General features: G+C 64.9%; 49 protein-coding genes and 3 pseudogenes. 22 read left to right on the top strand and 30 right to left on the bottom strand.

The genetic code is table 11. From position 1 onward, the window contains the following. Positions 1-68: 68 nt before the first annotated feature. From Q2M23_RS35115 to Q2M23_RS35080, 9 genes and pseudogenes are all read right to left on the bottom strand, one after another. Positions 69-428: pseudogene (locus Q2M23_RS35115) on the bottom strand (NADH-quinone oxidoreductase subunit B family protein); the annotation flags it as partial. Between the two features lie 12 nt (positions 429-440). Further along, complete coding sequence (locus Q2M23_RS35110) at positions 441-1,952, bottom strand: NADH-quinone oxidoreductase subunit C (protein WP_316398476.1); 1,512 nt, start codon at positions 1,950-1,952, stop codon at positions 441-443. Positions 1,953-1,970: 18 nt separating this feature from the next. Then, positions 1,971-2,387: pseudogene (locus Q2M23_RS44180) on the bottom strand (proton-conducting transporter membrane subunit); the annotation flags it as partial. A 74-nt stretch (positions 2,388-2,461) separates the two neighbouring features. Next, a pseudogene (locus Q2M23_RS35105) lies at positions 2,462-3,412 on the bottom strand (hydrogenase 4 subunit F); the annotation flags it as partial. Then, complete coding sequence (locus Q2M23_RS35100; protein ID WP_229192882.1) at positions 3,409-4,071, bottom strand: hydrogenase-4 component E; 663 nt, start codon at positions 4,069-4,071, stop codon at positions 3,409-3,411. The pseudogene Q2M23_RS35105 and the gene Q2M23_RS35100, both read right to left, overlap by 4 nt. Next, positions 4,071-5,027 carry a respiratory chain complex I subunit 1 family protein gene (locus Q2M23_RS35095; protein ID WP_229192883.1) on the bottom strand — a complete coding sequence of 319 codons (957 nt, stop codon included), beginning with the start codon at positions 5,025-5,027 and terminating at the stop codon, positions 4,071-4,073. The genes Q2M23_RS35100 and Q2M23_RS35095 overlap by 1 nt, the downstream gene beginning before the upstream one ends. Continuing rightward, positions 5,018-7,033 carry a hydrogenase 4 subunit B gene (gene hyfB / locus Q2M23_RS35090; protein WP_316398475.1) on the bottom strand — a complete coding sequence of 672 codons (2,016 nt, stop codon included), beginning with the start codon at positions 7,031-7,033 and terminating at the stop codon, positions 5,018-5,020. The genes Q2M23_RS35095 and hyfB overlap by 10 nt, the downstream gene beginning before the upstream one ends. Then, a complete protein-coding gene (locus Q2M23_RS35085; protein ID WP_057015244.1) occupies positions 7,030-7,302 on the bottom strand; it encodes a helix-turn-helix domain-containing protein in 273 nt (90 codons plus the stop codon). The genes hyfB and Q2M23_RS35085 overlap by 4 nt, the downstream gene beginning before the upstream one ends. A gap of 165 nt (positions 7,303-7,467) precedes the next feature. Further along, positions 7,468-8,367, bottom strand: a complete 900-nt coding sequence (locus tag Q2M23_RS35080; protein WP_316398474.1) for a CHAD domain-containing protein — start codon at positions 8,365-8,367, stop codon at positions 7,468-7,470. 310 nt (positions 8,368-8,677) lie between these two features. Here Q2M23_RS35080 and Q2M23_RS35075 point away from each other — a divergent pair, with 310 nt between their 5' ends. The 3 genes from Q2M23_RS35075 (at position 8,678) to Q2M23_RS35065 (ending at position 10,938) form a co-directional block, all read left to right on the top strand. After that, positions 8,678-9,112 carry a MarR family winged helix-turn-helix transcriptional regulator gene (locus Q2M23_RS35075; protein WP_057015246.1) on the top strand — a complete coding sequence of 145 codons (435 nt, stop codon included), beginning with the start codon at positions 8,678-8,680 and terminating at the stop codon, positions 9,110-9,112. A gap of 77 nt (positions 9,113-9,189) precedes the next feature. Continuing rightward, positions 9,190-9,957: an enoyl-CoA hydratase-related protein gene (locus Q2M23_RS35070; RefSeq protein ID WP_076824424.1), complete on the top strand. Its 768-nt coding sequence runs from the start codon at positions 9,190-9,192 to the stop codon at positions 9,955-9,957. Positions 9,958-10,068: 111 nt separating this feature from the next. Then, positions 10,069-10,938 carry an aldose 1-epimerase family protein gene (locus Q2M23_RS35065; protein WP_316398473.1) on the top strand — a complete coding sequence of 290 codons (870 nt, stop codon included), beginning with the start codon at positions 10,069-10,071 and terminating at the stop codon, positions 10,936-10,938. 12 nt (positions 10,939-10,950) lie between these two features. Here Q2M23_RS35065 and Q2M23_RS35060 read toward each other — a convergent pair whose 3' ends face one another. The 4 genes from Q2M23_RS35060 to Q2M23_RS35045 form a co-directional block, all read right to left on the bottom strand. Next, entirely contained in the window at positions 10,951-11,151 is a 201-nt protein-coding gene (locus tag Q2M23_RS35060) for a hypothetical protein (protein ID WP_057015248.1), read from the bottom strand. 83 nt (positions 11,152-11,234) lie between these two features. Continuing rightward, positions 11,235-12,236: a tryptophan--tRNA ligase gene (trpS, locus tag Q2M23_RS35055; RefSeq protein ID WP_316398472.1), complete on the bottom strand. Its 1,002-nt coding sequence runs from the start codon at positions 12,234-12,236 to the stop codon at positions 11,235-11,237. 227 nt (positions 12,237-12,463) lie between these two features. Continuing rightward, positions 12,464-13,312, bottom strand: coding sequence for an Npun_R2479 family HD domain-containing metalloprotein (locus Q2M23_RS35050; protein WP_057015250.1), 849 nt, complete (start codon positions 13,310-13,312; stop codon positions 12,464-12,466). Between the two features lie 1,124 nt (positions 13,313-14,436). Continuing rightward, the gene (locus Q2M23_RS35045; RefSeq protein WP_316398471.1) at positions 14,437-15,171 is read right to left on the bottom strand and encodes a 3-oxoacyl-ACP reductase family protein; all 735 of its coding nucleotides are present in this window, start codon (positions 15,169-15,171) and stop codon (positions 14,437-14,439) included. Positions 15,172-15,367: 196 nt separating this feature from the next. On the opposite strand from Q2M23_RS35045, the gene Q2M23_RS35040 reads away from it, so the two are divergent. The 3 genes from Q2M23_RS35040 to Q2M23_RS35030 all read left to right on the top strand — a co-directional run bounded on the left by Q2M23_RS35040 (position 15,368) and on the right by Q2M23_RS35030 (position 18,014). After that, on the top strand, positions 15,368-15,781 hold the full coding sequence (locus tag Q2M23_RS35040; RefSeq protein WP_016843084.1) for a DUF3830 family protein: 414 nt from the start codon (positions 15,368-15,370) through the stop codon (positions 15,779-15,781). A 1-nt stretch (position 15,782) separates the two neighbouring features. After that, positions 15,783-16,721, top strand: coding sequence for an allantoinase PuuE (gene puuE / locus Q2M23_RS35035; protein ID WP_316398470.1), 939 nt, complete (start codon positions 15,783-15,785; stop codon positions 16,719-16,721). A 141-nt stretch (positions 16,722-16,862) separates the two neighbouring features. Continuing rightward, positions 16,863-18,014: a mechanosensitive ion channel family protein gene (locus Q2M23_RS35030; RefSeq protein WP_253640429.1), complete on the top strand. Its 1,152-nt coding sequence runs from the start codon at positions 16,863-16,865 to the stop codon at positions 18,012-18,014. A gap of 13 nt (positions 18,015-18,027) precedes the next feature. On the opposite strand, the gene Q2M23_RS35025 is transcribed toward Q2M23_RS35030, so the two are convergent. The 5 genes from Q2M23_RS35025 to Q2M23_RS35005 are packed head-to-tail and all read right to left on the bottom strand — an operon-like array spanning position 18,028 to position 23,403. After that, positions 18,028-19,560: an ABC transporter ATP-binding protein gene (locus Q2M23_RS35025; RefSeq protein ID WP_316398469.1), complete on the bottom strand. Its 1,533-nt coding sequence runs from the start codon at positions 19,558-19,560 to the stop codon at positions 18,028-18,030. After that, positions 19,557-20,240, bottom strand: a complete 684-nt coding sequence (locus Q2M23_RS35020) for a cysteine hydrolase family protein (RefSeq protein WP_057015253.1) — start codon at positions 20,238-20,240, stop codon at positions 19,557-19,559. The genes Q2M23_RS35025 and Q2M23_RS35020 overlap by 4 nt, the downstream gene beginning before the upstream one ends. 19 nt (positions 20,241-20,259) lie before the next feature. Continuing rightward, positions 20,260-21,186, bottom strand: a complete 927-nt coding sequence (locus Q2M23_RS35015; protein ID WP_018270387.1) for an ABC transporter permease — start codon at positions 21,184-21,186, stop codon at positions 20,260-20,262. Between the two features lies 1 nt (position 21,187). Further along, positions 21,188-22,297, bottom strand: a complete 1,110-nt coding sequence (locus Q2M23_RS35010) for an ABC transporter permease (protein WP_092082494.1) — start codon at positions 22,295-22,297, stop codon at positions 21,188-21,190. Then, positions 22,294-23,403 carry a BMP family ABC transporter substrate-binding protein gene (locus tag Q2M23_RS35005; RefSeq protein WP_229191504.1) on the bottom strand — a complete coding sequence of 370 codons (1,110 nt, stop codon included), beginning with the start codon at positions 23,401-23,403 and terminating at the stop codon, positions 22,294-22,296. Before Q2M23_RS35005 ends, Q2M23_RS35010 begins: the two co-directional genes overlap by 4 nt. A 373-nt stretch (positions 23,404-23,776) precedes the next feature. Here Q2M23_RS35005 and Q2M23_RS35000 point away from each other — a divergent pair, with 373 nt between their 5' ends. From Q2M23_RS35000 to Q2M23_RS34990, 3 genes are all read left to right on the top strand, one after another. Beyond that, complete coding sequence (locus Q2M23_RS35000) at positions 23,777-25,048, top strand: allantoate amidohydrolase (protein ID WP_316398468.1); 1,272 nt, start codon at positions 23,777-23,779, stop codon at positions 25,046-25,048. 199 nt (positions 25,049-25,247) lie between these two features. Further along, entirely contained in the window at positions 25,248-26,486 is a 1,239-nt protein-coding gene (locus tag Q2M23_RS34995) for an ATP-binding protein (RefSeq protein ID WP_057015257.1), read from the top strand. 149 nt (positions 26,487-26,635) lie between these two features. Further along, the gene (locus Q2M23_RS34990) at positions 26,636-26,857 is read left to right on the top strand and encodes a hypothetical protein (protein WP_038377517.1); all 222 of its coding nucleotides are present in this window, start codon (positions 26,636-26,638) and stop codon (positions 26,855-26,857) included. On the opposite strand, the gene Q2M23_RS34985 is transcribed toward Q2M23_RS34990, so the two are convergent. Next, complete coding sequence (locus tag Q2M23_RS34985) at positions 26,805-27,776, bottom strand: LysR family transcriptional regulator (RefSeq protein WP_057015258.1); 972 nt, start codon at positions 27,774-27,776, stop codon at positions 26,805-26,807. The two genes, Q2M23_RS34990 and Q2M23_RS34985, sit on opposite strands and share 53 nt — an antisense overlap. A gap of 86 nt (positions 27,777-27,862) precedes the next feature. On the opposite strand from Q2M23_RS34985, the gene Q2M23_RS34980 reads away from it, so the two are divergent. Further along, positions 27,863-28,933: a YeiH family protein gene (locus Q2M23_RS34980; RefSeq protein WP_225643482.1), complete on the top strand. Its 1,071-nt coding sequence runs from the start codon at positions 27,863-27,865 to the stop codon at positions 28,931-28,933. Between the two features lie 63 nt (positions 28,934-28,996). Here the strand turns inward: Q2M23_RS34980 and Q2M23_RS34975 are convergent, their stop codons facing one another. Next, a complete protein-coding gene (locus Q2M23_RS34975; protein ID WP_316398467.1) occupies positions 28,997-30,010 on the bottom strand; it encodes a formamidase in 1,014 nt (337 codons plus the stop codon). A 224-nt stretch (positions 30,011-30,234) separates the two neighbouring features. Between Q2M23_RS34975 and Q2M23_RS34970 the strand changes: the two genes are divergently transcribed. Beyond that, positions 30,235-30,912: a cysteine hydrolase family protein gene (locus Q2M23_RS34970; protein ID WP_076824447.1), complete on the top strand. Its 678-nt coding sequence runs from the start codon at positions 30,235-30,237 to the stop codon at positions 30,910-30,912. Here Q2M23_RS34970 and Q2M23_RS34965 read toward each other — a convergent pair. The 4 genes from Q2M23_RS34965 to Q2M23_RS34950 all read right to left on the bottom strand — a co-directional run bounded on the left by Q2M23_RS34965 (position 30,909) and on the right by Q2M23_RS34950 (position 35,038). Further along, positions 30,909-31,733, bottom strand: coding sequence for a carbohydrate ABC transporter permease (locus tag Q2M23_RS34965; protein ID WP_038383999.1), 825 nt, complete (start codon positions 31,731-31,733; stop codon positions 30,909-30,911). The two genes, Q2M23_RS34970 and Q2M23_RS34965, sit on opposite strands and share 4 nt — an antisense overlap. After that, the gene (locus Q2M23_RS34960) at positions 31,730-32,692 is read right to left on the bottom strand and encodes a carbohydrate ABC transporter permease (RefSeq protein WP_057015282.1); all 963 of its coding nucleotides are present in this window, start codon (positions 32,690-32,692) and stop codon (positions 31,730-31,732) included. The genes Q2M23_RS34965 and Q2M23_RS34960 overlap by 4 nt, the downstream gene beginning before the upstream one ends. 53 nt (positions 32,693-32,745) lie before the next feature. Beyond that, the gene (locus Q2M23_RS34955) at positions 32,746-34,068 is read right to left on the bottom strand and encodes an ABC transporter substrate-binding protein (RefSeq protein ID WP_092082514.1); all 1,323 of its coding nucleotides are present in this window, start codon (positions 34,066-34,068) and stop codon (positions 32,746-32,748) included. Positions 34,069-34,183: 115 nt separating this feature from the next. Then, the gene (locus tag Q2M23_RS34950; protein ID WP_057015263.1) at positions 34,184-35,038 is read right to left on the bottom strand and encodes a VOC family protein; all 855 of its coding nucleotides are present in this window, start codon (positions 35,036-35,038) and stop codon (positions 34,184-34,186) included. 77 nt (positions 35,039-35,115) lie between these two features. Here Q2M23_RS34950 and Q2M23_RS34945 point away from each other — a divergent pair, with 77 nt between their 5' ends. The 3 genes from Q2M23_RS34945 to Q2M23_RS34935 all read left to right on the top strand — a co-directional run bounded on the left by Q2M23_RS34945 (position 35,116) and on the right by Q2M23_RS34935 (position 39,245). Beyond that, on the top strand, positions 35,116-36,483 hold the full coding sequence (locus tag Q2M23_RS34945) for an FAD-dependent oxidoreductase (protein ID WP_316398477.1): 1,368 nt from the start codon (positions 35,116-35,118) through the stop codon (positions 36,481-36,483). A gap of 213 nt (positions 36,484-36,696) precedes the next feature. Then, the gene (locus tag Q2M23_RS34940) at positions 36,697-37,884 is read left to right on the top strand and encodes a 6-phosphofructokinase (RefSeq protein ID WP_057015264.1); all 1,188 of its coding nucleotides are present in this window, start codon (positions 36,697-36,699) and stop codon (positions 37,882-37,884) included. 143 nt (positions 37,885-38,027) lie between these two features. Continuing rightward, a complete protein-coding gene (locus Q2M23_RS34935; protein ID WP_283805954.1) occupies positions 38,028-39,245 on the top strand; it encodes a fructose-1,6-bisphosphatase in 1,218 nt (405 codons plus the stop codon). A gap of 16 nt (positions 39,246-39,261) precedes the next feature. Here the strand turns inward: Q2M23_RS34935 and Q2M23_RS34930 are convergent, their stop codons facing one another. The 4 genes from Q2M23_RS34930 to Q2M23_RS34915 form a co-directional block, all read right to left on the bottom strand. Beyond that, complete coding sequence (locus Q2M23_RS34930) at positions 39,262-40,887, bottom strand: ABC transporter ATP-binding protein (protein ID WP_316398466.1); 1,626 nt, start codon at positions 40,885-40,887, stop codon at positions 39,262-39,264. Further along, a complete protein-coding gene (locus Q2M23_RS34925) occupies positions 40,884-41,714 on the bottom strand; it encodes an ABC transporter permease (protein WP_016843116.1) in 831 nt (276 codons plus the stop codon). The genes Q2M23_RS34930 and Q2M23_RS34925 overlap by 4 nt, the downstream gene beginning before the upstream one ends. Before the next feature lie 2 nt (positions 41,715-41,716). Continuing rightward, positions 41,717-42,694 carry an ABC transporter permease gene (locus Q2M23_RS34920; RefSeq protein WP_316398465.1) on the bottom strand — a complete coding sequence of 326 codons (978 nt, stop codon included), beginning with the start codon at positions 42,692-42,694 and terminating at the stop codon, positions 41,717-41,719. A 236-nt stretch (positions 42,695-42,930) separates the two neighbouring features. Continuing rightward, the gene (locus tag Q2M23_RS34915; protein WP_316398464.1) at positions 42,931-44,544 is read right to left on the bottom strand and encodes an ABC transporter substrate-binding protein; all 1,614 of its coding nucleotides are present in this window, start codon (positions 44,542-44,544) and stop codon (positions 42,931-42,933) included. 434 nt (positions 44,545-44,978) lie between these two features. Here Q2M23_RS34915 and Q2M23_RS34910 point away from each other — a divergent pair, with 434 nt between their 5' ends. After that, positions 44,979-45,278 (top strand): HU family DNA-binding protein, encoded by a 300-nt coding sequence (locus Q2M23_RS34910; protein WP_021077434.1) that lies wholly within the window; start codon positions 44,979-44,981, stop codon positions 45,276-45,278. Between the two features lie 163 nt (positions 45,279-45,441). On the opposite strand, the gene Q2M23_RS34905 is transcribed toward Q2M23_RS34910, so the two are convergent. After that, positions 45,442-46,221, bottom strand: a complete 780-nt coding sequence (locus Q2M23_RS34905; RefSeq protein ID WP_316398463.1) for an SDR family oxidoreductase — start codon at positions 46,219-46,221, stop codon at positions 45,442-45,444. 331 nt (positions 46,222-46,552) lie between these two features. Next, the gene (locus Q2M23_RS34900) at positions 46,553-47,539 is read right to left on the bottom strand and encodes an ABC transporter substrate-binding protein (RefSeq protein ID WP_156436032.1); all 987 of its coding nucleotides are present in this window, start codon (positions 47,537-47,539) and stop codon (positions 46,553-46,555) included. A 476-nt stretch (positions 47,540-48,015) separates the two neighbouring features. On the opposite strand from Q2M23_RS34900, the gene Q2M23_RS34895 reads away from it, so the two are divergent. The 7 genes from Q2M23_RS34895 to Q2M23_RS34865 all read left to right on the top strand — a co-directional run bounded on the left by Q2M23_RS34895 (position 48,016) and on the right by Q2M23_RS34865 (position 55,403). Continuing rightward, entirely contained in the window at positions 48,016-49,110 is a 1,095-nt protein-coding gene (locus tag Q2M23_RS34895) for an ABC transporter substrate-binding protein (RefSeq protein ID WP_253587503.1), read from the top strand. Then, the gene (locus tag Q2M23_RS34890; RefSeq protein WP_253587502.1) at positions 49,088-50,104 is read left to right on the top strand and encodes an ABC transporter permease; all 1,017 of its coding nucleotides are present in this window, start codon (positions 49,088-49,090) and stop codon (positions 50,102-50,104) included. Before Q2M23_RS34895 ends, Q2M23_RS34890 begins: the two co-directional genes overlap by 23 nt. Beyond that, on the top strand, positions 50,098-50,895 hold the full coding sequence (locus Q2M23_RS34885) for an ABC transporter ATP-binding protein (RefSeq protein ID WP_229193070.1): 798 nt from the start codon (positions 50,098-50,100) through the stop codon (positions 50,893-50,895). The genes Q2M23_RS34890 and Q2M23_RS34885 overlap by 7 nt, the downstream gene beginning before the upstream one ends. Then, on the top strand, positions 50,889-52,061 hold the full coding sequence (locus tag Q2M23_RS34880; RefSeq protein WP_057015137.1) for an acyl-CoA dehydrogenase family protein: 1,173 nt from the start codon (positions 50,889-50,891) through the stop codon (positions 52,059-52,061). Before Q2M23_RS34885 ends, Q2M23_RS34880 begins: the two co-directional genes overlap by 7 nt. Positions 52,062-52,093: 32 nt before the next feature. After that, entirely contained in the window at positions 52,094-53,188 is a 1,095-nt protein-coding gene (locus Q2M23_RS34875) for an LLM class flavin-dependent oxidoreductase (protein ID WP_106328824.1), read from the top strand. Beyond that, entirely contained in the window at positions 53,185-54,126 is a 942-nt protein-coding gene (locus tag Q2M23_RS34870) for an ABC transporter substrate-binding protein (RefSeq protein WP_141340950.1), read from the top strand. Before Q2M23_RS34875 ends, Q2M23_RS34870 begins: the two co-directional genes overlap by 4 nt. 431 nt (positions 54,127-54,557) lie before the next feature. Next, positions 54,558-55,403: a CmcJ/NvfI family oxidoreductase gene (locus Q2M23_RS34865; RefSeq protein ID WP_076824469.1), complete on the top strand. Its 846-nt coding sequence runs from the start codon at positions 54,558-54,560 to the stop codon at positions 55,401-55,403. The last annotated feature ends 81 nt before the right edge of the window (positions 55,404-55,484 follow it).

Below are 55,484 nucleotides of genomic sequence, written 5' to 3'. Positions count from 1 at the left end.
TCGTAGCCATGTCGTTCTGTGAGCCAAGGAGTTGAGTGTTATAGTTGTCTTCCTAAGACCGCTTGGCCTCCCGACTTGACAACCCATTTGGGATCTGGCGTCGCACGGTATGTGCGCTCCAGCGCCTCGCGCATATTCTTGGTGACCGGACCCGTGACCAGCAGCACGTCGGCGTGACGGGGCGAGGCGACGAACCGGATTCCAAATCGTTCTACGTCGTAATACGCATTGCTTAACGCGTGTATTTCCAGCTCGCATCCGTTGCAGGAGCCTGCATCAACCTCGCGGATCGAGAGGCTGCGGCCGAGGCGTCGTCGTGCGGTGCGGCCGACCATGGCCGCGAGCTCCGCGAGCGCAGCGTCGTCCGGGCGCGGCGCCTGCTCCGTCAATGGCTGGCGAAACAGGCTCTGGAACAGAAGTTTGCGCATCGCCTCAAGCCCTCAGAGATCCTGCCCGGAATAGGAGCAGTTGAACGACTTATTGCAGAGTGGGAAGTCCGCCACGATGTTGCCTTCGATGGCCGCCTCGAGCAGCGGCCACTGAAACCACGACGGATCGCGCAGATGGCATCGCTCGATCCGATCGCCGTTCAGGCGCAGCCAGGCCAGGATGTCGCCGCGGAAACCTTCGACGAGCGCCATGCCTTCGCAAGGCTCCGCCGTATTGTGCAGTGGCACTTGCACCGGGCCGGCCTCGAGGCCGATCAGGATCTGGTACGCCAGCGCGAGACTCTGCTCAACCTCGCGGATCCGGATCCAGACCCGGGCGTTGACGTCGCCGTCGCTCAGGACGGGGACTTCGAAGCGGAGGCCATCATAGGGGAGATAGCCGGGCTTGCGTCGGGCATCATGATCGCGGCCGCTCGCGCGCCCGACATAGCCCCCGGCGGCGAATTGCCGGGCGAGCGTTGGAGCAACGATGCCGGTGCTGACGGTGCGGTCCTGCAACGAGGCGGTGTTGTCATAGAGCTCGACCAGCGCAGGGAAATGCCGGCGGATCTGGTCGAGCGCGGCCCGGATCGCGTCGGCTCCATGGCCGGCGATATCGCGCGCGACGCCGCCGGGAACGATGAGGTCGCGCATCAGGCGGTGGCCGAATGCAGCGTCGGCCGCGCGCAGCACGGATTCGCGTAGCACGGCGCAATGCGCCTGCATCAGCGCAAACGACGCATCGTTGCAGATCGCGCCGATATCGCCGAGATGATTGGCCAGCCGCTCGAGCTCGGCCATCAGCGCGCGCAACAGCAATGCGCGCGGCGGCACGGCAATCCGCTGCGCGGCCTCGACGGCTTGCGCGAACGCCAGCCCATAGGCGACTGTGCTGTCGCCGGAGACCCGGCCGGCGAGCCGCGCGGCCTGCTCGATCGTGCTGCCCGTCATCAGCCCTTCGACACCCTTGTGGGTGTAGCCGAGCCGCTGCTCGAGGCGGACGACCGTCTCGCCGCTCGCGGTAAAGCGGAAATGCCCGGGCTCGATGATGCCGGCATGCACCGGACCGACTGCGATCTGATGCAGGCTGTCCCCCTCGGCCGGAAGGAATTGATAAGGCGCTGCGTCCGCCGATGCATCGAGATGTTCGCCGAGCGGGAAGCGCGTTTGCCAACGGCCGTGATCAAGCCAGGGACGGGAATCCGGTGTGTCTGTCGCCTGCAATCCGAAGAGGTCGTGCAGGGTGCGCTCCAATCGAAGCGCCGGGGGATGATAGGCCGCGACCGAAGGGAATTGGCGATCGGGACAATCCAGGCTGATCACGCCGATATCGGACGTGCGGTCGTCGAGGACGGCCATGTGCACGCGCGACGGCTCGCCCCACAGCCCGAGCAGGCTCAGGCCGCCATCCGCAAATGCGTGAGCGGCAGTGCGCCAGGTATCGCCGTCGACCACGGCGCGCGGCCATGGATGATGCCGTTCGATCCTGTGGCCCGCCCGGATCAGATCGATCAACCTCGGCATATCCCGTTCTCCCTCGCGCTAACCCAGCAGGTTGGCGACGTGCTGGAACCAGACGACTAGCGGTCCCGGAAGGTAGATGCCCGCAGTCAGCACCAGCGCGAAATGCGCGAACATCGGCAAATAGGACGCATCCGCCGGCGCGGCATTGCCGCGCGGCTCGCCGAACGCAAGGCTGGTCAGGCGCAGGATCAGCGCGCCGAAGGCGAGCAGCAGGCCGAACACCAGCGGGATAGCGAGCAGCGGCTGGCGCGCGAAGGTGGAGCTGACGATGAGAAATTCGCTCATGAAGATACCGAGCGGCGGCAGGCCGGCGATCGCGACCACGCCGATCACGAGACTCCAGCCGAGTGCCGGATGCGTCACGGTCAGGCCGCGAATGTTGGTGATCCGCTGCGTGCCCTTCACCTGCGCAATGTGGCCGACTGCGTAGAAGATTCCAAGTCGGAGGCCAAGCGGTCTTAGGAAGACAACTATAACACTCAACTCCTTGGCTCACAGAACGACATGGCTACGATCCGACTTATATGCTCGATCGAGGAGTAGGCGAACAGCCGCTTGATGTCGCGGCGGCGGTAAAGCATGAAGGCCGCGAACAGCAGCGAGGTCAGCCCCATCGTCACCATCAGCGGGCCCGGCGATATCGCATCCGGATTGGCGGCGAGCAGGATCTTGAAGCGGAGCACTGCGTAGAGCGCGACGTTGAGCAGCAGGCCGGAGAGCACGGCGGAGATCGGGGTCGGGCCCTCGGCATGCGCATCCGGAAGCCAGGCGTGCAGCGGCGCCAGGCCGACCTTGGTGCCGTATCCGAGCAGCAGGAAGATGAAGGCGACGTTGAGCAATGCCGGGTCGAACGTCGCCGCACGGCTGATCAACACCGTCCACACCATGGCATCCTGACCCTCGCCGACCACCGGCAGTGCGGCCATGTACACCAGGATCGTGCCGAACAGCGCCAGCGCGATGCCGACGCTGCCGAGGATGAAGTACTTCCAGGCCGCTTCCAGCGCCGCATGGGTCCGGTAGATGCCGACCATCAGCACGGTGGTGAGCGTCGCGACCTCGACCGCGACCCAGATCAGGCCGATATTGTTCGACACGAATGCGAGGTTCATGCCGAACATCATCACCTGATACATGGCATGGTAGAATCGCAGATAGCCCGGCGTCAGCCGTCCGGTTTCGAGTTCATGGGCGATATAGCTGGCGCTGAACACGCTCGTGGTGAATCCCACGAAGGTGTTGAGCACGATGAAGACGATGTTGAGATCGTCGATCAGCAGGTACTGGCCGGGTTGCGGGCGCTCGACCACGAGCAGCGAAAGCGCGGCCAGCAAGGTGCCGAGACTGGCCAGGACATTGAGGCCCGCGGTCAGCCGGTAACCGGGCAGCGCGGCGAGCACCGCCGCGGCGGTGATCGGTATCAACAAAACCCAGGTGACGGCATCCGACGCGGCAGTCATTGGCGCTCCCCCCTGAATTCATCGAGCGCACCGACGTCGACGGTGTCGAACCGCTCGCGAATGCGGAACAAAAACACGCCGATCACGATGAATGCGATCAGGATCGAGAAGGCGACGCTGATCTCTACGACGAGCGGCATGCCCTTGGCGCCGGTCGCGGCCAGCACCAGGCCGTTTTCCAGCGACATGAAGCCGACGACCTGGCTGACGGCGTTGCGCCGCGTCACCATGACGAGCAATCCCAGCAGCACCACCGACAGTGCGAAGGCAAGGTCTTCCCGCGCCAGCGGATCGGCCGCGCCGGTCACGCGCAGCATCAGCACCATGGACAGGGCGACGAGCCCCATGCCGGCAAGCATGGTCGGACCGATGCTCACCGCGGTCTCGATATCGCGATGAATGCCGAGCTGCTTGATGATCCGATGCAACGCCACCGGGATGACGATCGCCTTGAAGACCAGTGCGATGGCCGCGGTCACGTAGAGATGCGGCGCATTCTGGATGAAGGCCTGCCAGGCGACGGAAGCTGCGAGCACCACGGCATGAAGTGCGAAGATGTTCAGCAGCGCGTACAGGCGGTCCTGGTACAGCATCATGAAGCTGATCAGCACGAGCCCGCCGGCGAGCAGATGGGCGATGTCGAAGGCGAGGTTGTGCATCAGAAGCCCCGTGACACGAACCGAAGCAGCGTGCCGAGCAGGCCGAGCATCAGCGCCGCGCCGAGGAATTCGGGGACGCGGAACACCCGCATCTTGGCCGTCGCGGTCTCGAACACGGCAAGGAGGAAGCTCGCGACCGCAAGCTTGAGGATGTAGACGGCGACGCTGACGAGATAGGACAGCGGCCCCGCGCCTTCGGTGGTGATCTGCCACGGGAAGAACACGCAGATGATCAGGGAGATGTAGAGCAGCAGCTTGAGGAAGGCGCCGAACTCGATCATGGCGAGGTGACGCCCGGAATATTCGAGGATCATCGCCTCGTGCACCATGGTCAGCTCCAGATGCGTCGCCGGGTTGTCGACCGGGATGCGCGCGTTTTCGGCGAGCGCCACCATGATGAGGGCGATCATCGCCATGCCGAGAGAGACGCGCAGTCCGACTTCCGACGACGCCATGAAGGTCGCGACCGTCGACAGCTGCGTCGAGCCGGCAATCAGCGCGACGCAGAACACCATCAACAGCATGGCCGGCTCGGCGAGCGCGGCAATCATCACCTCGCGGCTGGAGCCGATGCCGCCGAAGCTGGTGCCGACGTCCATGCCGGCAAGCGCGAGGAAGAAGCGCGCGCTGCCGAGCAGGGCGACGATCGCGATCAGATCGGCGCTCCAGTTGAATTGGAGGCCGGTCGCGAATGTCGGGACCAGCGCCGCCGCGACCCAGATGGCCGCGAACGTCACATAGGGCGTGACACGGAACAGCCAGGACGCGTTTTCGGCGAGCACGACCTCCTTGCGCAGCAGCCGCAGCAGGTCGCGGTAGGGCTGGACGATCGACGGTCCTTTTCGCCGCAACAGCCGGGCCTTGATCTTGCGCACGACGCCCGTCAGCAGCGGCGCGAGCAGCAGCACAAGCGCCATCTGGCCGAGCTGAACGAGGATGTCCGAGATCACGACCATATCGCGAGCGCCAGCAACAATGTGACGAGGGTTGCGAACACCAGGCTGAGGTAGCGGCGGATGGTCAGGAACTGGAGCTGGTTCAGCCGATCGGCGAAGAACCACACGAGTTCAGTCACGGGTGTGTAGAGCCGCTCCCAGACCATGTCGTGCATATCGACCCTGAGGCGGGCCGGCCGCAGTTCGCCCGGCGCGGGCATGTCGACATGCTCGCGGGCTTGGAAAACCAGCGTGCCGAAGACGCGGCGGATCGGCTGCACAAAGCTCACGCCGGAATACTGCGCCGCCGGTGTCGGGTCGGAGAAGCCGCAACCCCAGGCCGGTCCGCGCCGGATCGCGCGCGACGCAAAGCGATGGATAAAGTACACCGCGAGCGACGCCGCGGCGGTGATGAAAGCAAAGACGAGCAATCCGTTGTAGGAACTGCGGCTCTCCTCGATCGGCACGATCGAGAGCCAGGGATCGTCCGCCTGAAGCGGCATCCGGTGGCCGATCACGGTCTGCGCGACCGGCGAAAGCGCGTCGATCACCAGGCCGGGCAAAATGCCGGCGAGGAAGCAGAGCACGGCAAGGCTGAACATCGCGGCGAGCGAATAGCGATCGACTTCGCCGGCGGCTTCCGCGGCCGGGCTCCGCGCGCGGCCGAGGAACGTGATGCCGAAGGCCTTGACGAAGCATGCGGCGGCCAGCGCCGCGGCCAGCGCCAGCAAGGCGCCGACCGCGGGCACCATGATCTTCAGCAGCCATTGCGGCAGGTCGGGGCTCTGCAGGACGGCCTGAAACATCAGCCACTCCGACACGAACCCGTTGAACGGCGGCAGCGCCGAGATCGCGACGCAGCCGACCAGAAAGACGAAGCTCGTGAGCGGCATGCGGTGGATCAGGCCGCCCAGCTTCTCCATGTCGCGTTCGCCGGTCGACGTCAGCACCGCGCCGGCGCCGAAGAACAGCAGGCTCTTGAAGAACGAATGGTTCAGCACGTGGAACAATGCGGCCGTGAAGGCGAGGGCCGCCGCGAGGCCGAGGCCGTTCGCCTGAAATGCCAGCGCAAGGCCGAGGCTTGCGAAGATGACGCCGATGTTCTCGATCGTGCTGTAGGCGAGCAGGCGCTTGAGATCCTTCTCCATCAGCGCGTAGAGGATCCCCATGACGGCGGTGGCGCCGCCGAGGATGAGAACCGCGACACCCGCCGACCAGCTTGGCGGCCCGAGCAGATCGAACACGACCCGGATGAATCCGTAGATCGCGACCTTCGTCATCACGCCGCTCATCAGCGCCGAGACATGGCTCGGCGCGGCGGGATGAGCCAGCGGCAGCCACACGTGCAACGGGATCAGGCCGGCTTTCGACCCGGCGCCGAGCAACATCAGCGCGAGCACCAGTGCGGCTTCGGACGGGGTGTGCTGAGCAGCGCGGATGGACGCGAAGCTGTAGCTGCCGCCCGCTCCCGCCAGCAGGCCGAAGGCAAGCAACAGAGCCAGCGTTCCGAAGCTTGCCATCACGAGATAGACGTAGCCTGCGCGGGCATTATCCGCGTCACGGTGATGCGCCATGACGAGCGCCCACGTGGCGAGCGACATGAATTCCCAGCACAAGAGGTAGGTGAACGCATCGTCGGCGAGCACGACGAGATTCATGCCGGCCAGGAACGCCGGGAAAAAGGGAAGGATGCGCTGCGGCGCGGATTCGTGGCTGCCGTAGCCGAGGCCATAAAGACTTGCGGCCGCACCGCCGAGATTGACCACGACGAGAAAGAATGCGGCGAGCGCATCGAGGCGGAAATGCGATCCCAGCCAGGGCAACCCGATCGGCAGAGCCAGTTCCGTCGCGCTGGTACGGGAGATGAGCGAAATCATGGCCCCGGCCAGCGCGATCAGCGAAATCGCGAAAGTCGCGCCGTAGACGATGGCTGTCGATTGGCGCGATCTGCTCGTTGTAATCGCGAGAGCGGTCGTTCCCAGCAGGGCGGCTACACACCAGATCTGCTGAGTGACCGCCGGGATCATGTCCGCACCTTCGGTGAGCCCGATCCGGCCTTCAATCGCACCCCGCGGCCGCCGCCGTTGCTGACGGCGCCCTCATTGATGACCTCGACGCCGGCTGCGCCGAGCGCATCGATCAGTTTCACGAGCGAGTCGACGTTGCCGCGAATGGTACCTTCGCTCGCCTCCATCCGCTGGATGGTTGGCACCGAAAGTCCGGACAGTTCGGCGAGCTGCCGTTGGTCGATGCCGAGCAAGGCTCTGGCCGCTCGTAGCTGCGCCGCGGTGATCATCGATTGATGGCCGTCGATCTGAGAGTCGCGTCTATTTGAATGTTATTTATGCACATCAAGTAATGATGGCACAATGGCAATAAGTGATGTTTTATACATCATTCCTAGGCGCAGTCCTCAACGCGAGCGGTATCCGCGCGCCGACGGAGTTGCGCTGACGCGCGTTCAGTCGGAGATTTTTCGATAGACCGCCGCGGCGTGGCGCAGCAGCCGGCTCTTGCGCTTTCGTTCGTGCACGCGCTGGTGCCTGGCCTTGCGCTCGTGGGCGCGTTGCGCGGGTGCATCGACGCTCTCGAGCAGCCCGCGACGGACCTCGTCATCGTTCAATTCGCCGAGCAATTGCTGTCCCTTGCGCAGATGCTTCAGGATGATCCGCCATGACGCGTATTCGTCGGGGGGCAAACCGCCCTCCGAGAACTCGATCGCGTAACGCAGCCGCTTGCTGGCGAGACGGACGCGGTGGCGCTTGTTCTTGCCCATGCCTTGCAGCCCGCGACTCTTCTGGCACAGCTTGCCATGCCACCGCGCCAGCCGCCGCGCGTGAAACACCGCGACCGGCACGGCTCGCCGCTGCGCGGCGCGAGGGTCCTGCCGCGTGGTCCAGGGGCCGCTGCCGACCCAGTCCCACATGCCGTCGAACCATCGCCAGTATCGATCGCTTTGCAACGCCTCCTTGAGCGCCTCGAACGCGTCGGTTCGCGCCGTCTGGAGCATGCCTTCTTCAGGCAGGCCCTTGCTGTTCTCGATCGCGACGTCGAGGTCGCGCGTGGCGCCGAGATGGGCGCTCAGCCATCTCAACTCGGATTTCAGTCGCGTCCATTCGGTGTCCGCCACCATCGGCCCATAGAAGGCGATCGCCGCCTTCAGCCGCGTCAGCGCGATACGGGTCTGGTGCAGCGCGGCGGAATCGCCGGAACTTATGGCCTCGTGATTGGTGGCGACTTCCTCGAGGCATTCGGACAGGATCAGGCGAAACGCGGTCTCACAGCGCATGGCTTCGCTTAGATGGCGCGGCCGCTTTGGGCGGACAACACGCTCCTTGGCCGGACTTGCCGCTACCGTCATGACACTCTCGTGACCCCGCCGGTACCGCAACGCAACCGGGCGGCTCCCGGGTGGGAAGATTTCCCGTTTGATCGATGTCGATCAAGGATTTTCTGCCGGGCCGCAGTGCGACGATCCAGCGACAGGATCAAAATGTCGCAATCAACCCGTTGGCGGGAGCTCATTCCAGTCGATATGCAGGCCGGGCTTTTGAGGGAACACCATGGTTTCGAGCACGCCGCAAAACCAGCCAGCGGACTTCGCCGCAGCACCAGATATTTCGTGCACGAAGTATCTTGATATTTCGCGTGCGAAATATATAACGGACGGCATGAAAGCGGAACACCGGCTGATCTTTCTTCTGACCGTGGCCTATCGCCGGTTGCAACGCGCCATCGAGCAGGAGACGGCCACGCACGATCTGACGTCGGCCCAGGCCGGCGTGCTGTTCTTTCTCGGGCGCAATGACGGCGCGCTGATCGGCGACGTCTCGCAGGCGCTCGACATCGTGCCGTCGGCGATGAGCGGGCTCGCCGACCGGATGGAACGTGCAGGCCTCGTGAAGCGCCGCCGCGATGGCGAGGACGGCCGCAGCCAGCGGCTCCATCTGACCGCGGCGGGGCAGGAGTTCGGCAAACGCGCCGCGACGCGGACCAGGGCGATCAACAACCGTCTGATGGACGGGTTCTCGGACGCGGAGATCGACGTGGTGTCGCGCTGGCTGACCAGCCTGCAAGACAAGTTTCCGAAAGGCAAGGACAGCTAGAGCGTCTTCAAGCGAAGTGGCTACCGGTTCGCGTGAAGAAGACGCGTCAAGCAGGAAGCGAGCAACAGGAGTGAAGCATGAGTGAAGTGGTCGTAGCGCTGGACGGCGGTGTCCTCACCGTGACGATGGCGCGCCCGGACAAGAAGAATGCGATCACCAACGCGATGTATGGCGCGATGGCCGATGCGCTCGAGCGCGCGGAGGGCGATTCCGCGATCCGCGCCGTGCTGCTGCAGGGCGACGGCGACAGCTTTACCGCCGGCAACGATCTCGCCGACTTCGCGGCGGTGTCGCGCGGCGTGCAGGGCGAGCGCCACGTGACGCGCTTCCTCGCCGGACTTGCCAAGGCGACGCGGCCGCTGGTTGCCGCCGTGCAGGGCAATGCGGTCGGCATCGGCACCACCATGCTGCTGCATTGCGACCTCGTCTACCTCGCGCCGACTGCGCGGCTGATCACGCCGTTCGTCAATCTGGCGCTGGTGCCGGAGGCGGCCTCGACCTATCTGCTGCCGCAGCGCATCGGCTATGCGCGGGCCTATGCGATGTTCGCGCTCGGCGAACCGGTCGAGGCGGAGACGGCGGTCTCGATCGGCCTCGCCAACGCGGTTGTGCCGCTCGCGGACCTGCGCGCCAAGGCACGCGCGGCGGCGGACGCGCTGGCGAAGCGGCCGTTCGGCTCGCTCCAGCACACCAAGGCGCTGATGCGCGACCCCGCCAGGATCAGCGCGCAAATGGCGCGCGAGGGCGAGATCTTCCAGGAGCGACTGATGAGTGCGGAAGCACGCGAGGCCTTTGCCGCCTTTGCCGAGCGTCGCCAGCCCGATTTCTCCAAGATTACCGGTTAGGCCCGGAGCGTGGGCCGCCACGCGTGGGCGGCGCTATTGCTTTGGGGTTGACGGCCTCGCCGGCTTCGAACATCTCCTGTCGGGGCATAGCGCAACCCGGCGAGGCGAGGCATGAGCGACAGTCACACGCTGCGCGGCGAAGGAATCGCCGCGACCATTTCGGCGCAGGGCGCCGAATTGTCGTCGCTCAGAAATGCCGACGGGACCGAACTGTTGTGGCAGGCCGGCCCGCAATGGCCGCGCCATGCCCCCATCCTGTTCCCGATCGTCGGCCGCTTGAAGAACGATACGCTGCGCCACAACGGCAAGACCTATCCGATGACGCAGCACGGCTTCGCGCGGGATCGCCGCTTTGCCTGGGTGGAGCAGGGGCCCCGATCCTGCAAGCTTGCGCTCACCGACGATACGGAGACGCGTGCGCGCTATCCCTTCGCGTTCAGGCTCGAGGTCACCTATACCGTTGATGGCGCCGATCTCGATGTCGCCTTCGACATCGTCAACACCGGCGCCGAGACGCTGTCGGCCTCTCTCGGCGGTCATCCTGCCTTCAACTGGCCGCTGCTTCCGGGATTGGCAAAGGAGGCGTACGCGTTGACCTTCGCGAAGGATGAGCCGGCGCCGATCCGGCGGCTGACGGAGGGACTGATGCGGCCGCAAGCCGAGCCGAGTCCGATCAAGGGCAGCGTGCTGGCGTTGTCGGAGCAGTTGTTCGACGACGACGCCATGATCCTCGATCAGGTCGCGAGCGCCTCGGTCCGCTTTGCTGCTGCGCAGGGGCCTGCGATCGAGGTGTCGTGGCGCGGCTTTCGCGAACTTGGCATCTGGTCGAAGGTCGGCGGCGCGCCGTTCCTCTGCATCGAGCCGTGGCACGGTTTCGCCAGCCCGGTCGCATACGATGGCGAACTCGCCGGCAAGCCCGGCTTGATGCACATCGCGCCGGGCGCGCGGCAGTCACTGGGCTATCGCATCCGCGTGAGCTGACGAAAGAACAGGTCAATGGGTGCGGGGGCTGAGTGCACTGGTGATCGCGCCGACCGATGGCGGGTTCTCGTTCGCCCAGGCCTCATGCGCGGCCAGGTCGCGGTAATGTTCGGCCATGCGGAGCAGCCGCTCGCGGATGCCGGCATCTTCCTCGCCTTTGGCCTGATCGGTCAATTGCGCGGCGCGTTCGAGAAGCGTTTTCGGATCGATCACGACAGGCTCCAAATCCGGTTTTCGCCAAGCGGACAACCCTTACAGGCAAGCACAGTTCCTGCCTTGGTTTGATGACAGCGCATTCAGAGCTGGAACACGCCGAGTCCCGCCATCACATCGCGCTTGGTGCGCTCGGTGATCTCCCGGGCTTTCGAGGTTCCGCGCCTGATCACGTCAGCGACATGGTCGCGATTGCTTGCCAGCTCGGCGCGCCGGGCCCGGATCGGCGCGATCAGGGCTTGCAGGATGTCCTCCAGCCGCCGCTTGACCGCTGCGTCGCCGAGACCGCCGCGCCGATAGCGCGCCTTCAATTCCTCGACGGCGTGCTGGTCGTCATCGAACGCGTCGAGATAGCTGAAGACGACATTGCCCTCGATCTTGCCGGGGTCGCCGACACGCAGATGGTCGGGATCGGTGAACATCGCGCGCACCGCGGCCGTGATGGCACCGGGCGAGGCCGAGAGCGCAATCGCATTGCCGGCGGATTTGCTCATCTTCGCGCGCCCGTCGACGCCCGGCAGCCGTCCCGCGCGCGGTATGACGGCCACCGCCTCCTGCAGGAGCGCACGGCCGGCAAGCGCGTTGACGCGCCTGATGATCTCGTTGGTCTGCTCGATCAGGGGAGCCTGGTCCTCGCCGACCGGCACGACGGTGGCCCGAAACGCGGTGATGTCGGCGGCCTGCGCCACCGGGTAGCACAGGAAGCCCGCCGGGATGTCGCGTCCGAATCCGCGGGCGCGGATCTCGTCCTTGATGGTGGGATTGCGCTCCAGCCGCGCGACGGTGACGAGGTTGAGATAGAGCATCGACAATTCCGCGAGCGCCGGAAGCTGCGACTGCAGGCAGATCGAGGTTCGTTCGGGATCGATTCCGACGGCGAGATAATCCAGTGCGACCTCGATGACGTTGCCGCGGACCTTGCCGATGTCGTGCGCGTTGTCGGTCAGCGCCTGCATGTCGGCGAGCAGCAGGTATTGCTCATGGCTGTCCTGAAACGCGAGACGGCTTCTGAGCGAGCCGACGTAATGGCCGAGATGCAGCGGCCCGGTGGTGCGGTCGCCGGTGAGGATGATCGGTTTGGTCACGGCTTATCTCCATTCGTTTGAATGGGGACACCGCATGCGGGCTGGATGAGGTGAAAGAAAAAGGCCGCCCAATGCGGCGGCCCCGAAATGCATGAACACGTTCGGCCCGCCTGTCAGTCGGCGAGCCACCAGAGATTGGCGATCAGGATCGAGCGGTTCATGGCGTGAGGCGTAAGGCAATCGAACGAGCCGGTCAAGACGGCATAGCCAGTTATTCTTCCACCCGGCTATGCTCGAGTAATCGCTCCCCTGTGCTCCTCCGAGAACACGTGCGCATAAAGGTTGGCGATCCATTGCTTACCTTCCTGCGTGACCCGCAGATATCGAAGTGCGTCGCCGATATAGGGGCAGACGGCCTTCCAGAAGAAAGCAGGGTACGCTGCACGTAGATCATCGGGGGTCTGATATCCGAGTTTCTCGCTTGCGCCAGTCTCCTGAAATTCGGCAAACAAGGCTGACGTCTTCCGCAAATAGTCAATGTCGGCCAATTGGCCGATCAAATCCGCGGCACGAAGCAGGCCGGGATAATCCGCCGTACTGGTATGCTCCTCTTCCCCCGGTACCGGAAAGCGCGTGTGCTCGATGTTCGCCTCGATTTCCTTTGTGTCGATGGAGGTCAAGCTCACCTTGCCGAAACGCTCGCGGACAAAGAGCTTGGATCGTGTCACATGATAGGGGGTCAAGGATGCGTCCGTGGCTCCAGCAGATATCCGGACGCGATCACCGTTTTCGTTACAAACATAAAGTCCGTCCCGGTCGCCTCGACATACACCGCGTACATAGCCGATGTCGTGGCATAAGAGCGAAATCATGAAATGGAGCCAGTCGCGCGGCCTGACGCCGCCTTCGCTCGTATGCTTCCCGAGTAAAATGTTCTGTCCGACCAGCGTCACCATGATGGTGTGGTTCATGTCGTGGTAGGCCGCATCGCTATTGGCAATATTCTCCAACGCGAGGCGCCCAACGAAACCGATGATGTCCGGATAGGCGGGCTCGAGGATTCCGTAGATTTGGCCGTATGTACCCTTAAGCTGATCGACAAACGCTTGGATGACAATTTGAGTTGGGTTGAACATGATCGCCTCCAATGCGCGGATGCTATGCCGGTTTGGGTATTTCGTCACCGGGTTGTTGGTCCCGCGAATTGGGCCGGAGCCTGGTGGCCCGGAGGCCTGTCGAGCCCTGGTTTTGGGGGCTACCCGGGATGAGGCAGGGCTGAACCACCGCGGATGGCCCATCGCGATCAATGCAGCCGACCGCCAACGGTCCGCTGTGAGGTGCATACCGGATCTTACCGAGACCGGGCCAAGCGGTCGCGATTGGACCCGAAGCGGGCAGTGGGGCCAGAACGAGGGTGGACCGAAGCGCGCATGTATCCGCCCATGGCTCCCAACTTCCGTCAATTTTTGATCGCCATGTCAGATGTGGAAATTCTTGCCGAAGCGTGGCGATAGGAGTCACGCGATCAATGCTTTCATTCCAGGTGATTTGCAGGACGAGTAATGAAGAACGCAACACTGTTGGCCCTTGGTTTGTTGGCGGCGGGAGTTTGGTCACAAGACAGCGCGAGATGTCAGACCTCGCTTTCCCCTCCGCTTTCGCTTGCGCCGCCGCCGCCGGATGAGAGATCGGCATCTCCGGGCGCAACCAACAGCGTCTGGCCGCCGACGGCGACCGCTAAGAGTTCGGTACCGCCCCGGGCCGCTGAAGATTCTTTGCCACGCTCCACTGCCCCGCGATCTGCCACTGTCGAACACACGCCGATAGAGTCAGGCAGCGCTTCGCCAGCACAAGTGATCGACAGGTCGCCGCCGTCGGCTAGACCGGTCCCCGATTACGATGGTTTTAGCGTCGGCATCGGCGACGACACGTCAAGCCGGACGACGCGACCCGTCAGGTCACACCGGGCAAAGCAGCCCAAGCTCGATCAAGAAGCGGATCGTGTCTCTCGGCAGCAATCGGTCGATCCCGGGGACGATGACAAACTAAAGGGCAAGCTTACGATTTGCCGCGGCTGCAAGTAGCAGGCGCTACTCCGGACGGACATTTGAATTGGCCCGTCATTTTGCGGGACACTTGCGATGCAAGAGTCCGGAGTTGGCCCATCGCGACATGTTCCGATGCTGCACAAATGACCGCTATAAGGACAACGCGGACGTAAGCTTCATCGCATGACGCCACTGTGTTTATGGTACGTGCCCTAGTTGAACGCCATGCCGCCGCTCATCGCGATGGTCTGTCCGGTCATGTAGGGATTGTTGACCAGCAGCATCACGGCTTGCGCGACCTCCTCGGCGGTGCCGAAACGGCCGACCGGGATGCGGCTGACCAGCTCGCTCTGTCCCCTCATCATGTCGGTCTCGATCAGCGAGGGCGCGACGGCGTTGACGGTGATGCCCTCCTTGACGAGGCGCGCGGCATAGCCGCGGGTCATCCCCTCCATCGCCGCCTTGGATGCGTTGTAGTGCGGCCCGATCGAGCCGGCGCCGCGCGCCGCGCCGGAGGAGATGTTGACGATGCGGCCCCATTTCCGGGTGCGCATCATCGGCAGCACCGCTTGCGTGCAGAGAAACGCCGATTTGAGATTGACCGTGATGGTGCGGTCGAAATCCTCCTCGGTGAGGTCGTCGACACCCCTGACGATCGCGATCCCGGCATTGTTGACGAGGATGTCGACCGGGCCGAGCTCGGATTTGGCGCGCTGGACCAGCGCGGTGACGGCGGCAGCTTCCGAGACGTCGGCGGCGATCGCGACGGCGCGGCCGCCGGCGGCAATGATGCCCTTCGCCAGCGTCTCCGCCTCGGCTGAGCGCTCGCGATAATTGATGCCGACGGCGGCGCCGGCATCCGCCAGCATCTTGACGATGGCCGCGCCGATGCCGCGCGATCCGCCGGTCACCAGCGCCACATGTCCGTGCAGACTGCTTGTTGTCATCAAGGTCACCCTGTTCGACGTCCCCTCGCAGGCTCGCAAACGGGAAGGCGCGGCGCAACGCAACTCTGCTCAAATCTGCGTTGAAGGCCGCTGCGCGGCGAAAAACCGGCTTCCGGGGCCGGAATCGGCCTTGCGTCCGGCCCGGGCCGGCGGCAATGGTTGGGACATCACTTCTTTGCGCACCCACGAGAGATCGATGAGCAAACTGATTGTCCGCGCCGGCGAGTTCACCTTTGACGCCCGTTTCGAGGAGCAGCTGGCGCCGAAGACGGTCGCCGCGTTCCGCAAGGCGATGCCGTTCGAGAGCCAGGCGATCCACGTGCGCTGGAGCGGCGAGGGCGTCTGGATGCCGCTCGGCGATCTCGACTTCGGCGTGTCCTACGAGAACCACACCAGCTATCCGGCGCCGGGCCAGATCATCCTCTATCCGGGCGGCATCAGCGAGACCGAGATCCTGCTCGCCTATGGCGGCGTGCACTTCGCCAGCAAGATGGGCCAGCTCGCCGGCAATCACTTCATCACGCTGACCTCGGGGCTGGAGAACCTCACCGCGTTCGGCAAGACCGTGTTGTGGAAGGGCGCGCAGAACATCCGCTTCGAGGAAATCTGATGTGACCGAGGCCCGCTATCCGCGCGATCTCCGCGGCTACGGCCGCAATCCGCCCGATCCGAAATGGCCCGACGCGGCGCGCATCGCCGTGCAATTCGTGGTCAATTTCGAGGAGGGCGGGGAGAACAACATCCTGCACGGTGATCGCGCCTCGGAAGCGTTTCTGTCCGACGTGCTCGGCGCGCAGCCCTGGGTCGGCCGGCGGCACGCCAATATCGAGACGATGTTCGAATATGGCGCGCGCGCCGGCTTCTGGCGGCTGTGGCGGATATTCACCGAGCGGAAGCTGCCGGCCACGGTGTTCGGCGTCGCGATGGCGCTGAAGCGCAATCCGGACGTCGTCGCCGCGATGCAGGAGGCGGGCTGGGACATCGCGAGCCACAGCCTGCGCTGGGTCGAGCACAAGGACATGTCGGAGGACGAGGAGCGCGAGGAGATCGCCCGCGCCATTGCCGTGCATGCCGAGGCGACCGGCGCGCGGCCGCTCGGCTGGTACACCGGCCGCTCCTCGATCAACACGCTGCGGCTTCTAATGGAGGCGGGCGGCCTGCGCTATCTCTGCGATTCCTATGCCGACGATCTGCCGTACTGGATCGAGGCCGCCGGCACCGAGCCGCATCTCGTGATCCCCTATGCGCTCGATGCCAACGACATGCGCTTCATCAACGCGCAGGGCTTCGGCGGCGGCGAGGAGTTCTACACCTACCTGAAGGACAGTTTCGACGTGCTCTATGCCGAGGGCGCAACCTCACCGAAGATGATGTCGATCGGTCTGCATTGCCGCGTCGTCGGGCGTCCCGGCCGCGCCGCCGCGCTGATGCGCTTTCTCGACTACATCCAGAAGCACGAGCACGTCTGGGCGCCGACCCGGCTTCAGATCGCCGAGCATTGGCACGCCAATATGAAGCATCTCGCCGCGGAAGCGTTTGAGATCGGCTAGCGCCGGTGCCACTCCAGCCGAATTGACGCAACATCCTGCGCATTCGAATTGCATCGGGTGAATTGCTGCGTTGCACAGACGTCAGAAGCGATCCCGGATTCCACGCGTTAGCAGCCTGCAATGCGGGAGCAGGCGGGTTTCATGCAAGACGTCCAGGAGATCGTAACCGGATTGGAACACACATTTCGCTGGGTTCCGGATTGGGTGGTCGGCCTCGTCCTGATCACGGCTGCGATCGCCGTTGCGCTCATCGTTCACTCCATCGCGCAACGCATCGTCCATCGCATGGTGGGACCAAAGAATTCCGTCGCGCCGATGCTGCTTGACCGGACAGCCGGTCCGTCACGGCTGGCGCTGTGTCTTGCCGCCGTCGCGCTGGTGTTGCCATTGGCGCCGCTCAACGATCTGCTGCGGCTGACACTCAGCCATTTCTTCGGCGTCGCCGTCATCGCGCTGATCGGCTGGATCTCGATCCGCGCCGTCGACATGGCGTCGGCTAGATATCTCGATAAATTTCGCCTCGACGTTGCCGAGAATTTCCTGGCACGCAAGCACGTCACCCAGGTGCGCGTCTTCAAGCGGGTCACCGACACGCTGATCGTCATCATCGCGGTCTCCACCGCGCTGATGACGTTCGACTCGGTCAGGCAATACGGCGTCAGCCTGTTCGCCTCCGCCGGCGCCGCCGGCCTGATCGTCGGTCTTGCCGCAAGGCCGTTGCTGAGCAATCTGATCGCCGGCGTGCAGATCGCCGTCACCCAGCCGATCCGGATCGAGGACGCGGTCATCATCGAAAACGAATGGGGCTGGGTCGAGGATATCGCCTCAACCTATGTCGTGATCCGGCTGTGGGACTGGCGGCGCATGGTGGTACCGCTGTCCTATTTCATCGAGCGCCCGTTCCAGAACTGGACGCGCGACGCGCAATCCCTGATCGGTGCGATTGCGCTGCATGTTGATTATAGCGCCGACGTGCCGGCGATCCGCAAAAGGCTGGAGCAGGCGGCGAAGGAGTCGCGGCTCTGGGACGGCGCGGTGGTCAATCTGCAGGTGATCGACACCCACCCGCGCACCATCGAGCTGCGCGCGCTGATCAGTGCACGGAATGCACCGCAATCCTGGGACCTGCGTTGCGAGATCCGCGAGAAGCTGCTGGCGTTCATCCGTGACGAGATGCCGGACGCGCTGCCGCGCGATCGGGCGATCCTGGCGCCCGCGGTCGATGATTTCGGCCGGGCGTTCCTGCGCGGAGCGCCGGCACGGCAGCGCGCGGCGGCGCCGGCGCGCAGCTGATCCGTGATCCGCTCTAGTGCCCTGCCATGTGCCGGCCGATCTCGGTGAGATCGGCCTCGCTGGCGCGGGCCTCATGCACGAACGCGCCGTGGAACATCACGACCAGCCGGTCCGACAGCTCCAGCAGCTCGTCGAGGTCCTCGCTGACCAACAGCACCGCCGCGCCCCGGTTGCGGGCGGCCATGATCTCGGCGTGGATCTGCGCCACCGCCGCGAAGTCGAGCCCGAAGCAGGGATTGGCGGCGATCAGCACCTCGACGTCGCCCGAAAGCTCGCGCGCCAGCACCGCGCGCTGCACATTGCCGCCCGACAGCGCCGCGATCGGCGTCTCCGGCGTGCGGGTCTTGATCTTGTAGCGGTTGATCTTGCGCTCGGCGTCGTTGCGGAAGGCGGCACGGTTCAGCCACCAGCCGCCGCGCGCGAACGGGGCGCGATCGAACTCGCGGAATGCGATGTTGTCGGCGACGCTCATGCCGCCGACGCAGGCGTTCTTCAGCGGCTCTTCCGGCAACAGCGACATCCTGTGGCGCCGCATCTCCGCGCGGCTCGCCGCATAGGTCTCGCCCTGGACGCGGATCACGCCGCTCTCGGCCTCGCGCTGGCCGGCCAGGACCTCCACGAGCTGGCGCTGGCCGTTGCCGGAGACGCCGGCGATGCCGACGATCTCGCCGCTTTTCACGGTCAGCGATACGCCGTGCACGGCAATCGCGCCGGCATCGTCAAGCGCGGTGAGCTTGTCGAGCTCGAGCCGGGCCGCTCCGGTCTCGCCGGTGCGCGGCGGTTGTACCGTCAGCTGTTCGGCGCCGATCATGGTGCGGGCCATCTCGTCCGGCGTCAGCTCGGCGACCCGGCCGCTGCCGGCAAGCTTGCCGCGACGCAGGATGGTCACCTCGTCGGCAAAGGCCATCACCTCGCGGAACTTGTGCGTGATCATCAGGATGGTGAGCTCGCCCGCGACCACCATCGCGCGCAGCATGCCGAGCACCTCGTCGGCTTCGCCCGGCGTCAGCACCGAGGTCGGCTCGTCCAGGATCAGGAAGCGGCGCTTCAGGTACAGCTGCTTGAGGATCTCGCATTTCTGCCGTTCGCCGGCGGAGATGTCGGAGACCTTTGCATCGAGCGGCACCTTGAACGGCATCCGCGCCAGGAAGGCCTCCAGCTCCTTCTTCTCCTTGCGCCAGTCGACCACGGCAGGCACGTCGTCGCGCGCCAGCACCAAATTCTCGGCGACCGTCATCGCCGGCACTAGTGTAAAGTGCTGGTAGACCATGCCGAGCCCGAGCGCATGCGCGTCCTTCGGATTGGCAATGGCCTGCTGGCGGCCGCCGACGAGGATGTCGCCTTCGGTGGCGTGGTAATAGCCCATGATGCATTTGACGAGCGTGCTCTTGCCCGCGCCATTCTCACCGAGCAGCGCGTGGAACGAGCCGGGACGCACCTTGAGCTCGACATTGTCGAGCGCTGTAAAATCGCCGAACCGCATCGTCATGGCGATGGCGTCGACGCCGAACGCGCCTGATGGTGCGGGCGGCTCGCCGATGATCACGACAGCGCCCCGATCAGGTCGGCGGATTTGGTCACCGCGCCGAACACGCCGCCCTGCATCTTGATCATCTTCAGCGCGTGGTCGTGATTGCCCTTGTCGGTCGCGCCGCAACAGTCCTCGACCAGCACGCATTCGAAGCCGCGATCGTTGGCCTCGCGCATCGTGGTGTGAACGCAGACATCGGTGGTGATGCCGGTCAGCACGATGTTCTCGATGCCGCGCAGCCGCAGCATCAGTTCGAGGTCGGTGGCGCAGAACGAGCCTTTTCCGGGCTTGTCGATAACAGGTTCGCCCGGCAGCGGCGCGAGGTCGGGAATGATCTCCCAGCCGGGTTCGCCGCGCACCAGGATGCGGCCGCAGGGGCCGGGGTCGCCGATGCCGGCGCCGATCTGGCGCGAGCGCCAGCGCTTGTTGGCGGGCAGGTCGGCAAGGTCGGGGCGGTGCCCCTCCCGCGTATGGATGATGTGAAAGCCCTGCGCGCGCATCACCGCGAGCAGCTTCCTGATCGGCTCGATCGGCGCCCGGGTCAGCGAGAGGTCGTAGCCCATCTTGTCGACATAGCCGCCGACGCCGCAGAAATCGGTCTGCATGTCGATGATGATGAGCGCGGTATTCTGCGGCCGCAGATCGCCATTGTAGGGCCAGGCGTAGGGCTCGGACTTGATGAAGCGCTCGGGCATGAAATGATCTTTCGAGATGCTATCGGGTGATGGACAATTCGGCGGGCGCGCCGGTCAGCGTGCGCTTCGGCGAGCAGGTGATGATCATGATCGCGAGCGTCAGGATGTAGGGCGCGGCGTTGAACAAATGATAGCCGGAGGTGATGCCGACCGATTGCAGCGCGGGCCCGAGTGCGGCCGCGCCGCCGAAGGCGAGCGAGGCCCACAGGCACAGCATCGGGTCCCAGCGCGCGAAGATCACCAGCGCCACCGCGGTGATGCCCTGTCCCGAGGAAAGGCCCTCGTTCCAGCTGCCGGGATAGAACAGCGACAGGAACGAGCCGCCGATGCCGGCGAGGAAACCGCCGACCATGGTGGCGCGCAACCGGATCAAGAGCACCGAATGGCCCATCGCGCGCGCCGCATCGGCGCTCTCGCCGGCGGTGCGGATCAAGAGGCCCCAGCGCGTGGTCCTGAAGGCCCAATAGAGCAGCGGCGCGATCGCGACGCCGATCAGGAACAGCACGTTGATGCGCAGCGCCGCGCGGACCTGCGGGATGTCGCTCCACCAGCCGAAATCGATCGCGGGCAGCCGGGCCGCCGTCGGCTCGATCAGCGGCTTGCCGAGGAAGAACGCGAGGCCGGTGCCGAGCAGCATCAGCGCGATGCCGACCGCGATGTCGTTGACGCGCGGCAGCGAGCAGATGCCGGCATGCAGCGCGCCGAACAGCGCGCCGGTGATGCCGGCCGCAAGCACGCCAAGCCACGGCGAGCCCGACAGATAGGAGATGCCGTAGGCGCTCATCGCGCCCATCACCAGCGTGCCCTCGAGGCCGAGATTGATGCGGCCACTTCGCTCGGTGATGCACTCGCCGAGGCTGACGAACAGGAACGGCGTCGAGACGCGGATGGCGCCGCCGAACACGGCGAGCGGAACGGTCCAGAGCCCGAGCGATGCATCCGCCATGTCAGGACTTTCCCTTCAGGAAGCCGATGCGCCCGTAGAGCGCGTCGCTGGCCAGCACGAACACGAAGATGATGCCTTGCAGCACCAGCACAGAGGCGTCGGGCAGACCGAGCCGCCGCTGCAACAGGCCGCCGGAAGCCGAGATGCCGCCAAGCAGGATCGCCACCGGAATGATCGCCAGCGGATTCTGCCGTGCCAGGAACGCAACGAGGATGCCGGTGAAGCCGTAACCCGCCGCGAGGTTGGCGTTGGTGCGGCCCTGCACCGCCGCAACCTCGATCATGCCGGCAAGCCCGGCGCAACTGCCGGCGAGGAAGCACACGGTCAGGATCAGTTTGCCGACACTGAGGCCGACGATCTTGGCGGCGCGGATGTTGCCTCCGGCGACGCGCGCGGCGAAGCCGAAGGTGGTGTGATAGATCAGGATGTAGGCGGCGATGGCGGCGACGAGGCCGAACACCAGGCCCCAATGCACGTCGGTGCCGGGAATGGTGCCGATCATGTTGGCGGCGCCGATCTCGCGCGTCGACGGCTTGTTGAGGCTCGCCGGATCGCGCATCGGCCCCTCGACCAGATGGTTCAGAATCGCAAGCGCGATATAGACCAGCAGCAGGCTCGAGATCGTCTCGTTGACCCCGCGATATTGCCGCAGGCCGCCCGACAGCGTGATCCAGAGGCCGCCGCCGATCATGCCCGCGATCACCATGGCGATCTGCACCACGATCGGCGCCGCGCCCTGCAGCGCCAGCGCCGCCGCGGTCGCCGACAGTGCGCCGATCAGAAGGGCGCCTTCGCCACCGATGATCACCATGCCGAGCTGCGCCGGCAGCGCCGTGCACAGCGCGGTCAGGATCAACGGCGCGGCGCGGGTCAGCGTGTTCTGCCAGGAGAAGGCGGTGCCGAACGCGCCGTAATACATGTAGAAATACAGATCGAGCGGGTTCTTGCCGTAGAGCGCGACAAAGCCGCCGAACACCGCGAGCGCGCCGACCAGCGCCGCGCCCGGGATCAGGATGTATTCGATGCGCGCGCCGTGGCGCTGGAGGAATCCGGGATCGGCGGCCGGAGCGATTCCGGCCGCCTCCACCGATTCCGCCGTCTCGGTCGTCACGCGGTGGCTCCGATCACGCCCTCGACGAGATAGTCCATCTTCTCGAGTTCGGGATCCTGCTGACCGCGATCGGTGCCGGAAGCGATCACCGTCTTGCCCTTGTTGTCGACGAGCGGGCCCTTGAAGATCGCGAACTCGCCGGACATGAACTTGGCCTTGACGTCGTCGGCATGCTTGCGCGCCTCGGCGGACACCATCTCGCCATAGGGCGAGACCTTGACGATCTCTTCCTTGAGGCCGCCGCGATAGAAGTTCGGGATCGCTTCGCCCGCGGTGATCATCTTGACGAATTTCGGGTAGAGCACCTCCCAATTCCACTCGGCGCCGGTGAGATAGGCCTTCGGCGCCAGCGGCGACTGGTTGACGTGATAGCCGCATACAAGAGCGCCGCGGCGCGCGGCGTTCTCGACCATCGTCTTCGGTCCGTCGACATGGCAGGTTAGCACGTCGACGCCCTGGTCGATCAGGCTGTTGGTAGCCTCGGCTTCCTTGACCGGCATCGACCAGTCGCCGGTGAAGATCACCTGCGTGGTCGCCTTCGGATTGGCGAGCCGGGCGCCGAGCGTGAACGCGTTGATGTTGCGCAGCACCTGCGGGATCGGCTTGGCGGCGACGAAGCCGAGCTTGCCGCTCTTGGTCGAATAGCCGGCCACGATGCCGGAGATGTATTGCGCCTCGTCGATATAGCCGAAATAGCTGCCGGCGTTCTTCGGGTCCTTGTCGGACCACAGGCCGCCGCAGTGCTCGAAGCGCAGTTTTGGAAACTTGCCCGCCATCTTGAGGACGTGCGGGTTGTAGTAGCCGAACGAGGTCGGGAACATGAGCGTGGCGCCGTCGAGATTGATCATGGACTCGATGGTCTTCTCGACTGCATCGGTCTCCGGCACCTTTTCTTCCTCGACCACCTTGATGCCGGGAAGCTTCTTCACCGCCGCGGCTCCTTGCGCGTGCGCCTGGTTGTAGCCGTAGTCGTCGCGCGACCCGACATAGATGAAGCCGATCGTGGTTTCCGCTGCCGCCGCGCCCCGAATGCCGAGCGTGCTGCCGAGCGCCAGTGCGGCGCTGCCCTGCAATAAATGCCTTCTTGAAATCCTGCCAAAATCCATCGCTCGCTCCCTCCGGCGGGTCCGGCCCGCCTGTCCCTGTCGCAGCCGCCTGACGGCGGAGCTTGGGGGAAGTGTCGCAAGCTTCATGCCAGAGCATGTTTGGCAATCAGTTCTCAGTAAGCATTTGAATATACGTTGGAATGATGATTGCTCCCAGATAGCTCGGAAGCTGATTGAGACCGATTTGCCTATTTTGTGAGCGATCGATCGCTGTTGTATGCAATGCCGTTAAGCAGTCGATAACCGCCGGACAGCCGGTGCGAGCCCGGTCGGGGCCGGTGCACGAGGCGCCAATTGCCGGCTGGTGAATCGGATCGGGCCTGCTACGAGTGAAGCGGGCTCCGCCGGCCACGTTGGACTGATGGGAAACAGCATGAGCGAGACAAAACCGTCCTCGAAATCGTCTTCCCTTGGCGAAGAGATCGTGGCGCGGATCGATCAGCTCGCGACGATCTCCGAGACGCCGGAGCATCTGGCGCGAATCTTCCTCACCGACGAGCATCGCAAGGCGGCCGATCTCATCCTGTCCTGGATGCGCGAGGCCGGCATGAGCGCGCATCTCGATGCGATCGGCAATGTCTGCGGCCGCTACGAGCGCGAGCGGCCGGGGCTGCCGGCGCTGATGCTCGGCTCGCATTACGACACCGTGCGCGACGCCGGCAGATGGGATGGCCCGCTCGGCGTCATCACCGCAATCGCCTGCGTCGCCGATCTGAACCGCCGCGGCAGGCGGCTGCCGTTTGCGATCGAGATCGTGGGCTTTGCGGACGAGGAGGGCGTGCGCTTCGCCTCGACCCTGCTCGGCAGCCGCGCGGTCGCCGGCACCTTCGACGAGAGCGTGCTCAACACGCGCGATCGCGCCGGCACGTCGATGCGCGACGCGCTGATCCAGTTCGGGCTCGATCCCGATCACATCGGCAAGGCGGCGCGCGCCCGCCGCGAACTGCTCGGCTATGTCGAGCTGCACATCGAGCAGGGTCCCGTGCTGGAAGAGAAGGCGCTGCCGGTCGGCGTCGTCAGCGCGATTTCGGGCGCGACCCGGCTTGCCGCCAGTCTCACCGGCGTCGCCGGCCATGCCGGCACGGTGCCGATGAAGCTGCGGCGCGATGCGCTGGCGGGTGCTGCCGAATGCATCGTTGCGATCGAGCAGTTTTGCAGGTCCGACGAACAAGGCCTCGTCGGCACCGTCGGCTATGTCAACGCGATGCCGGGCGCCACCAATGTGATCCCGGGCAAGGTGTCCTTCACCATGGATATCCGCTCGCAGAACGACATGCATCGCAAGCGCGCCGTCGCCGACATCGTGCGGCAGATCGAGGCGATCGCAAAACGCCGCGACCTCGCCTTGCAGATCGACGTCACCCACGAGAACCGCAGCGTGCCCTGCGCGCCGTGGCTCAAGGCGCAGATCGCCGAGGCCGTCGCGGCCGAGGGCTATGCCGCGTTCGAGCTGCCGAGCGGGGCGGGGCATGACGGGATGGCGATGGTGGATGTCGCCGATATCGGCATGATCTTTCTGCGCTGCCGCGGCGGGATCAGCCACAATCCGGCCGAGCATGTCGAACTCGCCGATGCCGACATCGGCGCGCGGGTGCTGCTGCGCGTCGTCGAGAATTTTCGTCCGCACGTTGCAGTGAATAGCTAAAATTGCGCGCTTCGCAGGCCTGCGCCGAGGGGCGCTTGCTGCCCACGTTGCGTCAGCACGCCGCAGGCACTGGTCAGGGGCCGCTGCCGGCCCGACCCATGCCTGATCCGGACAGATCAGACCACCGTTTCCGGCTCAGCTGGCCTATTTGCGGGCCGGGCGTGAAGCGCTAGACTTGGTGCAACGGGGGGTAGTGGACATGAGGTCGTCCGTCGTCCAGGACGTTCAGTTCCCAAAACAACCGGCGCTGCAGCTGATCTATGACACTGCACCGATCGGGCTCGCCTATCTCTCACCGGATTGCCGTTACCTTCAGATCAACCAGCGGCTCACCGAGATCTGCGGCATTTCGGTCGAAGGTCACCTCGGGCGCACGGTGCATGATTGCGTGCCCGCGCTGGCTTCGGCCGTCGAGGGTATCGTTCGCTCGATCATGGAGACGGGAGAGCCCGTCACCGACGTGGAGGTTTACGGCCAGCGCCCCGGCCACAATGACGAGCGATGCTGGATCACGCATTGGCATCCGCAGCGCGAACCGAACGGCAGCATCGTCGGCGTCAACGTTGCGGCCGAAGAGATCACCGATCGCAAGCGCAGCGAACGCGAGATCCGCGCCGCGCGCGATGCAGCCGAGAAGGCCTTGCACCATCTGCAGGAGACCCAGGCGTCGCTGATCGAGGCGGAAAAGCTCGCGGCGCTGGGCCGGCTGGTGGCCGGCGTCGCGCACGAGATCAACAGTCCGGTCGGCACCAGTCTCACCGTCGCCTCGGTGCTGGAGCAGAAATGCGCCGACTTCGCTGCCGAGGCTGCGCGCGGCAAGCTGAAGCGATCCAGCCTGAGCGATTTCATCGAGGTCGTCGAAAGCGCCTCGTCGCTGCTTGTCGGCAACCTCAAGCGCGCGGCAGACTTGGTGCAATCGTTCAAGCAGGTGGCCGTCGATCGCAGCTATTTCGACCGGAGCCAGTTCGATCTCGGCGCGGCGACCGAGCAGGTTCTCTCGAGCCTGCGTCCGGCCTTGCCGAAGAACAACCTGGCGCTCGAGGTCGATTGCCCGCCCGGTCTTGCCATGAACAGCTATCCCGGCCCCTACGGCCAGGTGCTGACCAACCTGTTCGTCAATTCGGTGGCGCACGCGTTTCCGGATGGCAAGGGCGGCATCATCGCGATCCGGCTCCGCGCCTCAGGCGCGGACCAGGTCGAGATCCTGTTCGCCGACAACGGTTGCGGGATGGATCACGACGTGCTGCGGCAGGCCTTCGATCCATTCTTCACCACGCGCCGCGACATCGGCCGCATCGGGCTTGGTCTGCACATCGTTCATAACATCGTCACGAACCGGCTCGGCGGAGAGCTCAATCTCGAAAGTGCGCCGGGTATGGGGACACGCATGCGTATCACGCTGCCACGCGTGGCGCCGCGGCGCGTGACCGATGGTTGATGGCTACAGGGGGCGACGAGAAGGAAATGCTTCCCGGCTTTCGGACCGGAAAACGTCCTTCCAAGTAACCGCCGCAAAAGGCATTCCACTACCCTTGCTTCTGCCCCCGTCGTCGCGACATTCTCAGGGTATTCCTGATGATTACGACGATGAGCCAATCCGCATTCGATCCCTTCGGCGAGCCGGTCCCCGCGGTCGATCCTTCGATCGCGAGCGAGGGCGTGTCGAAATGGCTGAAGACCGCAGGCACCAGCGTGTTCTGGGTGCTGGTGGTCGGCATCGTGCTGGCACGGGCCGTCTATTTCGAGCCCGGCGTGTTCAGCTTCGAGCATGCCGTTGCCTGGGCGCAGGGTCTGTTCGCCGCGCTCTAGCCGCAGGTCCGCGCGGCGCCGTCCTGGCCCTTTGCGCCTCCCGAATGATCCCCTCGAACGCGACCGCCGCTGGCACCTCGAGCCGGCCGGGCGATTTCAGTTGCCAGAGCGTGCGCTCGATATGGATGCCCTTGATCGGGATCACCTTCAGCTTTCCGAGCTTCACTTGATCGTCGATCGTTGCGATCGACACGATGGCGACGCCGACGCCTGATGCCACCGCCTGCTTGATCGCCTCGGTGCTGCCGATCTCGAGCGTCCGCTGCGGCTCGACGTGGTGGGCCGCCAGCGCCTGCGCGACCACCTCGCGCGTGCCTGAGCCGGGTTCCCGCACGATCAGGATCTCGTCGTTCAGCGACCGGATGTCGATCGGCCCCTGGACCGCTGCGAAGCGATGATCCGGACCCGCAATCAGCGCCATCACGTCGGTACGCCAGGCTTCGCTGACCAAATTCTCGTCCTCGACCGGTCCCTCGACCAGCGCGATCTCGATCTCGTGTCCCAGCATCAGCGCGGCGATGTCGCTGGTGTTGGCGCTGACGACATGCAGATCGATGCCGGGAAAGGCGCGGTGGAACACGCCGAGATATTCCGGGATCATGTAGGTCGCGATCGTGGTGCTGGCACCGATCCGCAGCGAACCGCTGTCGAGGTTGCGCAGCGCCTGCAATTCGTCCTCGGCGGCGCGTTCGGCCGCGAACAGCGTCTCGGCATGCCGCGCCAGCGCCGCGCCCTCCCGGGTCGGCCGCACCCCCTTCGGCGTGCGGTCGAGCAGCCGGCAGCCGACCTGCAGCTCGAAATCCCGCACGCCCTTGGAGATCGCCGGCTGGCTGATGTGCAGGAGGTCGGCGGCGCGGGAGAAACTTCCGGTCCTCGCCACGGCCGCGAACAGGCGGAGCAGATGCAGGTTGAGGGACATAACTTCTCTCTATCGGGGCAGTCCGAAAATATATTAGCCAAGAGGGGTGCCATGGCGCATAAAATCTTCTCCGAAAAGAGGATTTTGTGCCGGAACAAGAACAAGACCAGGGGCAGAAGCAGGGAGCGCTGCGGCGCATATTCCAGCTCATTCCGGGGATTCTGCTCTGCGGGGTCGTCACGGTCATCTCGCTCGGCATCCAGGCCGCCGAGGAGCGCGTTTTCGACCATCCCTATATCGAGGCCCTCGTCGTCGCGATCCTGCTCGGCATGGCGGTGCGCACCGCCTGGGAGCCGTCGGCGCGCTGGCGCTCGGGCATTGCCTTCAGCGCCAAGCAGCTGCTCGAGGTCGCGGTGATGCTGCTCGGCGCCTCCATCAGCTTTGCCGCGATCGTGGCGTCGGGCGGGCTGCTGATCGGCGCCATCGCCGTGACCGTCGCGATCATGCTGGCGGTGAGCTATGGCCTCAGCCGGATGCTCGGGCTCAAGACCAAGCTCGCGATCCTGATCGCCTGCGGCAATTCGATCTGCGGCAACTCGGCGATCGCGGCGGTGGCGCCGGTGATCGAGGCCGATGGCGACGACATCGCCTCGTCGATCTCGTTCACCGCCATTCTCGGCGTGCTGATGGTGCTCGGCCTGCCGCTCTTGATTCCGCTGCTGAAGCTGACGGCGACGCAATACGGCATCCTCGCCGGCCTCACCGTCTATGCCGTGCCGCAGGTGCTGGCAGCGACCGTGCCGGCGGGCATCGTCTCGACCCAGATCGGCACGCTGGTCAAGCTGGTGCGGGTGTTGATGCTGGGCCCGATCGTGATCGGCCTCTCGCTGCTGGTGGCGCGGCGGCGCAAGGCCGGCGCCGCCAGGGAGGGCACCTCGAAGGCCGCCTCGATCAGCCCGTTCAAGCTGGTGCCCTGGTTCATCATCGGCTTCCTGGCGCTGGCCGCGCTGCGCTCATTCCAGCTCGTGCCCGACATCGCGATCGCGCCGGTGACCAAGACGGCGGCGATCCTCACCGTCGTCTCAATGGCAGCGCTCGGGCTCGGTGTCGATGTGCGGGTGCTCTCGACCGTCGGCGGCCGGGTGACGGCCGCCGTCACGCTGTCGTTGATGCTGCTGCTGGGCTTGAGCATCGGCCTCGTGCACTTCTTCAAGTAGAGCATGATCCGGAAAAGTGTGGAGCGGTTTTCCGAAGAGATCATGCTCACATCAAAGGGCCGGCTACTCGGCGGCCTTCGCGGTCTTGCCGAACATCCGTGTCGGTGCGGGAAAGCCGCAGGACGTGCCGTCGGTGATCTTGACCTGATCTTCCCAAGGCAGGCGGAAGCGGCCGGACACCATGTCCTGCATGAACGTGTAGGGGCAATCCATCGCACCGCCCTTCACCGCGACATAGCCGCGGTGCCAGAGCTGATAGATGTTGTTCTCGACGCCCCAGTTGATCCGCGCCTCGCGCACGAGGTCGGGCCGCACCTCGGCGGTGATGATCTCGTCGGCCCGCCCCGTGGTCCCGTGCGCGATGATGCTGCCGTCGAAATTGACGATCATGCCTTCGCCCATCGAGTCGAACGACCCGTCCGAGCCGCACATGCAGACATTGGCCGTCACCATCAGGTTCTGGAACGCGTTGGCCTGGTTGGTGAAGCGCCAGCTGTCGCGGATCGGCGCGGTGTAGCCTGCGGTGCGGATCATGATCTCCGCGCCCTTGTAGGCGCATTCGCGGGCCATTTCCGGGAACATGCCGTCATGGCAGATGATCAGCGCGATCTTCGCGCCTTTCGGTCCATCGATCACGGGAATGCCGATGTTGCCGGGCTCCCACGGCTCGACCGGAATCCAGGGGTGGAATTTGCGGTAGTACAGCTTGATATCGCCGTGATCGTCGATGATCAGCCCTGAATTATAGGGGTTACCATGCGGGTTGAACTCCATGATGGAGAAGCAGCCCCAGATATTGTTCTCGATGCAGGCCCGCTTGAAAGCCGCGACTTCAGGCCCGTCGAGCCGGCACATGATCTCCGGATTGGTATCCATCGAGAGGCCGTGCAGCGAGTATTCGGGGAACACGACGAGGTCCATGGTTCCGAGGTTGCGCCGCGCCTTGCCGACCATCCATACGATGCGCTCCGTCTGCCGTGCCAGGTCGGACCTTGTCGCAACCACAGGCAACTGCAGCTGCACCAGTCCGATCACGACGCCGTTCGGTGATTTGTTGAGACCGCCAAGTCCATTCATGCCTGTCCTCCCGCCTGTTTGAAATGGGCTGTCATTTCGCGAACGATGATCTTCGTTCGGTCGGGCTCCCAGCTAGCAACGATCATGCCAGCAAGATCGCAGAATGCGCAAATGCAGCGTACGGTCGCATGCTGATCGGGATCGCCGCGATGCGCCGCATCATTGCGCAATGGCACGCGGTTTGCTTAATCAATGCGGGTTTTCTCGCATTCGGGGCGTGCGTCATGGCGAATTCAAGCGGGACAATCGCGGCGGAGCCGGCGCCGATCACGCTCGACTGGAGCAGGACCGCGCTCGTCATCATCGACATGCAGCGCGATTTCATGGAGCGAGGGGGCTTCGGCGAGACGCTCGGCAATGACGTCAGCCGGCTTGCCCGCGCGGTGCAGCCGATCGCCGCGGTGCTCGCGGCGGTGCGCGACGCCGGGCTGCTCGTGGTCCACACCCGCGAGGGCCATCTGCCCGATCTCTCCGACGCGCCGCCGGCGAAGGTCGAGCGCGGCGCGCCGTCGCTTCGGATCGGCGATCCCGGACCGATGGGACGGATTCTGATCCGCGGCGAGGCGGGGCACGACATCATTCCCGAGCTCTATCCCCTCGACAGCGAGATCGTGATCGACAAGCCCGGCAAGGGCGCGTTCTACGCCACCGAATTCGGCGACATCCTGCAGAAATACGGCATCGAGAATCTCTTGGTCTGCGGCGTCACCACCGAGGTCTGCGTCAACACCACGGTGCGCGAGGCCAACGATCGCGGCTACCGCTGCGTCGTGATCTCCGACGGCTGCGCGTCCTACTTCCCGGAATTCCACGAGATGGGTCTGAAGATGATCAAGGCCCAGGGCGGCATCTTTGGTTGGGTCACCGATTCAGCTGCCGTGCTGGAGGCGCTCGGGGACTAGCCGCCTTTCACCGCACCCGCCGTCAGTCCCGCCACGATCTGCCGCTGCGCCATCACGGTGAGCAGCAGCACCGGCGCCGTCACGATCAAGGCGGCGGCGGCGAGCGGGCCCCAGCTCAGCTGGTCGAACGAGATCATGTTGTAGACCGCGACCGGCAGCGTGCGGGTCTCACGCCCGGCCAGCACGATGCCGAACACGAAATTATTCCAGGAGAAGATCACCGCGAGGATGAAGGCAACCGCAAGGCCGGGCTTTGCGATCGGCAGCGCGACATGGCGGAACACCTGCCAGCGGGTGGCGCCGTCGATCAGCGCAGCTTCCTCCAGCTCCAGCGGCGTGGTCTCGAAATAGCCGATCATGATCCAGATCACGATCGGCACCGTGACCACGAGATGGATGATGATCTGCGGCACCAGCGTGCCGAGCAGGCCGAGCCACTGGAACAGCAGGAACAGCGGGATCAGATACGACAGGCCGGGCGTGATGCGCGCGATCAGGATCACGATCGCCGATTTATGCGCGGCCATCCGCGCGATCCCGTAGCCCGCGGGCACACCGACCAGCATCGCAAGGCCCGTGGCGCAGCCGGTGACCACAAGGCTGTTGCTGAAATAGGTCAGGAACCGGTTGGAGGCGAACACGTCGGCATAGTTCTTCCAGGCGATATGCTCCGGAAAGAACACCGGCGGGTAGGAGGCGTTGTCGATCTCGAATTTGAGCGACAGCGAGGCCATCCAGAGGAAGAACAGGATCGCCGGCGAGACGATGACGAACACCGACAGCCAAAGCCCGATCCGCCCGAGAATCTGGCGCGGGTTCATGCCTCGCCCCCGAGTTCAGATGTCCACAGCAGGCGCTTGCGCAAGTAAAGCAGCAGTGCCGCCAGCGCCACGATCAGGAGGAAGAACACCACCGCGATCGCCGAGCCGTAGCCGAGGTCGTAATAGACGAAGGCGACGCTGTAGAGATAGACGTTGATGGTCTCCGACGCCGAGCCCGGCCCTCCTTGCGTGATCGCGAAGATGATGTCGAAGCTTTTCACCGCGTCGATCATGCGGATCATGCCGGCGATGAACAGGAACGGCATGATCAAGGGCAGCGTGATGAAGCGGAACACCTGCCAGAAATTGGCACCATCGATCTGCGCGCTCTCGTAGGGTTCGGTCGGGATCGCGGCGAGGCCGCCGAGCACGATCAGCATCACCAGCGGCGTCCATTGCCAGGTCTCGACCAGCACCAGCGAGGGGATCACCGTCGCCGGGTTGAACACCCAGAGCTGCGGCGGCAGCCCGACCAGCGACAGCAGATAGTTCAAGACGCCAAGCTGCGGGTGGAACATCATGGTCCACACCAGCGCGATCGCCACCGGCGTGGCCATCATCGGCATGATGAAGATGCCGCGCAGGAAACCGCGCGCGGCGAATTTCTGATGGAATACCACCGCCGCCAGCGTGCCGAACACCAGCGGCAACAGCACTGACAGCGCTGTATAGGACAGCGTGTGCCCGACCGCCTCGACGAAGCGCGGATCGGTCGGCAGCCGCAGATAGTTCGCGAGCCCCACGAACACGGTCGGCGAGCCGACCTTCCATTCCTGCAGGCTCATCCAGATCGTGAAGACCCACGGAAAGATGATCACCGCCAGCACCACGACCAGCGCCGGGATCACGAACGGCCAGTACGACGGCGGACGCCATTCACGCGCCGGGGCGGCGTCTCCAGAGCCTGCGGCTCTGGACTCTTGCTTTGACGCGTTTTCTTCACGCGAACCGGTACCCACTTCGCTTGAAAACGCTTTGCCGGCCGCCGCCGGCTCAGTCTGTGTCACCACGCTCACGCTTTTTCGCTACGCTCCAGGATGGGGCGGAATTGCTCGTGCGCCTTTTTCAGCTCGGTGGCCGGATCGGCGCCCGACAGCGTCGCGGTCAGCGCGGCGCCGACGATGTCGCGGAATTCGGCGACCGGGATGATGACGGGCAGGCCGAGCTTGGAGATCTTGGCGGAGTCAACCACCGACTGCAGCCATTCCTTGGTCTTCACGCCCTTGGCGACTTCGGCATCGTCGACGATGGAGTTGCGGAACGGCACGCCGCCGCCGGCCTGCAGCAGGCGCGCGCCCTGTCCGCGCGAGACCACCCATTGGCAGAGCAGATAGGCGGCTTCCTTGTTCTTGCTCGCCGCGGCGATGCCGACGCCGTCGCCATAGGTCGAGGAGAACTTGCCCTTGGGACCGGCGGGTACCAGCGTGTAGCCGACCTTGCCGACGACGCGCGAGGCGGCGGGATCTTCCAGCGGCGGCGCCCAGCCGTCGGCGTCGATCCACATCGCGGACCTGCCCTGCGTGAAGGACGCCATCGACTCCATCCAGTTGAAGCCGGCGACGCCGGGAGGCGCGCATTTCGTCAGCAGGCGTTGATAGAGCTTGGTGGCCTCGATCGCCTCGGGGCCGTCGGTCAGGATGTTGCCCTTGGCATCGAGGAATTCGCCGCCATAGTTCAGATAGAAGTTGGTCCACATCGCCATGTTGGCGTTGCGCAGGCCGCGGCCGACGAAGCCGTAGATGCCTTCCTTCGGATCGGTCAGCTTCTCGGCCGCGATTGCCATCTCCTCGAGCGTCTTCGGGACCTCGACGCCCTTCTTCTGGAACAGCTCCTTGTTGTAGTAGAGGATGAAATAGTCGACCGACCATGGCAGCGACAGCATCTGGCCCTTGTCGTTGCGGGCATATTGCAGCCCGGCCGCCGAGAAATCGCTCTCGACGAGGTCCGGCGGCGTCATGCTCGGATCCTTCAGAAAGCCCGACATGTCGGCGAGCCAGCCGGCCTTCTCGAACTGCCGCTTCTGCACGTGATAGCTGAGGTGCACGACGTCGAAGCTCGGCTTGCCCGAGGACAGCTCGATCACGCATTTCTGGCGCTGCTGCTGCTCGGGGATCTGCTCCGACTCGACCTTGATGCCGGTGAGCTCGGTAAATTCCTTGATGTATTTTTGCAGATTGTCGCCGCGCGGCCCCTTGGCGAGAATCACCTCGAGCGTGGTGCCGGAATATTTCTTCCAGTTGACGTCGGCGCGGGCCGGAAATCCGGTCAGTCCAACCGCGCCGGCGGCCGCGGTGCCGGCCAGCATCTGCCGGCGCGAGATCAGGTGATGCGACATGTTTCTCTCCCTGGACGGTTCTTGTTTGGGAGAGATACTAGCGCCTCAACTTTCTGTGCCTAGTCCCACATGCGCGGCGCCGTTGCATAACGCTGCGCCGCGCATGGTATGGCAGCTATGCCTTGACGAAAGCGAGCAGGGTGCCGTTGCCGGAAGCCGGCGGCACGGTGATGCTATTGCCGCTCTTCACGCCGGCTGAGCCCAGCGCTTTCTCGGTCGCGGCAAGGTCGGCCGCGATCACGAGGCCGGCGCCGCCGCGGTCGGGCAGGCCATCCAGCGATACGCCGGGATAACGTTTGCCGAGCTGATCCCTGGTCAGGAACACGAAGTCGGCGCGGTTGCCGCCGGACGGCACCGCAACCGCACCGTCGGCGTCGTTCCTGACGGCGACGTCGATCATCCTGGAGAGATGCGCGGCATCGGCTGCGGGATCGGGCGAGACGATCAGCACCTGCTTGAGGCGTTTTGCCCCATTGGCGTGCGTCATCAATTCGGGAATCCACACCGTCTCGCGGGTCTTGTGCTGGCAGGCGAAGATGCGGACGCCGCCGGGCGCCTCCGCGGTCGGCCACTGGAAGGTGCGGAATTTCGCCGCGGAGATCGTGCCGTTCGGCAAGGTCACCGGGCGTTCGAAATCGGTCGGCCCGATCGGCGCATAGCCGCGCGCGCGAATCTCCTCGGCGCCAGCAGCGGAATCCACCGCGGTGAACGCGATGCGTTCGATGCCTTCGCCGCGCTTCTCGAGGAAGGCGCGCGCCGGAGCGTTGTGTTCGGTCGGGGTCAGCACGCCGAGCAATTCCATATAATCGGGGTCGAACATGATGGTGTAATTGCCCGATCCCATATGCGCGCTATGGGTGCCGCGCGGCGACACGGTGAAGCCGAGCCGCTTGTAGTTCTCGGCCGCCTTGTCGAGGTCCTTCACCATGACCACGGCGTGATCGATTCCGATGACGTTCTTGAGTGCCACTTGTTGTCTTCCCGGCTGGAATAGGAGAGTAGAATTAGCTAACCAGAATGACCGGGCGCCCGCAAGAAAGGATCATGATGAACAGCAATGCCGTGCGCTGGCCCAATTCGCTCTGGGCAGCAGTGACGCCCTCCGGCCCCGATTGTCCCGAACTGACTGGCGCGCAGCAGGCCGACGTCGTCATCATCGGCGGCGGCTTCACGGGTCTATCGACCGCACTGCATCTGCGCGAGGCCAATGTCGACGTCGCGATCGTCGAGGCCGCTGAACCGGGTTGGGGCGCCTCGGGGCGCAACAACGGCCAGGTGATCCCGACACTGTCGCGTCCCGATCCGGACGACATCATCGCGAGGCACGGTGCGGCCGGCGAGCGCTTCGTCGCGATGCTGCGCGACAGCGCCGCTGATCTGTTCGACGTCGTCAAACGCTACAACATCGAGGCCGAGCAGGAGCAGGCCGGCTGGGTGCAGCCGGTGCACTCGCCGGGCCGCATCAAGATCGCCGAGCGGCGGGTGCAGCAATGGTCGAAATTCGGTGCGCCGGTCGAATTGCTGTCGCGCGATCAGACCCGGGACATGCTCGGCTCGGATGCGTGGTACGGCGGCTTCTGGAACAGGACCGGCGGTCACGTCAATCCGCTGGCGCTGGCGCGCGGCCTTGCGCGGACCGTGCTCGGCCTCGGTGCGCGAATCTATGCCCGCTCGCCTGCACTCAGTTTCGAGCGCCGCGGCGATCGCTGGGTGGTGAAGACGGAAAAGGGTGAAATCTCCGGTCGCGCGCTGGTGGTCGCGACCAATGCCTACAGCGGCGAGTTCGCGAAATCGCTGGTGCCGGAGATCGCGACCGAGGTGATGCCGGTGCTGTCGTGGCAGATGGCGACGCAGCCGCTGTCGGACAATGTGCGCAAGACCATCATTGCCGGCCGGCAGGCGATGTCGGATACCCATGGCGAACTGTATTTCGCGCGCTACGACGCCCGCAACCGCCTCGTCACCGGCGGCGCCGTGCTCGGTCCGGGCGACAAGACCGGGCGGCTGAAGGCGCGGGTGACCGAGCGGTTGCAGCGCCTGTGGCCGGAGATCGGCGACGTCTCGTTCGACTATGTCTGGAACGGCTATGTCGGGATGACGGCGGATTTCCTGCCGCGCATGCACCGGTTGGGCCCGAACGCCTATGGCTGGACCGGCTGCAACGGCCGTGCCGTCGCGCTGACGATCCCGCTCGGCCGCGAATTGGCGCGCGCGGTCCAAGGCGTGCCGGAAAGCGAGCTGGCGCTGCCGTTCTCCGAGCCGGTGCAGTACATGGCGCACGGCGTGCTCCGCAAGCTCGCGCCCTGGATGCTGCTGCTCTACCGGCGCCGCGATGCACAGGAGTTGGTCAAGGGCGATCGTTTCGAGTTGCTGCGATGGGCGGAGTATTTCCTCGCCTCGCGCCGTTCGCGGTAGGCGCGGAGCAACGTCGCGCCATGCACGCGAGAGGCATGGAGGGGCAAGCCGCCCGAGTTGGAGACTGGTCAGGGGACGTCGCTGGAAGATTGGGGCCCAAGCAGGTTCGGGTGGGTGCCGCGATCACGAGGATTCCGCCGTTGGCGGATAGCGTTGTGGAAACCCCGACGCGACGCAGGCGTTATTGCCAGATAGCAACCCTGGGAGGTGGGCATGGCGAGGAAGCGCATTGGTATTCTCACGGGAGGCGGTGACGTCCCCGGCCTTAACGCGGTGATCAAGAGCGTGACCTATCGCGGCAGCGAGGACGACATCGAGGTTGTCGGTCTCCGCCGAGGCTGGGAGGCCCTCACGCACCTGAACCTCGACGACCCGTCGAGCAAGTCCCATTACATCATCCCGCTGAACCGCGAAAATACGCGCGTCATCGACCGGCGCGGCGGCACCGTGCTGCACTCGAGCCGCACCAATCCCTCCAAAATGAAGAAGTTGCCCGATCATCTCGCGGGCCGCGACTTTCCGGCTTCCCAGAGCACCAAGGGTGGCATCGCAACCACGACGTGGGACCTCACCAACGAGGTGCTCGCGAACCTCGCGGGGCTCGGTATCGAGCATCTGATCGCCATCGGCGGCGACGATACGCTCAGCTACGCGGACAAGCTCAACAGGCGAGGCGTCAAGATCATTGCGATCCCGAAGACGATGGACAACGACGTTCGCAACACCGAATACTGCATCGGCTTCTCGACCGCGATCACCCGTGCCAGCGATGCCATCCAGCGCCAGCGCACCACCGTCGGCTCGCACGAGCGAATCGGCATTTTCCGCGTCTTTGGTCGCGATGCCGGCTTTACGGCACTCTATACCGCATACGCAACCTCGATCCGATGCGCCATACCGGAGTACAAGGTCAATCTCGACAAGCTGATCCAGCTTCTCCTCGATGACAAGCACGGCAACCCAAGCAACTACGCGCTGATCGTGCTTAGCGAGGGCGCCGAGTGGGAGGGCTACAAGGTGCAGGAATTCGGCGAGCCTGACGCCTACGGTCACCGCAGGAAGGCGAGCGTGGCCGAAGCGTTCGCGGACGAGATCAAGCGGCGCACCGGCGAGGAGACCATCGTCTCTGACCTCACCTACGACCTGCGGTCAGGCGATCCGGACTTCATCGACAAGCTTGTGGCGCTGACGTTCGGCAACATGGCTTACGATGCGATCCTGGAAGGCAAGACCGGCCTCATGTCGGCGCTGGTCGAGGGCCGCTACGACCTCGTGCCGATCCCCGACGCCAAGCTCGGGCCACGCAAATTGGACGTCGCAAGCGCGTACAACACCGAGCGCTACCGTCCTCTCTATTCCAACAAGCGGGGCCTGCCGATCTTTCTCAACCGCGCTTCATAGGGCGGGTGGTAACCCCATCGGGCAGGGCGAGCTATTCCAGATGCGTCGATAGCCCGTATCGACACGCGGTGACGGATGGGCCATAGTTCCGCAAGCAATATGCGCAGGGAACCTGTCGCACCACACGACGTTCTTTTTTGCAAATGAGCGCGCCGTCGCCCCCGGCGCAGCGAGCGCCGAGGCGAAGGCGCTGCGCTGCGGTCGGAGGGATGCTCATGAAACTCACCATTTCGGTCATCAAGGCTGACATTGGCTCCGTCGGGGGCCACACGAAACCATCTGCGCGCATGATGGCGGCTGTCGAAGGGGAGGTCGCGAAAGCGATCGAAAACGGTCTCCTGATCGACGGTTTCGTGCGCCATACCGGCGACGATATTGCGATCATCATGACGCACACGCGGGGCGAAGGGAGCTCCGAAGTCCACCAATTCGCCTGGAAGACGTTTCTCGCGGCCACTGCGGTCGCGAAGACCTCCGGGCTCTACGGCGCCGGCCAGGATCTTCTCGTCGACGCCCCGTCCGGAAACGTTCGCGGCGCGGGCCCGGCTGTCGCCGAGCTCAGCTTCGACCACAGCCTCTCGGGCGCGAGACCCGCGGAGTCCTTCATGGTGTTCGCCGCAGACAAGTGCGGCCCCGGTGCCTACAACCTGCCGCTCTATCTGGCTTTTGCCGATCCCATGTATTGCGCCGGGCTGATGCTGCCCCCGATGATCAAGGGCTTCCGTTTCCATATCATCGATATGGACAACACGGCCGGCGACAGCGTGATCGAACTCGATGCGCCCGCGGACGGCTACCACATTGCGGCGCTGCTTCGCGACAACGAGCGCTTCGGCATTGATCGCATCGTCTCGAAAACCTATGGCGAGGTCGCCGTCGCCGTTTCGGCGCAGCGCCTTCACTCCATCGCAGGCAAGTACACCGGCAAGGATGATCCGGTCGCGGTCGTCAGGAACCAGGGCATTTTCGCGGCGCCCGAAGAAATCATCTCGCCGTTCACCAAGGCGCACTTCGTGGGCGGCGATGCGCGCGGCTCGCATGTGATGCCGCTCATGCCGGTGCCGCTCAACACCCCGGTGACGGGGATGTATTGCCTGCCGATCGTGTCCTGCGTCGGCTTCTCGATCGACCGGGACGGGAAGTTCTCGGAGTCCTATACCGACTTCTTTGACAACCTTGCCTGGGACGAGGTTCGCCAGCGCGCGCAGCGCAAGGCGATCGAGATGCGCAGCCAGGGCTGGTCCGGCGCTGCGATGCTGCCCTATTCAGAGCTGGAATATGGCGGCTTCCGCGACACGGTATCCGGATTGCTGAAGCGCTTCCGGCTGCGCGAGGAGCCCAAGCCACAAGCGGCGGAGTAGGGCCGCGCGTCCCCGGCTACACGGTTGCGGTGCCGTGCTCGCGCGCAAACGCGCCGCCGGGGATCGCTGACAGCAGCGCCTGCGTATAGGGATGCCGCGGCTTGCCGAACACCTCGGCGGTCAGCCCTTGCTCGACCACGGCGCCGTCCTTCATGACGGCGACGAGATCGCAGATCTGGGCGGCGACGCGCAAATCGTGGGTGATGAAGATGATGGAGAGGCCAAGCTGCTGGCGCAGCCCGGCGAGCAGCTTCAAGACCTGCGCCTGCACCGAGACGTCGAGCGCCGAGACCGGCTCGTCGGCAACCAGCACATCCGGCTTCAACGCGAGTGCCCGGGCGAGCCCGATGCGCTGGCGCTGGCCGCCGGAGAATTCGTGCGGGTAGCGATCGCCGGCGGAGGGATCGAGCCCGACCAGCTCGAAGAGCTTTCGCGCTTCCGCAATCGCGGTGGCGCGGTCGGTGCCGTGCACGATCGGTCCCTGCGCCACCAGCTCGGCCGCCTTGCGGCGCGGATTGAGCGAGGCGAACGGATCCTGGAACACCATCTGGATGTGGCGGGTCTCGCGCCTGATATCGTCGCGGCCGAGCTTTGCCCAGTCCTTGCCGTCGAGCACGATCGACCCGGTGTCCGGATCGATCAGCCGCACGATGCAGCGCGCGAGCGTCGATTTGCCCGAACCGGATTCGCCGACGATGCCGAGCGTCGCGCCGCGCGGCAGGTGCAGCGAGACGTTCTTGACGGCTTCCGTGATCCGCGCGCCGCGGCCGAGGAAGCCGCCGGTGCGGTAGGTCTTGGAGACGCCGTCGATGGTCAGGATGTCCTTGCCGGAAAGGATGCGCGGCGGCGGCGCCTTCAGCGGCGGAACGGCTGCGATCAGCTGCTTCGTGTAGGCATGCTGCGGATCGTTCAGCACCTTGTCGGCCGTGCCGTGCTCGACGATCGCGCCATGCTGCATCACCACGACGCGGTCGGCGATCTCGGCGACCACGCCGAAATCATGGGTGATGAACAGCACCGCGGTCTTCTTTCGCTGCTGCAAATCGCGGATCAGCTTCAGGATCTGTGCTTGTGTCGTCACGTCGAGCGCGGTGGTCGGCTCGTCCGCGATCAGGAGCTTGGGGTCGAGCGCGAGGGCCATCGCGATCATCGCGCGCTGGCGCTGGCCGCCAGAGAGCTCGTGCGGATAGGCTTTTGCGGCAGCCTTGGGGTCGGGGATGCGGACGTCCTCGAGCAGCGCCAGCACACGAGCATTGATCTCGGCCTTCGAGAGAGCGGTGTGGATCGCAAACATCTCGCCGATCTGGTCGCCGATCGTGCGCAGCGGATTGAGCGCGGTCATCGGCTCCTGGAAGATCATCGCGATGCCGGCGCCGCGCACATCGCGCATTTCGGCGCTATCGGCGGCGCAGAGGTCGCGGCCGTCGAACATCATCCGGCCCCGTTCGATCGTCACCTCGTTCGGCAGCAGCCGCATGATGGCGTTCGCCATCATCGATTTGCCGGAGCCGGACTCGCCGACCACGCAGAGGATCTCGTTCGACGCAATTGAAAGCGAAACGTCGGACAGCGCATGCGGCCGGTCGGCGCCCTTGGGCAGGCGCACCGTCAGGGCGTCGAGCGAAAGGACCGTGTCGCTCATCGGCTCTTCAGCCTCGGATTGAGCGCATCGTTGAGGCCCTGGCCGACCAGCGACACCGCGAGCACGGTGACGAGGATCGCAATGCCGGGGATCGCCGAGACGTACCACTGCACCCGGAGCACATCGCGGCCGAGCCCGATCAGATTGCCCCAGGAGGCGACGTTGGGATCGGACAGACGCAGGAAAGCGAGCGCGCTTTCCAGCAGGATCGCGACCGCCATCACCACGCTGGCATAGACGATGACGGGCGGCAGCGCGTTGGGCAGGATTTCGCCGAGGATGAGCTGGACGTCCTTCATGCCGAGCGTCTTGCCGGCCTGCACGAATTCGCGGTTGCGCAGCGACAGGAACTCGGCGCGAGTCAGCCGCGCCGGCGCCGGCCACGACACCACGCCAACTGCAATCGTCACCGTGGTCAGGGTCGAGCCGAACACCGCGACCAGCACCAGCAGCAGCACGAAGTTCGGCAGCGTCTGGAATGCCTCGGTGATCCGCATCAAGACATTGTCGACCCAGCCGCCGTAATAGCCGGCGAAGGCGCCGACCAGGATGCCGATCAGGATCGCGATCACGGTGGCGACGCCGCCGATCAGCAGCGAGATCCGCGCGCCGTAGAAGATCTGGGCGGCGATGTCGCGGCCGGAATTGTCGGTGCCAAGCAGGAAGCGCGGGTTGGAGAACGGCCAGATCAGCGGCCGGCCCGCCAAAGCGAGCGGATCGCGCGGATAGAGGAGACCCGCGCTGATTGCCATCGCGATGACAAGCAGCAGCAGGATCAGGCCGATCACCGCGGCCGGGCTGCGGAAGTAGCGCTTCACGGCATCCATCGTCAACCATCCGCCGCGATGCGCGGATCGAGCTGCGCGTAGAGCAGGTCGACGACGAAGTTCACGGATATGACGAGCAGCGCGGACACGAAGACGATGCCGAGCAGGGTGTTGAGGTCGCGCTGCACCACCGACTCATAAGCGAGACGGCCGAGGCCGGGCAGCGAGAACACGCTCTCCACCACGACCGAGCCGCCGAGCATGGTGCCGGCCTGCAATCCGATCAGCGTCACCATCGGCAGCAGCGCGTTGCGCAGCACATGGCGGGTGATGACATGGGTCTCGTCCAGCCCCTTGGCGCGGGCGGTGCGGACGAAATCGAGGTTCAGGACCTCAAGCATCGAGGCGCGCATGATGCGCAAATAGATCGCGAGGAAGATCAGCCCGAGCGTCAGCGTCGGCAGCACCAGATGGGCGGCGATATCGAGCACGCGCCAGATTCCGGTCTGGACGTTGCCGATATCCTCGAAGCCGCCCGGCGGCAGCCACTGCAGATAGACCGAGAACAGCACGATCGCCATCAGCCCGAACCAGAACGAGGGCGTGGCGTAGAAGATCAGGCCGAGCGTGGAGATCATCGTGTCCGGCCAGCGGTTGACGCCGCGCGCGGCGATCACGCCGAACACGAGGCCAAAGAAGAACGCGAATGACAGCGACGCCGTCATCAGCAGGATGGTCGGCGGCAGCCGTTCCAGGATCACGGTCGCCACCGGCTTGCCGTAGATCGAGGAGAAGCCGAGGTCGAGCCGGACCAGGTGCCACAGATAGTTCCCGAGCTGCGCCGGAACCGAGAGGTTCAGCCCGTAGAATTTGCGCAGCGCCTCGGCGGTCGCGGCGTCGCCGCCGCCCATCTGCGCCATCAGCGCATCGACGGTGTCGCCCGGCGCGAGCTGCAGCAGCAGGAACACGCCGATCAGGATCAGGAACAGGGTCGGGATCGAGGCGGCGAGCCGCCGCCCCGCAAGGCTCAGGATACGCATATTTTATCTATAGCGTTTTCGAACGATGTGGACACCGGTTCGGGGTGGGCACCGGCCCCTTCTTACCTCGCTCCGCTTGCGGGGAGAGGTCGGATCGCATCGCCAGATGCGATCCGGGTGAGGGGGTACAGGTCTATCGATGGAGCAATATCATGGAGCGAGCCCCTCACCCGACCCTCTCCCCGCAAGAGCGGGGCGAGGGAGAAGAGGGCGCCACGCCTAGCGCAGATGTGGCCTCATGCGCTCAGCCAAAGATCGTGCCAGCTCGTCGAGCCCCAGCGCGGCGTGTTGGAGTGGTTGCGCGCCTTGGCCGTGATCACGGTGACGAAGATCTGCTCGATCGGCATCCAGACCGGCAGCTCGGTGTTCACCTCCTTGACGAAATCGGCATAGAGCGCCTTGCGCTTGGCCGGATCGACTTCGGTGGCGGCATCGTCGATGGTCTTGTCGACGGTCTTGTCCTCCCAGCCCCATTGGTTGGTCCACGGCGCGCCCTTGGGCTGGCCGGAGCGGTACCATACCGTGGTCGAGACCGCGGGGTCGTTGCGATACTGGTGCCAGCCGGTCGCGAGATCGAAGGCGTGCTCGTCATAGACCTGCTTGAGGAAGCCGCCGCCGTCGTTGCGTACGATGTCGACCTGGATGCCGACTTCTCCCAGCGACTGCTGGATGAAGGTCGACCACAGCGAGATGTCCTCGCCCCACGGTGCCGGCAGGAGTCTCAGCGAGAAGCGGTTGCCGCTGGAGGCTTTGAAGCCGGCCTCGTCGAGGAGCGCGATCGCCTTGGCCTTGTCATAGGGGTATTGCGGCGTGTTCGGCCCGGGATAGAAGTCGGTCGAGGTCGACGGGATCGGGCCGGAGCCGAGCTTGGCGAAATCGCCCAGGAAATTGTCGATGAAGAACGGCACGTTGATCGCGTGCGCGATGGCGCGGCGGACCCGGATGTCCGCCAGTTCCTTGCGGCGGAAGTTGAACTCGATGGTGTTGGTGCGGGCGTTGCCCTCGTTGCCCTTGGTCTGGACGATGAAGCGCTTGTCCTTGCCGAGCCGCGCCATGTCCGAGATCGTCAGTCCCGAGAACGGGCTGTAGTGCAGCTCGCCGGCCTCCATCTGGGCGGCCGCGGCGGCGCGGTCGGTGATCACCTTCCAGACGATGCGGTCGAGATAGGGCGCGTTCGGCCGCCAGTAGTCCGGGTTGCGGTCGGCGATGATGTATTGCCCGCGCTCGTATTTGACGAATTTGAATGGGCCGGTGCCGACCGGCGCCAGATTGGTCGGGTTCTGCCTGATGTCGCCGCTCTCGTAGAGATGCTTGGCGGAGACGTAGCCGAGGTCTGGCAGGGCCCGGAGCAACAGGTTCAGCGGCATCGGCCGCTCGTAGCGGAAGATCGCGGTCTGCGGATCGGGCGTATCGACCGATGTGAGGAACAGCTGCAGCGTCGATCCGTAGTTGAGGATCTTCTTCCACATGTTCATCGCGGTGAAAGCGACGTCATCAGAGGTGAACGGCTTGCCGTCGTGCCAGGTGATGCCCTTGCGCAGCTTGAAGGTGACGGTCTTGCCGTCCGGGGTCGCCTCCCAGCTCTCGGCGAGCACGCCGACCGGCTGGCCGTTGGCGTCGAGGTCGACCAGATTCTCCTGGATCTTGCCGCCGATGATGTAGACGCCGGTCGAGGCCTGGATGCTGGGATTGAGCTGGCGCTGCTCGGCGCCGTAATGGACGTTGAACACGCCGCCCTTGCGTGGGGCCTCCTGCGCGAAGGCCCGCATCGGATTGATGACATTGGCCGCAATCGCGGCCGAGGTCAGAAGGGCCGTGCGGCGGTTGATCTCGAGGCGGCTCAAATCCATACGCGGGTCTCCGGTACTTACATAAAGGCTTGCATCGGGCGACCAGCCGGATCGGTCGTGGCGCCCCTTTGCGATGTTACGATGGAATGGGAACCCGAGTCATTTTCTAATGCCTCGGCCTTTTGGAGGATCGTTTCCGAAACCTGAAGTGGCGCATTGCGACGCTTCGCAACCCGGATCGGGCGCCGCATTGTCGCAGTTTGGGCCGCGCGAGTTGCGTCTGGTGATTCTCTCGAAGGGACGTTTCGGGAGCGCCGAAGCCGCGCAAACCCTGTAATTTTAGGGGTCGGAAGCGCCTTGACTTGAAAAAACACTGGAAAAAACCCTGATTCGGCGGCTGTCCACAGCGATATTGTGGTGGGGAGTGCAGAAAACACTGTTTTTCTCGGCGTTTTCCGCCATATCGTGCCCACTCCAGAATCAATGGAGCAACCATGGCTACCCAACTGTCGAAGTCGCAAGTGATCGAGAAGATCGCGACCACCACCGAACTCTCCAAGCGCGACGTCAAGAACGTTTTGGACTCGCTTGTCGATGTCGGCCACAAGGAGCTGAAGAAGGCCGGGGTGTTCCTCGTCCCCGGCTTCGCGAAGTTCGTTGTGGTCAAGAAGCCTGCGACCAAGGCGCGCAAGGGCACCAACCCCTTCACCGGCGAAGAGATGATGTTCAAGGCCAAGCCGGCCCGGAAGATCGTCCGCGCACGGCCGGTCAAGGCCGCCAAGGACGCGGTTTAAGATGAAAGGCCTCCGGTGACGGAGGCCTTTTGCTTTTGAGCCGTCGCTTCCTGCCGTTGGTTGCCAGCCCGCGTTTTCCAGCGAGTGGACACCGGTTCGCGTGAAGAAAACGCGCCAAAGCAGAATCTGGAGCTCCGGACCGGGTTGAACCGGGACCGGGGCTCTAGACTACCGGCGACCGGCCACCATCGACATTGATGGCGGTGCCGGTGATGTAGGAGCCTTGCTCCGAGGCCAGGAAGCAGGCGAGGTTGGCGAACTCCTCCGCCGTGCCGATGCGGCCGAGCGGGGTGCCCTTGGCAAGGCCCTTGGCGAATTCCCCGAAATCCGTGTTCGGCGCCTGGGCAGCATGCCGCTTGACCCATTGATCGCTCATGATCAGGCCGACCAGCAGCGCGTTCACCAGGATGTTGTGCTCGCCGCCTTCATTGGCCATCACCTTGGTCAGCGCCATGCCGGCCGCGCGCGACACCGAGGTCGGCGCGGAATTGCCGGCCGGCGCTTTCGCAAAGGTGTTGAGCACATTGATGATGCGGCCCCATTCGCGCTGCTTCATGCCCGGCCACACCAGCCGGCTGAAGCGGATCGCGGCGAACAGCTTCAGGTCGAGGTCCTCCTGCCAGGCCTCGTCGCTGATGCTCTCGAACGCCAGCGTGCGCGCCGTGCCGGCGTTGTTGACGAGCACGTCGATCTTGCCGAGATCGGCAACGATCTGGTCGTGAGCCTTGCTGATGTCGGAAGCCTTCGCGACGTCGCAGACATAATCGCGTACCACAAGGCCGTCCCTGGCGAGCGCTTCGCGCGCCGCAGCGAGGTCGGCCGCGCCGCGGGCGAGGATCGCGACCCTGGCGCCGGATTCGGCAAACCGCCGCGCCACCGCGATCCCGATGCCCTTGCTGCCGCCGGTAACCACCGCGACGCGGTCCTTCATTGATAGGTTCATTGTTGTTCTCCCTGGGGCTGGCCCGGAGAGGACGCTATCAAACCGACAGCGCGACCAACAAGGTCATGCAGAGCAGGTGTGCTGTGACAATCAGTGCGAGATGGAGCGGACCGGACATCGGAGATCTCCATGGTGGTGCGCATCTTATTTGTCGTCAGGCGAGCACCGCCGTCTGTCTCCCTCCCCCTGAAAGGGGGAGGGCGGGGTGGGGGTTGCTCTCCACGGACGCCGGCGTCTGTGGAGGCAGGATCCCCACCCGGATTGCTGTGCAATCCGACCTCCTCTTTTCAAGGGGAGGTGAGGAAAGAGCGTGCCCGGTTCACGCGCGCTGCTAGTTCGAGCGCGCGCTTGCCGTAAAGCTGCGGTCGACGGCCTTGCCGACGTCCAGCGTCTTGCCGAGGATGCCGTAGCGCGTCGCGCGATCGGAGGCGGCCTGCACCTCCTTCACCACGGCCTCGTCGATCGCGATCGGGCTCGTCTTCTGAGCGGTGTAGGCGGCGAGCAGCACGTCCTCCGGCAGTTTTGTGAGCTCGGCCGTGTTCCTGGCGTACTCGGCGAGATGGTCGAGCGACCACAGCCGCGCCTTGTTGAGCCGCTGCACCAGGTCCTGCACCGCCGCGCGCTTGGTTGCGATCGCGTTGTCGGAGGCGACGATGAAGGTGATGGTCGGCGTCAGCCCTTCGCCGTCGGCGACGACGCGCGCCTTGTCCTTCAGCGTGGCGTAGGAGATATACGGCTCCCACACCGCCCAGGCGTCGATCGAGCCGGCGAGCAGCGCGATCTTGGCGTCGACCGGGCCGAGCGGCGCGAAGGTCGCGTCCTCGATCCTGCTGCCGGCTTTTTCCAGCGTCGCGTTGATCAGGAATTGGCCCCAGCCGCCGCGCGTGCCGGCGAGGCGCTTGCCCTTCAGATCGGCCGCGGTCTTGATCGGTGAATCCCCGCGCACCAGGATCGCCTGCGTCCGCGCATCGGAGCGCGTGCCGCCGATCGCCTTGATCGGCGCGCCCGACGCATAGACCGTGAGGAAGGACAGATCGCCGGTGTAGCCGACGTCGAGCGCGCCGGCGTTGATCGCTTCCAGGATCGGGGCTGCGGCGGGGAATTCCGACCACTCGATCTTGTAGGGCAGATCCTTGGCGAGGCCGGAAATCTCCAGCAGCGAGCGGTTGCCGCCCTTCTGGTCGCCGACGCGCAGCACGATCGCGTCGGCCGCGAGCGCCGCAGCCGATGTCGACAGCGTGATCACGGCCGTGATCAGCGCTGCCGCCGTGCGGCGGGTGAGAGAATAGGCAGGGCCCGAGCGGGTCAGTTTGCGCATATGAATTTTCTTCCTGATTCATTCGCTGCGCCGCGGAACGCGCGGCAGCGTTCGATCAAGTCTATGAGCAAGCCGTTCGCCGTCAACGAAACGGAAATCTGAATTCGCCGGCTGCGCGGCAAGGATGATCTCGTCAAGCAGGCCGCGCGTAGAAGACATCGCGCATGCGGCCGCAAAACGCCTAGATTTGATGCAGTCACGGGTGATCGCGCCGCATCTCCGTCTGGGACGATCGTGAAAATCCTTTCATCGCCGCGCGATGCGATCGTGGAGAGTTCAGCTGTGGCGCCGACAACATTCGAAATTCCATTTCATTGACGATGATCTTGTCGCGCCGCATCATTTGCATGTTGCTTTGAGTGCAATCGCGCCGGAGAAATCCGCTTTTTTCTGAACCATGTGCTTCGAACGACGGGGCGTTCAAACGGAGACGTTTTGCGCGCGGGGCGGAGCCTTGCCGAAATGCAGGAGTGAAGATGTCGACGGATAACAAGAAGACGGTGATGGATCGCCGCACATTGCTGCGTGCGGGCGCCGCCGCGGCCTTTGCCGCGCCGATCGGGGCGTATAGTGCGCAGGCCTTCGCGCCACGGGCGATCACGCCGGCGATCGACTTCTCGGAATTCCCGGTCTGCAAGACCGCATCCGATGCACCGGCTTTGACCGGCGCGCCGCGCAAGCTGAAGCTGTCCTGGAACGCCGGCGCGGTCTGCCTTGCGCCGCTGCCGGTCGCGATCGACCACGGCTTCTTCCAGAAGCAGAATCTCGACGTCGAGCTGGTCAACTATTCGGGCTCGACCGACCAGCTGCTGGAGGCGATCGCCACCGGCAAGAGCGACGCCGGTCTCGGCATGGCGCTGCGCTGGCTGAAGCCGCTGGAGCAGGGCTTTGACGTCAAGATCGCCGCCGGCACCCATGGCGGCTGCATGCGCGTCCTGACCCGCACCAATTCCGGGGTCGACAAGCTCGCCGATCTCAAGGGCAAGATCGTCGCGGTCGGCGATCTCGCAGGTCCCGACAAGAATTTCTTCTCAATCCAGCTGGCCAAGCTCGGCATCGATCCGATCAAGGACGTCGACTGGCGCGCCTATCCCGGCAATCTCCTGAACGTCGCGGTCGAGAAGGGCGAGGTGCAGGCCTTCCTGTCGTCGGACCCGCTGGCCTATCTCTGGCTGAAGGATGCGCAGTACAAGGAGGTCGCCTCCAACCTCGACGGCGAATATCGCGACAAGAGCTGCTGCATCGTCGGCCTGCGCGGCAGCCTGGTGCGCGAGGAGCCTCAAGTCGCGCGCGCCATCACCCAGGCGCTGCTCGACGCCGCGATGTTCACCTCGCAGAACCCGGACAAGGCGGCGAAGTCGTTCCAGCCCTATGCGCCGAAGGCGGCGAGCCTCGCCGATCTCGAGGCAATGGCGCGCTACCACACCCATCACCATCATCCGACCGGCGAGGTGCTCAAGCGCGAGCTGAAGGGCTACGCCGACGACCTCAAGACGGTGCAGGTGTTCAAGCAGAGCACCGACACGGCCAAATTCGCGGAGCGGATCTATGTCGACGTATTCAGTGTCTGACGCGACGGCCGCGGCCGCGCCGCGTGCGGCGGTCACGTTCTCGAACCTCTCCGGCAGTTACGGTGTCGGCCTTGCGGCGAGCCTCGTCTGGCTCGCATTCGGCCTCGCATGCCTTTATTGGCCCGATGTCGGCGACTGGTCGCGGACCGGATCGCTCGGCATCGGCGCGATCGTCATCGCCGCGTTCATCCTGTTCGGCACATTCAGCGCGGATTATCTCGGCGGCGCCGGGCAGGCGTTGCGCAAGCGCGCGCCATGGCTGGTGGCGTTCGGCGCCTTCGTGACGTTGTGGGAGGTGGCCACCGCAAAGTTCGCTTGGCTGCCGCTGCCGTTCTTCCCGCCGCCGCAGTCGATCCTCGAGGTCTATACCGACGATCTGCCGAAACTGCTCGATAGCGTGTTCGCCTCGATCAAGCTGCAGCTCGGCGGCTACATCATCGGCGCAACCGTCGGCTTTATCACCGGTGTCTCGATCGGCTGGTCGCAGAAGATCGGTTACTGGGTGCATCCGGTGCTGCGCTTCATCGGCCCGCTGCCGGCTACGGCCTGGCTGCCGATCGCTTTCTTCACCTTTCCGTCGAGCTGGAGCGCCTCGACCTTCCTGATCGCGCTTGCCACCGGCTTTCCGGTGACGGTCCTGACCTGGTCGGGCGTCGCGAGCGTCAGCAGCGCCTATTACGACGTCGCGCGCACGCTCGGCGCAAAACCGTCATTCCTGGTGCTGAAGGTCGCGATCCCCGCCGCGCTGCCGCATGTGTTCGTCGGCCTGTTCATGGGGCTCGGCTCGTCCTTCGCGGTGCTCGTCGTCGCCGAGATGATCGGCGTCAAGGCCGGGCTCGGCTGGTACCTGCAATGGGCGCAGGGCTGGGCGGCGTATGCCAACATGTATGCGGCGCTGATCGTGATGTCGCTGCTCTGCTCCGGCGCGATCACGCTCTTGTTCCGCACCCGCGACCGCCTGCTGGTCTGGCAGAAGGGCGTCGTCAAATGGTAGCGCAGTCCGCAGCTGAGGCGATCACCTATCCGGCGGTCGGCGCCGAGCTCGATATCGAAGGCGTCAGCCACGCCTTCGATATCGATGGCGCCACGCTGCCGGTGCTCGACAATGTCAACCTCGCGATCGCGCCGGGCGAGTTCGTCGCGCTGCTCGGCCCGTCCGGCTGCGGCAAGTCGACCTTGCTGCGGCTGGTGGCCGGGCTGGAGAAGCCGCGCGCGGGCACGCTGCGCGAGGATGAAGTCCGCATCGCCGGACCGCATCCGTCGCGGGTTGTCGTGTTCCAGGACCCGACGCTGTTTCCGTGGCGCACGGTGTGGGACAATGTTGCGCTTGGCCTCGAAGCGCAGGGCATTCTGAAGGCGCAGCGCCACCGCGTCGATGACGTCATCGAGCTGGTCGGCCTGTCCTCGTTCCGCAACGCTTATCCGCACCAGCTGTCCGGCGGCATGGCGCAGCGCGTGGCGCTGGCGCGCGCGCTGGTCAACGATCCGAAGATCCTGGTGCTCGATGAGCCGCTCGGCAAGCTCGATTCGCTGACGCGGATCGCCATGCAGTCAGAACTCGTCGCGCTGTGGCAGCGCAAAGGCTTCACCACGCTGTTGGTCACCCATGACGTCGAGGAGGCGCTGGTGCTCGCCAACCGCGTCATCGTGCTCTCCGATCGGCCGGCGCGGATCAAGGCGGACATCGCTGTCGCCCGGCCGTATCCGCGGCATCGCGGCGATCCTTATCTGGCTGAGCTGCGCAAGCAGATTCTCGGCCTGCTCGGACTGGAGGCGACATGGTGAGATCTGCGGCGAGGGAGCTGCATCCGGCGGACGGGCCGGAGCACATCGCGCGCGCGTTGCGGCTCGCCGACGTCTTTGCAGCGCGTGCGCCGGCGCACGACCGCGACGCCAGTTTTCCCTTCGAGAATTTCGTCGATCTCTCCCGCGAAGGCCTGCTGGCGCTGACCGTGCCGGCGGCGCTCGGCGGCGGCGGAGCGGGCGCTCGCGACGCCACGCGCGTGCTCGGCATCATCGGCAAGGCCGATCCGTCGACCGCGCTGGTGCTGTCGATGCATTACATCCAGCATCTGGTGATGGCGCGCAGCACGCGTTGGCCGGGCCGGCTGTCGCGCAAGCTCGCCAAGGAGACGGTCGAGGGCGTGGCGCTGATCAATGCATTGCGCGTCGAGCCCGAGCTCGGCTCGCCCGCGCGCGGTGGCCTGCCGGCGACGACGGCGCGCCGCACCGAGACCGGCTGGCGGCTGACCGGCAAGAAGATCTATTCGACCGGCGCGCCGATCCTGAAATGGTATTCGGTCTGGGCGAAGACCGATGAGCCGGAGACCCGTGTCGGCTTGTTTCTGGTTCCCGCCGGTCTGCCGGGAACGCGGATCGAGGAGACCTGGGACCATCTCGGCCTGCGCGCCAGCGGCAGCCACACCGTGATCTTCGACGACGTCGTGTTTCCGCTGGATTACGAGATCGACGTGCGCACGCCCGACGACTGGAAGGTTCCTGACGTCACCCAGGCGACCGTGCATGCGATCTTCGTCGCCGCGATCTATGACGGCATCGCCCGCGCGGCCCGCGACTGGCTGGTCAAATTCCTGAAGGAGCGGGTGCCCGCCAATCTCGGCGCGCCGCTCGCGACCTTGCCACGGATGCAGGAGGTCGTCGGTGCGATCGAGGCGCGGCTTGCGGTCAATGCCCGCCTGATCGACAGCTTCGCGACCGATTTCGATAACGGCTTCCCGCTGTCCGCGATCGAGTCTAACATCATCAAGCTGACGGTGACAAATAACGCCGCGGCAGTGGTGGAGGATGCCTTGTCGCTGACCAGCAATCACGGCCTGTCGCGAACCAATCCGCTGGAGCGGCATTACCGTGACGTGCTGTGCGGCCGCGTCCATACCCCGCAAGACGATGCCACCCGTGTCTCCGCCGGACGCTCCGCGCTGGGCGTCTGAAAACAATAGCCAACAACAACGGAGTTCCCGTCATGCCGGTCGAGTTCATCGGCTTCATCACCAACAACAATGCCTCCGAGACCATCGTCCGCTCAGGCCCGGTGCTCGATCCGCCCTATATCGAGACAGTGGCCAAGGCGCATGAGCTCGCCGGATTCGATCGCGCGCTGCTGGCGTTCCATTCCACCACGCCGGATGCGTTGCAGGTCGCGCAGCATGTCCTGACCATCACCAAACAGCTCAAGGTGATGATCGCGCAGCGACCGGGCTTCACCGCGCCGACGCTGCTGGCGCGCCAGCTCGCGACGCTGGATCAGTTCTACGGCGGCCGCGTCTCGCTGCACGTCATCACGGGCGGCAACGCCATCGAGCTGCGCCAGGACGGCAACACGCTCGACGACAAGGACGAGCGCTACGCCCGCACCAGCGAATTCCTCGACGTGGTGCGGCTGGAGTGGACCAGCGAGAAGCCGTTCAACTACAGCGGCAAGTATTACAACGTCGAGAACGGCTTCTCGCAGGTGAAGCCGTTGCAGAAGGGCGGCATCTACACCTTCGTCGGCGGCGGCTCGGACGCCGCGGTCGAGGTCGCGGGCAAGCACGCCGATACTTTCGCGCTGTGGGGCGAGTCCTACGCGCAGGTGCGCGATGTCACCGCGCGGGTGCGCGCCGCCGCGGCCAGGCACGGAAGGCCGACGCCGCGCTTCAGTCTGTCGGTGCGGCCGATCCTCGCCGACACCGAAGAGAAGGCGTGGAAGAAGGCGGAACATATCCTCGAGCGCGCCACCGCGCTGCAGGACCAGACCGGCTATCGCCGTCCCAACCACGCGACCGACGGCGCCAAGCGGCTGCTGGCGCTCGCCGATCAGGGTACGCGCATCGACAAGCGGCTGTGGACCGAGATCGCCAAACTGACGGGCGCCAACAGCAATACCACCGCGCTGGTCGGCACACCCGAGCAGGTCGCCGAGGTATTCGGCGATTATTACGATCTCGGCGTCAGCCACTTCCTGATCCGCGGCTTCGACCCGCTGGTCGATGCGATCGATTATGGCCGGGCGCTGATCCCGCTGACCCGCAAGCTGATCGAAGCGCGCGACCAGCAGCGGGGGATTGCCGCCGAATGATCCGTCTCATTGTTGCGGCAGTGCTTGCGCTCGTCGCCGTCGACGCGGCCTTCGCGCAGACCACGCTGCGCGTCGGCGACCAGAAGGGCAATTCGCAGGCCGTGATGGAAGCGGCCGGTGTGCTCAAGGACGTTCCCTACAAGATCGAGTGGAAGGAGTTCGCCGCAGCCGCGCCGCTGCTGGAGGCCCTGGGCGCAGGCGCGATCGATACCGGGCTGGTCGGCGACGCGCCGTTCACCTTCGCGGCGGCCGCCAAAATTCCGGTCAAGGCGATCGCCGCGGTGCGGCAGTCGCGCGACGGGCTCGCGGTCGTGGTGCCGGAGAACTCCGCGATCAAGAGCTTCGACGATCTGCGCGGCAAGAAGATCGCAACCGGCCGCGGCTCGATCGGCCATCAGCTGATCCTGGCGGCGCTGGAATCCAGGGGTTGGCAGGCGAACGACGTGCAGATCGTGTTCCTCGCGCCGTCGGATGCCAAGGTCGCCTACACGCAAGGTTCGGTCGACGCCTGGTCGACCTGGGAGCCTTATGTGAGCCAGGAAGAGGTGCTGTTCAAGTCGCGCCGCGTCATCACGGCTGACGGCATCACGCCCGGCCTCGGCTTCCAGGTCGCAACGCCCGATGCGATCAAGGGCAAGCGCGCCGAGCTCGAGGATTTCGTGCGTCGCCTCGCCGCGGCGCGCGCATGGTCGCAGAACAATGTCGAGGGCTACGCTGCGACCTGGGGCAGGCTGATGAACATCCCGCCCGCGGTGGCGGTGAACTGGCTGACGCGGGCCAAGATCCGCATCGCGCCGATCGACGACAGCGTGGTCGCCGACGAGCAGAAGACCATCGACCTCTACGACCGCTGGGGCCTGATCCGGCAGAAGATCAACGCCGCCGACATCGTCGACCGCTCGTTTGGTGCGGCCGTCGGGAAGGGCGCGGGACTGTAGGCAATTTGCAAGCGACACCAAACATTCAGCGTCGTCCTGGCTTTCGCCAGGACGGCGGGTGCTCGCACGATTTCGGAATATTGGAAAAATATCCCTGATTTGCCCGACGTGTCAAGCTGCCCTGTCGAAGGCCGGCAGCCGCGAGGTCCTTTGCATGGGGTTGTTTTCGATATTTTGCCGGCGCACCTGCGGCGGCCCTGCAGGCGGGAGATGTGGACCGTCTGCGCGGAAGCGATTCAGCTCCGCACTATTGCACCGCTAACGAACCCGTGATTCAAAACATCCATTCGTCCGCCGGCTGCCGCGCGGCAAGGATTTTCCCCGTTTGGCACATTCCAAAACCGCAACGTTGCTATTTTCGCCACGACCTTGCCACCCCGCCCGGCGCCGCCAAGATCAAAAGCACGAACAATCGAGTCCGGGAGATCACCATGGGCCTTCAACAAACTCGCATCGAGTCGCTGCCGTTTGTGACCGCTGAACTGAATTATCTCGCGCCGACGCCGGGCAAGCCCCGGACCTACGCCTTCGATCCGCCGCCCGGCGAACCCAAATCCACCGCGCTGCCCGAAGCCCACAATGTTCCGATATTTGACGGGCGTTTGATCGCCGACAGCTTCTCGCTCGATCGCGAGGGCTTTGCGCTGGTCAAGCATCCGACCAGCGTCAAGGACTATTACGACGAGAACGAAGTCCGCAACGTCTACTATCCCGCCGTCGAAGCCTTCCTGAAGGCGACGCTGAAGGCGGATCGCGTTGTCATCTTCGATCACACCGTGCGCAAGCGCGTCGAGGGCGCGGCTGACATCCGCGGCGGTGGTCCGCGCCAGCCGGCGACCCGCGTCCATGTCGACCAGACCGCCGTCTCCGGCCGCAACCGCGTGTTCGAGCACCTGCCCGACGAGGCCGAGCAGCTGGTCAAGGGCCGCGTCCAGGTGATCAATCTGTGGCGCCCGATCCGCGGTCCCCTGCGGGATTCACCGCTGGCGATGGCCGACGGCACCACGGTCGCGCCGGAGGATTTGATTGCTTCGGACCTGATCTATCCGAACCGCAGCGGCGAGACCTACTCGGTGAAGTACAATCCGAACCACCGCTGGTTCTACATTCCCGAGATGACGCCGGACGAGGCGATCCTGCTGAAATGTTACGACTCGGCGACCGACGGTCGCACGCGGTTCGGGCCGCATACGGCGTTCGTCGATCCGACCACGCCGGCGGATGCCGCGCCGCGCGAGAGCATCGAGCTGCGCACGCTGGTGTTCCATAAGCAGTGAAGTCACCTCGCCCCGCGTGCGGCAGGGGTGTCCGGGGAATGATTCACTGTGTCGCGGTGCATGCTCGGCAGGACCGAGGCA

Source organism: Bradyrhizobium sp. 33ap4, from assembly GCF_032654765.1.
GTDB lineage: Bacteria > Pseudomonadota > Alphaproteobacteria > Rhizobiales > Xanthobacteraceae > Bradyrhizobium > Bradyrhizobium australafricanum.
The sequence above is the reverse complement of the archived record's forward strand: the minus strand, read 5'-3'. Positions and strand labels throughout refer to the sequence as shown.

Excerpts from the sequence above, each read along its gene's own strand:
- hyfB (WP_316398475.1), bottom strand. The coding sequence starts at position 7,033 with ATGATCCCGGCGGTCACTCAGCAGATCTGGTGTGTAGCCGCCCTGCTG.
- Q2M23_RS34910 (WP_021077434.1), top strand. The coding sequence starts at position 44,979 with ATGGCTACCCAACTGTCGAAGTCGCAAGTGATCGAGAAGATCGCGACC.
- Q2M23_RS34905 (WP_316398463.1), bottom strand. The coding sequence starts at position 46,221 with ATGAACCTATCAATGAAGGACCGCGTCGCGGTGGTTACCGGCGGCAGC.
- Q2M23_RS34890 (WP_253587502.1), top strand. The coding sequence starts at position 49,088 with ATGTCGACGTATTCAGTGTCTGACGCGACGGCCGCGGCCGCGCCGCGT.
- Q2M23_RS35085 (WP_057015244.1), bottom strand. The coding sequence starts at position 7,302 with ATGATCACCGCGGCGCAGCTACGAGCGGCCAGAGCCTTGCTCGGCATC.
- Q2M23_RS34885 (WP_229193070.1), top strand. The coding sequence starts at position 50,098 with ATGGTAGCGCAGTCCGCAGCTGAGGCGATCACCTATCCGGCGGTCGGC.
- Q2M23_RS34920 (WP_316398465.1), bottom strand. The coding sequence starts at position 42,694 with ATGCGTATCCTGAGCCTTGCGGGGCGGCGGCTCGCCGCCTCGATCCCG.
- Q2M23_RS35050 (WP_057015250.1), bottom strand. The coding sequence starts at position 13,312 with ATGTTCAACCCAACTCAAATTGTCATCCAAGCGTTTGTCGATCAGCTT.
- Q2M23_RS34995 (WP_057015257.1), top strand. The coding sequence starts at position 25,248 with ATGAGGTCGTCCGTCGTCCAGGACGTTCAGTTCCCAAAACAACCGGCG.
- Q2M23_RS34975 (WP_316398467.1), bottom strand. The coding sequence starts at position 30,010 with ATGAATGGACTTGGCGGTCTCAACAAATCACCGAACGGCGTCGTGATC.
- Q2M23_RS35000 (WP_316398468.1), top strand. The coding sequence starts at position 23,777 with ATGAGCGAGACAAAACCGTCCTCGAAATCGTCTTCCCTTGGCGAAGAG.
- Q2M23_RS35005 (WP_229191504.1), bottom strand. The coding sequence starts at position 23,403 with ATGGATTTTGGCAGGATTTCAAGAAGGCATTTATTGCAGGGCAGCGCC.
- Q2M23_RS34915 (WP_316398464.1), bottom strand. The coding sequence starts at position 44,544 with ATGGATTTGAGCCGCCTCGAGATCAACCGCCGCACGGCCCTTCTGACC.
- Q2M23_RS35095 (WP_229192883.1), bottom strand. The coding sequence starts at position 5,027 with ATGGTCGTGATCTCGGACATCCTCGTTCAGCTCGGCCAGATGGCGCTT.
- Q2M23_RS35015 (WP_018270387.1), bottom strand. The coding sequence starts at position 21,186 with ATGGCGGATGCATCGCTCGGGCTCTGGACCGTTCCGCTCGCCGTGTTC.
- Q2M23_RS34880 (WP_057015137.1), top strand. The coding sequence starts at position 50,889 with ATGGTGAGATCTGCGGCGAGGGAGCTGCATCCGGCGGACGGGCCGGAG.
- Q2M23_RS34875 (WP_106328824.1), top strand. The coding sequence starts at position 52,094 with ATGCCGGTCGAGTTCATCGGCTTCATCACCAACAACAATGCCTCCGAG.
- Q2M23_RS34865 (WP_076824469.1), top strand. The coding sequence starts at position 54,558 with ATGGGCCTTCAACAAACTCGCATCGAGTCGCTGCCGTTTGTGACCGCT.
- Q2M23_RS34985 (WP_057015258.1), bottom strand. The coding sequence starts at position 27,776 with ATGTCCCTCAACCTGCATCTGCTCCGCCTGTTCGCGGCCGTGGCGAGG.
- Q2M23_RS35045 (WP_316398471.1), bottom strand. The coding sequence starts at position 15,171 with ATGACAACAAGCAGTCTGCACGGACATGTGGCGCTGGTGACCGGCGGA.
- Q2M23_RS34930 (WP_316398466.1), bottom strand. The coding sequence starts at position 40,887 with ATGAGCGACACGGTCCTTTCGCTCGACGCCCTGACGGTGCGCCTGCCC.
- Q2M23_RS35065 (WP_316398473.1), top strand. The coding sequence starts at position 10,069 with ATGAGCGACAGTCACACGCTGCGCGGCGAAGGAATCGCCGCGACCATT.
- Q2M23_RS34945 (WP_316398477.1), top strand. The coding sequence starts at position 35,116 with ATGAACAGCAATGCCGTGCGCTGGCCCAATTCGCTCTGGGCAGCAGTG.
- Q2M23_RS34955 (WP_092082514.1), bottom strand. The coding sequence starts at position 34,068 with ATGTCGCATCACCTGATCTCGCGCCGGCAGATGCTGGCCGGCACCGCG.
- Q2M23_RS34965 (WP_038383999.1), bottom strand. The coding sequence starts at position 31,733 with ATGAACCCGCGCCAGATTCTCGGGCGGATCGGGCTTTGGCTGTCGGTG.
- Q2M23_RS35030 (WP_253640429.1), top strand. The coding sequence starts at position 16,863 with ATGCAAGACGTCCAGGAGATCGTAACCGGATTGGAACACACATTTCGC.
- Q2M23_RS35020 (WP_057015253.1), bottom strand. The coding sequence starts at position 20,240 with ATGCCCGAGCGCTTCATCAAGTCCGAGCCCTACGCCTGGCCCTACAAT.
- Q2M23_RS34925 (WP_016843116.1), bottom strand. The coding sequence starts at position 41,714 with ATGGATGCCGTGAAGCGCTACTTCCGCAGCCCGGCCGCGGTGATCGGC.
- Q2M23_RS34870 (WP_141340950.1), top strand. The coding sequence starts at position 53,185 with ATGATCCGTCTCATTGTTGCGGCAGTGCTTGCGCTCGTCGCCGTCGAC.
- Q2M23_RS35075 (WP_057015246.1), top strand. The coding sequence starts at position 8,678 with ATGAAAGCGGAACACCGGCTGATCTTTCTTCTGACCGTGGCCTATCGC.
- Q2M23_RS34970 (WP_076824447.1), top strand. The coding sequence starts at position 30,235 with ATGGCGAATTCAAGCGGGACAATCGCGGCGGAGCCGGCGCCGATCACG.
- Q2M23_RS34940 (WP_057015264.1), top strand. The coding sequence starts at position 36,697 with ATGGCGAGGAAGCGCATTGGTATTCTCACGGGAGGCGGTGACGTCCCC.
- Q2M23_RS34935 (WP_283805954.1), top strand. The coding sequence starts at position 38,028 with ATGAGCGCGCCGTCGCCCCCGGCGCAGCGAGCGCCGAGGCGAAGGCGC.
- Q2M23_RS35110 (WP_316398476.1), bottom strand. The coding sequence starts at position 1,952 with ATGCCGAGGTTGATCGATCTGATCCGGGCGGGCCACAGGATCGAACGG.
- Q2M23_RS34900 (WP_156436032.1), bottom strand. The coding sequence starts at position 47,539 with ATGCGCAAACTGACCCGCTCGGGCCCTGCCTATTCTCTCACCCGCCGC.
- Q2M23_RS34990 (WP_038377517.1), top strand. The coding sequence starts at position 26,636 with ATGAGCCAATCCGCATTCGATCCCTTCGGCGAGCCGGTCCCCGCGGTC.
- Q2M23_RS35100 (WP_229192882.1), bottom strand. The coding sequence starts at position 4,071 with ATGCACAACCTCGCCTTCGACATCGCCCATCTGCTCGCCGGCGGGCTC.
- Q2M23_RS34895 (WP_253587503.1), top strand. The coding sequence starts at position 48,016 with ATGTCGACGGATAACAAGAAGACGGTGATGGATCGCCGCACATTGCTG.
- Q2M23_RS35080 (WP_316398474.1), bottom strand. The coding sequence starts at position 8,367 with ATGACGGTAGCGGCAAGTCCGGCCAAGGAGCGTGTTGTCCGCCCAAAG.
- Q2M23_RS35070 (WP_076824424.1), top strand. The coding sequence starts at position 9,190 with ATGAGTGAAGTGGTCGTAGCGCTGGACGGCGGTGTCCTCACCGTGACG.
- Q2M23_RS35040 (WP_016843084.1), top strand. The coding sequence starts at position 15,368 with ATGAGCAAACTGATTGTCCGCGCCGGCGAGTTCACCTTTGACGCCCGT.